The 55,314-nt window shown below is 73.2% G+C and carries 56 protein-coding genes (2 of these 56 cut by a window edge); 38 read left to right on the top strand and 18 right to left on the bottom strand.

The window, feature by feature from the left end; genetic code table 11:
- From ADK60_RS29065 to htpX, 3 genes are all read right to left on the bottom strand, one after another.
- A protein-coding gene (locus ADK60_RS29065; RefSeq protein WP_053649835.1) for a DUF2785 domain-containing protein crosses the window boundary here: on the bottom strand, nt 1-15 show its beginning. Its footprint begins 765 nt before the window's first position; 15 of the gene's 780 nt are visible here — the first part of the coding sequence; the start codon lies at nt 13-15; its stop codon lies beyond the left edge, outside the window.
- 63 nt (nt 16-78) lie between these two features.
- Complete coding sequence (gene pspAB / locus ADK60_RS29060) at nt 79-666, bottom strand: PspA-associated protein PspAB (RefSeq protein ID WP_053649832.1); 588 nt, start codon at nt 664-666, stop codon at nt 79-81.
- Between the two features lie 73 nt (nt 667-739).
- Nucleotides 740-1,660: a zinc metalloprotease HtpX gene (gene htpX / locus ADK60_RS29055; RefSeq protein ID WP_045938454.1), complete on the bottom strand. Its 921-nt coding sequence runs from the start codon at nt 1,658-1,660 to the stop codon at nt 740-742.
- Nucleotides 1,661-1,933: 273 nt separating this feature from the next.
- Here htpX and hrcA point away from each other — a divergent pair, with 273 nt between their 5' ends.
- The 9 genes from hrcA to ADK60_RS29010 all read left to right on the top strand — a co-directional run bounded on the left by hrcA (nt 1,934) and on the right by ADK60_RS29010 (nt 12,969).
- Nucleotides 1,934-2,968, top strand: a complete 1,035-nt coding sequence (hrcA, locus tag ADK60_RS29050) for a heat-inducible transcriptional repressor HrcA (protein ID WP_030395770.1) — start codon at nt 1,934-1,936, stop codon at nt 2,966-2,968.
- A 75-nt stretch (nt 2,969-3,043) separates the two neighbouring features.
- Nucleotides 3,044-4,183, top strand: a complete 1,140-nt coding sequence (dnaJ, locus tag ADK60_RS29045; protein ID WP_045938456.1) for a molecular chaperone DnaJ — start codon at nt 3,044-3,046, stop codon at nt 4,181-4,183.
- An 81-nt stretch (nt 4,184-4,264) separates the two neighbouring features.
- On the top strand, nt 4,265-5,014 hold the full coding sequence (locus ADK60_RS29040; RefSeq protein WP_053649831.1) for a 16S rRNA (uracil(1498)-N(3))-methyltransferase: 750 nt from the start codon (nt 4,265-4,267) through the stop codon (nt 5,012-5,014).
- A gap of 77 nt (nt 5,015-5,091) precedes the next feature.
- Nucleotides 5,092-8,334, top strand: a complete 3,243-nt coding sequence (locus ADK60_RS29035; protein WP_053649872.1) for a S41 family peptidase — start codon at nt 5,092-5,094, stop codon at nt 8,332-8,334.
- A 185-nt stretch (nt 8,335-8,519) separates the two neighbouring features.
- Complete coding sequence (locus tag ADK60_RS29030) at nt 8,520-8,873, top strand: histidine triad nucleotide-binding protein (protein WP_045938458.1); 354 nt, start codon at nt 8,520-8,522, stop codon at nt 8,871-8,873.
- 3 nt (nt 8,874-8,876) lie between these two features.
- The gene (locus ADK60_RS29025) at nt 8,877-9,797 is read left to right on the top strand and encodes a ribonuclease Z (RefSeq protein WP_045938459.1); all 921 of its coding nucleotides are present in this window, start codon (nt 8,877-8,879) and stop codon (nt 9,795-9,797) included.
- Between the two features lie 295 nt (nt 9,798-10,092).
- The gene (locus tag ADK60_RS29020; protein ID WP_045938486.1) at nt 10,093-11,115 is read left to right on the top strand and encodes a PhoH family protein; all 1,023 of its coding nucleotides are present in this window, start codon (nt 10,093-10,095) and stop codon (nt 11,113-11,115) included.
- Nucleotides 11,116-11,129: 14 nt separating this feature from the next.
- Nucleotides 11,130-11,624, top strand: a complete 495-nt coding sequence (ybeY, locus tag ADK60_RS29015; RefSeq protein WP_030395777.1) for an rRNA maturation RNase YbeY — start codon at nt 11,130-11,132, stop codon at nt 11,622-11,624.
- 19 nt (nt 11,625-11,643) lie between these two features.
- Nucleotides 11,644-12,969, top strand: a complete 1,326-nt coding sequence (locus ADK60_RS29010; protein ID WP_045938460.1) for a hemolysin family protein — start codon at nt 11,644-11,646, stop codon at nt 12,967-12,969.
- A gap of 13 nt (nt 12,970-12,982) precedes the next feature.
- Here ADK60_RS29010 and ADK60_RS29005 read toward each other — a convergent pair whose 3' ends face one another.
- The 3 genes from ADK60_RS29005 to ADK60_RS28995 all read right to left on the bottom strand — a co-directional run bounded on the left by ADK60_RS29005 (nt 12,983) and on the right by ADK60_RS28995 (nt 14,481).
- Nucleotides 12,983-13,246 (bottom strand): hypothetical protein, encoded by a 264-nt coding sequence (locus ADK60_RS29005; RefSeq protein WP_053649829.1) that lies wholly within the window; start codon nt 13,244-13,246, stop codon nt 12,983-12,985.
- A 74-nt stretch (nt 13,247-13,320) separates the two neighbouring features.
- Nucleotides 13,321-13,767, bottom strand: coding sequence for a hypothetical protein (locus tag ADK60_RS29000; RefSeq protein WP_053649827.1), 447 nt, complete (start codon nt 13,765-13,767; stop codon nt 13,321-13,323).
- Nucleotides 13,768-13,803: 36 nt separating this feature from the next.
- Complete coding sequence (locus ADK60_RS28995; RefSeq protein WP_199839784.1) at nt 13,804-14,481, bottom strand: Crp/Fnr family transcriptional regulator; 678 nt, start codon at nt 14,479-14,481, stop codon at nt 13,804-13,806.
- A 160-nt stretch (nt 14,482-14,641) separates the two neighbouring features.
- Here ADK60_RS28995 and ADK60_RS28990 point away from each other — a divergent pair, with 160 nt between their 5' ends.
- The 6 genes from ADK60_RS28990 to ADK60_RS28970 all read left to right on the top strand — a co-directional run bounded on the left by ADK60_RS28990 (nt 14,642) and on the right by ADK60_RS28970 (nt 17,929).
- Nucleotides 14,642-14,878 (top strand): hypothetical protein, encoded by a 237-nt coding sequence (locus ADK60_RS28990; protein WP_045938461.1) that lies wholly within the window; start codon nt 14,642-14,644, stop codon nt 14,876-14,878.
- Nucleotides 14,879-14,934: 56 nt separating this feature from the next.
- Nucleotides 14,935-15,474: a DUF4383 domain-containing protein gene (locus tag ADK60_RS28985; RefSeq protein WP_045938462.1), complete on the top strand. Its 540-nt coding sequence runs from the start codon at nt 14,935-14,937 to the stop codon at nt 15,472-15,474.
- A 33-nt stretch (nt 15,475-15,507) separates the two neighbouring features.
- Entirely contained in the window at nt 15,508-15,861 is a 354-nt protein-coding gene (locus tag ADK60_RS28980; RefSeq protein ID WP_030395781.1) for a cytidine deaminase-like protein, read from the top strand.
- Between the two features lie 126 nt (nt 15,862-15,987).
- The gene (locus tag ADK60_RS45135) at nt 15,988-16,146 is read left to right on the top strand and encodes a hypothetical protein (protein ID WP_157855342.1); all 159 of its coding nucleotides are present in this window, start codon (nt 15,988-15,990) and stop codon (nt 16,144-16,146) included.
- A gap of 55 nt (nt 16,147-16,201) precedes the next feature.
- Complete coding sequence (era, locus tag ADK60_RS28975) at nt 16,202-17,131, top strand: GTPase Era (RefSeq protein WP_045938463.1); 930 nt, start codon at nt 16,202-16,204, stop codon at nt 17,129-17,131.
- 84 nt (nt 17,132-17,215) lie between these two features.
- On the top strand, nt 17,216-17,929 hold the full coding sequence (locus ADK60_RS28970) for an alpha/beta fold hydrolase (protein ID WP_045938464.1): 714 nt from the start codon (nt 17,216-17,218) through the stop codon (nt 17,927-17,929).
- A gap of 56 nt (nt 17,930-17,985) precedes the next feature.
- Here ADK60_RS28970 and ADK60_RS28965 read toward each other — a convergent pair whose 3' ends face one another.
- Both ADK60_RS28965 and ADK60_RS28960 read right to left on the bottom strand, forming a co-directional pair.
- Nucleotides 17,986-18,252: a protealysin inhibitor emfourin gene (locus tag ADK60_RS28965; RefSeq protein WP_030395784.1), complete on the bottom strand. Its 267-nt coding sequence runs from the start codon at nt 18,250-18,252 to the stop codon at nt 17,986-17,988.
- Between the two features lie 67 nt (nt 18,253-18,319).
- Nucleotides 18,320-19,345, bottom strand: coding sequence for a M4 family metallopeptidase (locus tag ADK60_RS28960; protein ID WP_053649826.1), 1,026 nt, complete (start codon nt 19,343-19,345; stop codon nt 18,320-18,322).
- Between the two features lie 371 nt (nt 19,346-19,716).
- Between ADK60_RS28960 and leuA the strand changes: the two genes are divergently transcribed.
- The 4 genes from leuA (at nt 19,717) to ADK60_RS28940 (ending at nt 24,348) form a co-directional block, all read left to right on the top strand.
- On the top strand, nt 19,717-21,513 hold the full coding sequence (gene leuA, locus ADK60_RS28955; protein WP_045938466.1) for a 2-isopropylmalate synthase: 1,797 nt from the start codon (nt 19,717-19,719) through the stop codon (nt 21,511-21,513).
- Between the two features lie 424 nt (nt 21,514-21,937).
- On the top strand, nt 21,938-22,447 hold the full coding sequence (locus ADK60_RS28950) for a TerB family tellurite resistance protein (RefSeq protein WP_234371314.1): 510 nt from the start codon (nt 21,938-21,940) through the stop codon (nt 22,445-22,447).
- A 304-nt stretch (nt 22,448-22,751) separates the two neighbouring features.
- Entirely contained in the window at nt 22,752-23,498 is a 747-nt protein-coding gene (recO, locus tag ADK60_RS28945) for a DNA repair protein RecO (protein WP_045938468.1), read from the top strand.
- Between the two features lie 4 nt (nt 23,499-23,502).
- Nucleotides 23,503-24,348 carry an isoprenyl transferase gene (locus ADK60_RS28940; protein WP_045938469.1) on the top strand — a complete coding sequence of 282 codons (846 nt, stop codon included), beginning with the start codon at nt 23,503-23,505 and terminating at the stop codon, nt 24,346-24,348.
- Nucleotides 24,349-24,481: 133 nt separating this feature from the next.
- Here the strand turns inward: ADK60_RS28940 and ADK60_RS28935 are convergent, their stop codons facing one another.
- The 4 genes from ADK60_RS28935 to ADK60_RS28920 are packed head-to-tail and all read right to left on the bottom strand — an operon-like array spanning nt 24,482 to nt 27,684.
- Nucleotides 24,482-24,892: a Fur family transcriptional regulator gene (locus ADK60_RS28935; RefSeq protein ID WP_045938470.1), complete on the bottom strand. Its 411-nt coding sequence runs from the start codon at nt 24,890-24,892 to the stop codon at nt 24,482-24,484.
- Nucleotides 24,893-24,927: 35 nt separating this feature from the next.
- A complete protein-coding gene (locus ADK60_RS28930; protein WP_045938471.1) occupies nt 24,928-25,848 on the bottom strand; it encodes a metal ABC transporter permease in 921 nt (306 codons plus the stop codon).
- Nucleotides 25,845-26,642 carry a metal ABC transporter ATP-binding protein gene (locus tag ADK60_RS28925; RefSeq protein ID WP_053649822.1) on the bottom strand — a complete coding sequence of 266 codons (798 nt, stop codon included), beginning with the start codon at nt 26,640-26,642 and terminating at the stop codon, nt 25,845-25,847. Before ADK60_RS28925 ends, ADK60_RS28930 begins: the two co-directional genes overlap by 4 nt.
- Before the next feature lie 13 nt (nt 26,643-26,655).
- A complete protein-coding gene (locus ADK60_RS28920; protein ID WP_053649820.1) occupies nt 26,656-27,684 on the bottom strand; it encodes a metal ABC transporter substrate-binding protein in 1,029 nt (342 codons plus the stop codon).
- A 191-nt stretch (nt 27,685-27,875) separates the two neighbouring features.
- Here ADK60_RS28920 and ADK60_RS28915 point away from each other — a divergent pair, with 191 nt between their 5' ends.
- Together ADK60_RS28915 and ADK60_RS28910 are read left to right on the top strand one after the other, a co-directional pair.
- Nucleotides 27,876-29,258, top strand: a complete 1,383-nt coding sequence (locus ADK60_RS28915; RefSeq protein ID WP_030395794.1) for a glycine--tRNA ligase — start codon at nt 27,876-27,878, stop codon at nt 29,256-29,258.
- Nucleotides 29,259-29,482: 224 nt separating this feature from the next.
- Nucleotides 29,483-30,028: a hypothetical protein gene (locus ADK60_RS28910; RefSeq protein ID WP_053649818.1), complete on the top strand. Its 546-nt coding sequence runs from the start codon at nt 29,483-29,485 to the stop codon at nt 30,026-30,028.
- Between the two features lie 70 nt (nt 30,029-30,098).
- Here the strand turns inward: ADK60_RS28910 and ADK60_RS43910 are convergent, their stop codons facing one another.
- The gene (locus tag ADK60_RS43910) at nt 30,099-31,319 is read right to left on the bottom strand and encodes a hypothetical protein (protein WP_159400630.1); all 1,221 of its coding nucleotides are present in this window, start codon (nt 31,317-31,319) and stop codon (nt 30,099-30,101) included.
- 190 nt (nt 31,320-31,509) lie between these two features.
- Nucleotides 31,510-32,100 (bottom strand): riboflavin biosynthesis intermediates N-glycosidase, encoded by a 591-nt coding sequence (gene ybiA / locus ADK60_RS28900; protein ID WP_045938476.1) that lies wholly within the window; start codon nt 32,098-32,100, stop codon nt 31,510-31,512.
- A 180-nt stretch (nt 32,101-32,280) separates the two neighbouring features.
- On the opposite strand from ybiA, the gene ADK60_RS28895 reads away from it, so the two are divergent.
- From ADK60_RS28895 to ADK60_RS28885, 3 genes are all read left to right on the top strand, one after another.
- Nucleotides 32,281-32,790 carry a VOC family protein gene (locus tag ADK60_RS28895; protein WP_053649813.1) on the top strand — a complete coding sequence of 170 codons (510 nt, stop codon included), beginning with the start codon at nt 32,281-32,283 and terminating at the stop codon, nt 32,788-32,790.
- Between the two features lie 175 nt (nt 32,791-32,965).
- Nucleotides 32,966-33,505, top strand: a complete 540-nt coding sequence (locus ADK60_RS28890) for an RNA polymerase sigma factor (protein ID WP_045938478.1) — start codon at nt 32,966-32,968, stop codon at nt 33,503-33,505.
- The gene (locus ADK60_RS28885; RefSeq protein WP_234371312.1) at nt 33,502-33,771 is read left to right on the top strand and encodes a hypothetical protein; all 270 of its coding nucleotides are present in this window, start codon (nt 33,502-33,504) and stop codon (nt 33,769-33,771) included. Before ADK60_RS28890 ends, ADK60_RS28885 begins: the two co-directional genes overlap by 4 nt.
- Nucleotides 33,772-33,831: 60 nt before the next feature.
- On the opposite strand, the gene ADK60_RS28880 is transcribed toward ADK60_RS28885, so the two are convergent.
- A complete protein-coding gene (locus ADK60_RS28880) occupies nt 33,832-35,337 on the bottom strand; it encodes an MFS transporter (protein WP_079008757.1) in 1,506 nt (501 codons plus the stop codon).
- 94 nt (nt 35,338-35,431) lie between these two features.
- Here ADK60_RS28880 and ADK60_RS28875 point away from each other — a divergent pair, with 94 nt between their 5' ends.
- On the top strand, nt 35,432-36,337 hold the full coding sequence (locus tag ADK60_RS28875; RefSeq protein ID WP_053649810.1) for a helix-turn-helix transcriptional regulator: 906 nt from the start codon (nt 35,432-35,434) through the stop codon (nt 36,335-36,337).
- Nucleotides 36,338-36,741: 404 nt separating this feature from the next.
- On the opposite strand, the gene ADK60_RS28870 is transcribed toward ADK60_RS28875, so the two are convergent.
- A complete protein-coding gene (locus ADK60_RS28870) occupies nt 36,742-37,326 on the bottom strand; it encodes a hypothetical protein (protein WP_053649809.1) in 585 nt (194 codons plus the stop codon).
- Between the two features lie 134 nt (nt 37,327-37,460).
- Here ADK60_RS28870 and ADK60_RS28865 point away from each other — a divergent pair, with 134 nt between their 5' ends.
- The 8 genes from ADK60_RS28865 (at nt 37,461) to ADK60_RS28830 (ending at nt 46,637) form a co-directional block, all read left to right on the top strand.
- Complete coding sequence (locus ADK60_RS28865; protein ID WP_053649807.1) at nt 37,461-38,690, top strand: sensor histidine kinase; 1,230 nt, start codon at nt 37,461-37,463, stop codon at nt 38,688-38,690.
- A complete protein-coding gene (locus tag ADK60_RS28860; protein WP_045938490.1) occupies nt 38,678-39,322 on the top strand; it encodes a response regulator in 645 nt (214 codons plus the stop codon). Before ADK60_RS28865 ends, ADK60_RS28860 begins: the two co-directional genes overlap by 13 nt.
- The gene (locus ADK60_RS45130; RefSeq protein WP_053649805.1) at nt 39,319-40,209 is read left to right on the top strand and encodes a DUF4097 family beta strand repeat-containing protein; all 891 of its coding nucleotides are present in this window, start codon (nt 39,319-39,321) and stop codon (nt 40,207-40,209) included. Before ADK60_RS28860 ends, ADK60_RS45130 begins: the two co-directional genes overlap by 4 nt.
- Before the next feature lie 301 nt (nt 40,210-40,510).
- Nucleotides 40,511-41,617, top strand: coding sequence for a tRNA dihydrouridine synthase DusB (gene dusB, locus ADK60_RS28850; protein WP_053649867.1), 1,107 nt, complete (start codon nt 40,511-40,513; stop codon nt 41,615-41,617).
- Between the two features lie 563 nt (nt 41,618-42,180).
- Entirely contained in the window at nt 42,181-44,889 is a 2,709-nt protein-coding gene (gene ppdK / locus ADK60_RS28845; protein ID WP_045938491.1) for a pyruvate, phosphate dikinase, read from the top strand.
- A gap of 300 nt (nt 44,890-45,189) precedes the next feature.
- The gene (locus ADK60_RS28840; RefSeq protein WP_079008755.1) at nt 45,190-45,747 is read left to right on the top strand and encodes a ribonuclease; all 558 of its coding nucleotides are present in this window, start codon (nt 45,190-45,192) and stop codon (nt 45,745-45,747) included.
- Between the two features lie 99 nt (nt 45,748-45,846).
- Nucleotides 45,847-46,317 (top strand): hypothetical protein, encoded by a 471-nt coding sequence (locus ADK60_RS28835; RefSeq protein ID WP_159400629.1) that lies wholly within the window; start codon nt 45,847-45,849, stop codon nt 46,315-46,317.
- Nucleotides 46,317-46,637 (top strand): transcriptional regulator, encoded by a 321-nt coding sequence (locus ADK60_RS28830; RefSeq protein WP_053649801.1) that lies wholly within the window; start codon nt 46,317-46,319, stop codon nt 46,635-46,637. The genes ADK60_RS28835 and ADK60_RS28830 overlap by 1 nt, the downstream gene beginning before the upstream one ends.
- A 66-nt stretch (nt 46,638-46,703) precedes the next feature.
- Here ADK60_RS28830 and ADK60_RS28825 read toward each other — a convergent pair whose 3' ends face one another.
- Entirely contained in the window at nt 46,704-47,783 is a 1,080-nt protein-coding gene (locus ADK60_RS28825; RefSeq protein ID WP_053649799.1) for a putative endonuclease domain-containing protein, read from the bottom strand.
- Between the two features lie 114 nt (nt 47,784-47,897).
- Between ADK60_RS28825 and ADK60_RS28820 the strand changes: the two genes are divergently transcribed.
- Complete coding sequence (locus ADK60_RS28820) at nt 47,898-49,166, top strand: ADP-ribosylglycohydrolase family protein (RefSeq protein WP_063783285.1); 1,269 nt, start codon at nt 47,898-47,900, stop codon at nt 49,164-49,166.
- A 121-nt stretch (nt 49,167-49,287) separates the two neighbouring features.
- Here ADK60_RS28820 and ADK60_RS28815 read toward each other — a convergent pair whose 3' ends face one another.
- A complete protein-coding gene (locus ADK60_RS28815; protein ID WP_045938494.1) occupies nt 49,288-50,019 on the bottom strand; it encodes a GNAT family N-acetyltransferase in 732 nt (243 codons plus the stop codon).
- Between the two features lie 725 nt (nt 50,020-50,744).
- Here ADK60_RS28815 and ADK60_RS28810 point away from each other — a divergent pair.
- From ADK60_RS28810 to dnaG, 4 genes are all read left to right on the top strand, one after another.
- Nucleotides 50,745-51,689 carry a PAC2 family protein gene (locus ADK60_RS28810; RefSeq protein WP_053649796.1) on the top strand — a complete coding sequence of 315 codons (945 nt, stop codon included), beginning with the start codon at nt 50,745-50,747 and terminating at the stop codon, nt 51,687-51,689.
- A gap of 189 nt (nt 51,690-51,878) precedes the next feature.
- Nucleotides 51,879-52,898 (top strand): SGNH/GDSL hydrolase family protein, encoded by a 1,020-nt coding sequence (locus ADK60_RS28805; RefSeq protein ID WP_053649794.1) that lies wholly within the window; start codon nt 51,879-51,881, stop codon nt 52,896-52,898.
- A gap of 207 nt (nt 52,899-53,105) precedes the next feature.
- A complete protein-coding gene (locus ADK60_RS28800) occupies nt 53,106-54,422 on the top strand; it encodes a deoxyguanosinetriphosphate triphosphohydrolase (protein ID WP_053649791.1) in 1,317 nt (438 codons plus the stop codon).
- 56 nt (nt 54,423-54,478) lie between these two features.
- Nucleotides 54,479-55,314: the 5' end (the start) of a DNA primase gene (gene dnaG / locus ADK60_RS28795; RefSeq protein WP_045938497.1), read on the top strand. Its footprint extends 1,069 nt past the window's final position; only the first 836 of its 1,905 coding nucleotides appear in the window; the start codon lies at nt 54,479-54,481; the stop codon falls past the right edge of the window.

Here is a 55,314-nt window from a genome sequence, read left to right as displayed (position 1 = left end):
GGTCCAGTTGATCACGGGCGGACCCTAGGGGCCGGGGCGGCCGGGGGCCACCGAATTACCGGCCCGGCGGCCGCCGGTTCACAGCCCCGGCGCGCCCCAGACCGGGAACCAGCGGGTGAGGTCCTTCTCCAGCCGCAGGTCGTTGCCGAGCATCGCGTTGACCTCCAGCTCCAGTGGGTTGTCGCGCTTCTCCCCGCCGCCGGGCAGTGGCGCGAAGGGGTAGAAGGTGCCGCGCTTGTACAGGTAGACCAGGGCCAGCGGCCGCTGTCCCTCGGCGTCGCGGAAGCCGACCAGGGAGCACAGCAGTTGGGGGCCGAAGCCGTGCGCCTCGAGTTCGCTGTTGACCGCGTGCAGGTCGTTGACCAGTTCGGGCAGTTCGTCGGGCGCGTGCCGGGCGAGCAGCCAGGAGTAGCCGTAGGAGTCCTTGGACGCCTCGACGGGGACGCCGCCGCGTTCGGTGTCGGCGTCGAGCAGGGCCCGGACCTGCCGTTCGACCTCGTCGAAGGCGCCGCCCTCGACGGAGGCGAAGCAGACCGAGCCGAGTCCGGTGGGGCGGAAGCCGGCCGCGGCCTCCAGGGTGAGGGCGGCGGAGGGCACGCCGAACAGCTGGTCGAGGTCGGGTCTGACGGGCTTGGTGCGGCCGAACAGCGTGTCCAGGATGCCCACGGCGGTCCTTCCGGTCGGGGGGCGGGGGCGGTCGGGTGCGAACGGGCAGGGTGCGGGGGGCCGGACGGGCGGTTCAGCGGCCGAGCTCGGAGGAGATCTTCGCCAGCTGGGCCAGCCGCTGCTCCAGCGACGGGTGGGTGGAGAACAGCTGGGTGGCGGCCTCCCGGGCGCTGAGCGCCGGCGCGAAGTAGAACGCGTTGTAGGGCTGGGACTGGCGCAGGTCCCGGGTCGGAATGGCGGCGATCTGGCCGGTCACCTTGGTGAGTGCCGAGGCCAGCGCGCTGGGCCGCCCGGTGAGCTGGGCGGCGGCCCGGTCGGCGGCCAGCTCCCGGTAGCGGGAGAGCAGCCGGGTCAGCAGGAAGCTGATCGCGTAGACGGCGATCGACACCAGCGGGATCACCAGGGCGGCGATCGCGGCGTTGGAGTCGTTGTTGTTGCGCCCGCCGCCCATGAAGCCGCCGTACATGGCGATCCGGGTCATCGCGCCGGCCAGGACGCCGAGGAACCCGGCCACCGTCATCACGGCGACGTCCCGGTGGGCGACGTGCGACAGCTCGTGGGCGAGCACGCCCTCCAGTTCCTCGGGTTCCAGCCGGCGCAGCAGGCCGGTGGTGACGCAGACCACCGCGTTCTGCGGGTTGCGGCCGGTGGCGAAGGCGTTCGGCATGTCGTTCTCGGCGACCGCCACCCGGGGTTTGGGCATGTCGGCGAGCGCGCAGAGCCGGTCGACGGCGCCGTGCAGCTGCGGGTACTGCTCCGGGGTGACCCGGTGGGCGCCCATCGCCCGTTCGGTGATCCGGTCGCTGAACCAGAACTGGGCGACGAACAGGCCGCCCGAGATCAGCACGATGATCGGCCAGGCGCCGCGCAGCAGCACGATCAGCAGACCGGTGAATCCCACGTACAGCAGCCCGATCAGGAACATCGTCCCCACCATGCGGCCGGTCAGGCCGCGGTCGGGGGCGAAGCGGGTGTGCTGGCCCGAGCTCGACATCGCTGCTCCTCCGTTCGCCGTCCGCTTCCGATGCTGCCACCGGGCGGGCCCCGCGGCATCACCCGCGCGCCGCGGACTGCGGGCAGGATCACCCCGGCCGGGCCGTTCCTGCCGTCGGACCCGGGCCTTACACTGGCAGGTACGGTTCTGGCACTCGTGCGTTCAGAGTGCCAAGGCCGGGCCCCGCGGGGTCGGATCGGACAGCTCGAACACGGACACATGCCACGACGGTGTGTCACAACGGACAACGCGTGAAGACGGAGGTGCGTGCCCATGGCCGGTGAGGTCCGCCAGCTCGACGACCGCAAACTCGCGGTGCTTCGCGCGATCGTCCAGGACTACGTGGGGACGGAGGAGCCGGTCGGCTCCAAGGCCCTGGTCGAACGGCACAACCTCGGGGTCTCCCCGGCCACCGTCCGCAACGACATGGCGGCGCTGGAGGAGGAGGGGTACATCCACCAGCCGCACACCAGCGCCGGGCGGATCCCCACCGACAAGGGCTACCGGCTGTTCGTCGACAAGCTGGCCGAGGTCAAGCCGATGAGCGCGCCCGAGCGGCGGGCGATCCGGCACTTCCTCGACGGCGCGGTGGACCTCGACGACGTGGTCGCCCGCACGGTGCGGCTGCTCGCCCAGCTGACCCGCCAGGTCGCGGTGGTGCAGTACCCCTCGCTGAGCCGCTCCACGGTGCGGCACATCGAGCTGGTCGCGCTGGCCCCGGCCAAGGTGATGCTGGTGCTGATCATGAACACCGGCCGGGTCGAGCAGCGGCTGGTGGACTGCCCGGGCACGGTCGGCGAGACCGTGCTGGCGGACCTCCGGGGCCGGATCAACGCCCGGGCCGCCGGCCAGCGGCTCCCGGACGTCCCGGGGCTGCTGGAGGAGCTGCCCGCGCAGTTCGAGGCGGCCGACCGGCCGACCGTGTCCACGGTGCTGGCGACGCTCTTCGAGACCCTCGCCGAGCAGCGCGAGGAGCGGATCATGCTGGCCGGCACGGCCAACCTGACCCGCTTCGGCCACGACTTCCCGCTGACCATCCAGCCGGTGCTGGAGGCGCTGGAGGAGCAGGTCGTCCTGCTCCGCCTCCTGGGTGAGACCGCGGACGCCGGGATGACGGTCCGGATCGGGCGGGAGAACGCCTACGAAGGGCTGAATTCCACCTCGGTCGTCTCGGTCGGTTACGGTTCGGGCGACGAGAGCGTGGCCAAACTGGGGGTGATCGGTCCGACCCGGATGGACTACCCGGGCACAATGGGGGCGGTGCGAGCGGTGGCACGGTACGTGGGTCAGATTCTGGCCGAGTCGTAGGAACGGTCGTCGTCGGACAGCTGACGGCGCCCGAAGTCGCAAGCACTCACACAGGCGGAACAAGCGGAGCATTTGGTGGCCACGGACTACTACGCGGTACTCGGCGTCCGACGGGATGCGGGGCAGGACGAGATCAAGAAGGCGTTCCGGCGCCTGGCACGCGAACTGCACCCGGACGTCAACCCGGACCCGAAGACGCAGGAGCGGTTCAAGGAGATCAACGCCGCCTACGAGGTGCTCTCCGACCCGCAGAAGCGCCAGGTCTACGACCTCGGCGGCGACCCGCTCTCGCCGAACGGCGGAGCCGGTGCGGGCTTCGGCGCGGGCGCGGCGGGCTTCGGCTTCTCCGACATCATGGACGCCTTCTTCGGCGCCGCCTCCGGCCAGCGCGGACCGCGCTCCCGGACCAGGCGCGGCCAGGACGCCATGATCCGGCTGGAGATCACCCTGGAGGAGGCCGCGTTCGGCACCACCAAGGAACTCCAGGTCGACACCGCCGTCACCTGCACCACCTGCAGCGGCGAGGGCGCCGCGCCCGGCACCTCCGCGCAGACCTGCGACATGTGCCGCGGCAAGGGCGAGGTCTCCCAGGTCACCCGGTCCTTCCTGGGCCAGGTCATGACCTCCCGCCCCTGCCCGCAGTGCCAGGGCTTCGGCACCGTCGTGCCGACCCCGTGCCCGGAGTGCGCCGGCGACGGCCGGGTCCGCGCCCGCCGCACCCTGACCGTCAAGATCCCGGCCGGGGTCGACAACGGCACCCGGATCCAGCTGGCCGGCGAGGGCGAGGTCGGCCCCGGCGGCGGCCCGGCCGGCGACCTCTACGTCGAGATCGCCGAGACCAGCCACCCGACCTTCCAGCGGCGCGGCGACGACCTGCACTGCACGGTCACCATCCCGATGACGGCGGCCTCGCTCGGCACCCAGGTGCCGCTGCAGACCCTGGACGGGATCGAGGAGGTCGACATCCGGCCCGGCACCCAGTCCGGCCAGTCGATCCCGCTGCACGGCCGGGGCATCACCCACCTGCGCGGCGGCGGCCGGGGCGACCTGATAGTGCATGTCGAGGTGCAGACGCCCACCAAGCTCGACGCCGAGCAGGAGGAGCTGCTGCGCCGCCTGGCGGTGCTGCGCGGCGAGGAGCGGCCGTCCGGCCAGTTCGCGCCCGGGCAGCAGGGGCTGTTCTCCCGGCTGAAGGACGCCTTCAACGGCCGGTAGCCGTCCCGCGCGGGGGTGCCGAGGCTTCCTCGGCACCCCTTTCGCGTTCCCGTTCCCGTTCCCACCCCGGAGGTTCCCCGCATGACCGCGCCCGTGTTCGTCGTCGACACCGAGCGGATCGCCGCCGCCGCGCCGGGCGCGTCCGTCCGGCTGGACGGGCCGGAGGGCCGGCACGCCGCCGCGGTGAAGCGGCTGGAACCGGGCGAGGCGGTCACCCTGGCCGACGGCCGGGGCCTCGGCGTGGACGGCACCGTCGCGGCGGTGCACGGCAAGGACGCGATCGAGGTGACGGTGACGGCCGTGCGCCGCGAGCCGGAGCCGGCGCCGCGGATCGTCGTCGTCCAGGCGCTGCCCAAGGGCGACCGGGGCGAGCTGGCGGTGGAGACCATGACCGAGGTCGGCGTGGACGTGGTGATCCCCTGGGCGGCGTCGCGCTGCATCACCCAGTGGAAGGGCGAGCGCGGCGCCAAGGCGCTCGCCAAGTGGCGGGCCACCGCCCGGGAGGCCGGCAAGCAGTCCCGGCGGCTGCGCTTCCCCGAGGTCCGCGAGGCGATGACCACCCGGCAGCTGGCCCCGGTACTGGCCGGCGCCGCGTTCGCCGCCGTGCTGCACGAGGAGGGCGCCGAACCGCTGGCCTCCGCCGCGCTGCCCGCGGGCGGGGACCTGGTGCTGGTGGTCGGCCCGGAGGGCGGCGTCTCCCCGGAGGAGCTGGCCGCCTTCGCCGAGGCCGGCGCGAAGCCGTACCGGCTCGGCCCCTCGGTGCTGCGCACCTCCACGGCCGGGGTGGCGGCCGGCGCGCTGCTGCTGGGCCGCACCGGCCGCTGGGCCTGACACCGGCATCCCCCGTGGGGGTTCGCGGACCGCGAACTGCGGGCGCGCCGCACCCCCGCTTGCCTAGGGTGGCGACCGTGAGCGAACCCGAGAGCACCCCCGAGGGCGCCTACCTGCGCCACCCGCACCTGCACGGCGACCTGATCACCTTCGTGGCCGAGAACGACGTGTGGCTCGCCCCGCTGGAAGGCGGCCGGGCCTGGCGGCTGACCGCCGACCACCGTCCGGTCCGCAGACCGATGTTCTCCCCGGACGGCCGCCACGTCGCCTTCACCTCCACCCGCGACGGCGCCCCCGAGGTGCACGTGGTCCCGGTGGACGGCGGACCGTCCCGGCGGCTGACCCACTGGGGCGACGCGCAGACCCAGCTGCGCGGCTGGACGGCCGACGGCCGGCCGATCGCCACCACCGCCGCCGGGCAGGCCTCGCTGCGCCGCACCTGGGCGCGGGCGGTGCCGCTGGACGGCGGCGAGGCGGCCCGGCTGCCGTACGGCCCGGTCGGCGGGCTGGCCTTCGAGCCCGGCGGCGACCGGGTGCTGCTGGTCTCCGCCTACGCCACCGAGCCGGCCTGGTGGAAGCGCTACCGGGGCGGGCGGACCGGCCGGCTCTGGATCGGCGTCGACCGCTTCGAGCGCGTCCACGAGGAGCTGGCCGGGCACATCGAGTCGCCGCTGTGGGTGGGCGGGCGGATCGCCTTCCTCTCCGACCACGAGGGCGTCGGCGCGCTGTACTCCAGCCTCCCGGACGGCTCCGACCTGCGCCGGCACGGCATCTCGCCGGAGGGCTTCTACGCCCGCACCGCCACCACCGACGGGAGCCGGGTGGTCTGGCACAGCGCCGGCGACCTGTGGCTGCTGACGGACCTGGACGGCGCCGAGCCGCGCCGCCTGGACGTCCGCCCGGCCGGTCCGCGCACCGGCCGCCGCCCCCGCCCGGTGTCCGCCGCGCACTGGCTGGAGGGCGTCGCCCCGGACCGCACCGGGCGGGCCGGGGCCGTGGTGGTGCGCGGCTCCGTGTACTGGCTGACCCACCGGGAGGGCCCGGCCCGGGTGCTGGACGAGACACCGGGCGTGCGCGGCCGGCTGGCCCGGGTGGTGCCGGGCCCGGCCGGCGAGGACGCCGCCCAGGGCGTGGTCTGGGTGACCGACGCCGAGGGCGAGGACGCGATCGAGTACGCGCCCGCGGTGCTCGGCACCGAGCGCCGCCGACTGGCCGCCGGGCAGCTGGGCCGGGTCCGCTCGCTGCTGGTCTCCCCGGACGGCAAGCAGCTGGCGGTCGGCGCGCACGACGGCCGGGTGCTGCTGGTCGGCCTGGCCGACGGCGCCGTGCACGAGCTGGCGCACAGCACCGACGGTGAGGTCAGCGGGCTGGCGTTCAGCCCGGACTCGGCCTGGCTGGCCTGGTCGCAGCCGACCCTCGGGGCGTGGTCGCTGCGCCAGATCGTGCTGGCCAACCTGGCCACCCGGACGGTCTCCGAGGCGACCCCGCAGCGCTTCGTCGACACCTCCCCGGCGTTCACCGCCGACGGCCGGCACCTGGCGTTCCTCTCGGTGCGCAGCTTCGACCCGGTGTACGACTCGCACGTCTTCGACCTGTCGTTCCCCAACGGCTGCCGCCCGTACCTGATCACGCTGGCTGCCGACACGCCGTCGCCGTTCGGGCCGCGCCGGGCCGGAAGGCCGGCCGGCGGGGAGGACGAGGAGCCGAAGGGCCGCCGGGCGGACGGCGAGGAGGGCGCGGCCGACGCGCCGCCGGCGACCCGGGTCGACCTGGACGGCATCGCCGACCGGATCGTGCCGTTCCCGGTGGAGGGCGGCCGGTTCGGCGTCCTGCGGGCCGCCAAGGACGGCGTGCTGTGGACCAGGCTCCCGCTGGTCGGCGAGCTGGGCGACGAGGCCGCCTCGCTGGAGGACGAGCGCCCGCGGCCCACCCTGGAGCGCTTCGACTTCCGCAAGCGCCGGGCGGAGCAGCTGGTGGACGGCCTGGACGCGTTCGCGGTGAGCGGGGACGGTACCCGGCTCGCCGTGCTGGACGAGGGCGAGCTGCGGATCCTGCCCGCCGACCACAAGGCGTCCGGCGAGGACGACGAGATCGACGTCGACCTGGACCGGCTGCGGGTCACGGTCGACCCGGCGGCCGAGTGGCGGCAGATGTACGACGAGAACGGCCGGCTGATGCGGGACAACTTCTGGCGTCCCGACCTCGACGGGGTGGACTGGGCCGGGGTGCTGGCCCGCTACCGGCCGCTGGTGGAGCGGCTCGGTTCGCACGACGACCTGGTGGACCTGCTCTGGGAGGTGCACGGCGAGCTGGGCACCTCGCACGCGTACGTGGTGGCGCACGGGGTGCACACCGAGCCGGCCCGCCGGCAGGGCCTGCTGGGCGCGGACCTGGTCAGGGACGGCGAGGTGTGGCGGGTCGCGCGGATCCTGCCGGGGGAGTCCTCCGACCCCCGGGCGCACTCGCCGCTGGCCGCCCCGGGCGCGGCCGTCCGCCCCGGGGACGCGGTGCTGGCGGTCAACGGCCGCCCGGTGGACCCGGTGACCGGCCCGGCGCCGCTGCTGGCCGGCACCGCCGGGCAGCCGGTCGAGCTGACGGTGGCCGGCAAGGACGGCACCGACCAGCGGCACCCGGTGGTGGTCCCGCTCGCCGACGACGAGGCGCTGCGCTACCACGACTGGGTGGCCGGGCGGCGGGCCGCCGTCCGGGAGCTGTCCGACGGCCGGCTCGGCTATCTGCACATCCCCGACATGCAGACCACCGGCTGGGCGCAGATCCACCGCGACCTGCGGGCGGAGATGGCCAGGGAGGGCGTGGTCGTCGACATCCGGGGCAACCGGGGCGGGCACACCTCGCAGCTGGTGGTCGAGAAGCTGGCGCGGCGGATCATCGGCTGGGGCGTGGGCAGGGACGTCGCCAATCCCGCGCCGTACCCGGAGGACGCGCCGCGCGGTCCGGTCGTCGCGCTGGCGGACGAGTACTCGGGCTCGGACGGCGACATCGTCAACGCGGCGATCCAGGCGCTGGGGATCGGCCCGGTGGTCGGCACCCGCACCTGGGGCGGGGTGATCGGCATCGACAGCCGCTACTCGCTGGTGGACGGGACCCTGGTGACCCAGCCCAAGTACGCGTTCTGGTCGGAGCGGCTCGGCTGGGGCCTGGAGAACCACGGGGTGGACCCGGACGTGGAGGTGCCGTTCCCGCCGCACGCCTGGGCGGCGGGGGAGGACCCGCAGCTCGCCGAGGGGGTGCGGATCGCCCTGGCGGCGCTCGCGGAGCGGCCGGCCAAGACCCCGCCGGCGCTGCCCTGGGAGCGTTAGCGGCGGTCCGACGGCGGTGGGAGGCCGGGCCCCGGGTCCGGCCTCCCGCTCCGGGGATGCCGTCGCCGTGCGCGTGCTGCGGCGGCAGCACCTGCGCGAGTACCGGCGGGCGGCGGCGGGGCTCGGCTAGCATGCCGCCGTACGCTCCCACCAGACCAGCACCAGCATCCCGCGAGGAGATCCCGATGGCCGGCGAGCCGCAGCCCGACTGCCTGTTCTGCAAGATCGTGGCGGGCGAGATCCCGGCCACCGTGGTCCGCAAGACCGACCGGACCCTCGCCTTCCGCGACATCGCCCCGAAGGCCCCGGTGCACGTCCTGGTGGTCCCGCACGCCCACTACCCGAACGCGGCCGCGCTGGCCGAGGCGGAGCCCGAGGTCGCCGGCGAACTGCTCGCCGAGGCGGGCCGGGTCGCCGCGGACGAGGGCGTCGAGGACTACCGGCTGATCTTCAACACCGGCGCCGGCGCGGGCCAGACCGTCTTCCACGCGCACGTCCACGTGCTCGGCGGCACGTCGATGACCGAGCGCATGGTCTGAGGGGTGTCCCAGCGCGAACTCGTCGTCCTCGGGACCGCCAGCCAGGTCCCGACCCGGCACCGCAACCACAACGGCTACCTGCTGCGCTGGGACGGCGAGGGCCTGCTGTTCGACCCCGGCGAGGGGACCCAGCGGCAGATGCTGCGCGCCGGGGTCTCGGCCACCCAGCTCACCCGGATCGCCGTCACTCACTTCCACGGCGACCACAGCCTGGGCCTGGCCGGGGTGATCCAGCGGATCAACCTGGACCGGGTCCCGCACCCGGTGGACGTCTACTTCCCCGCCTCCGGCGAGGTGTACTTCGAGCGGCTGCGGCACGCCACCGCCTTCCACGAGACGGCCGTGCTGCGGCCCCGCCCGATCGAGGAGCCGGGCCCGCTGCCCGCGCCCGGCGCCCGCTTCGCGCTGGAGGCGGTCCGGCTCTCGCACCCGGTCGAGTCCTTCGGCTACCGGCTGAGCGAGCCGGACGGCCGCCGGCTGGTGCCCGAACGGTTGGCCGCCCTGGGCATCGCCGGCCCCGACACCGGCCGGCTCCAGCACCAGGGCGCGATCGAGGTGGACGGCCGGCGGGTCACCCTGGAGGAGGTCAGCGAGCCCCGGCCCGGGCAGCGGTTCGCCTTCGTCATGGACACCCGGCTCTGCGAGGGCGTGTACGAGCTCGCCGAGCGCGCCGACCTGCTGGTCGTCGAGGCCACCTTCTCCGACGCCGACGCCGGGCTCGCCGAGGACCACGGCCACCTCACCGCCGGCCAGGCCGCCAAGGTCGCCGCCGAGGCGGGTGTCCGCACCCTGGTGCTGACCCACTTCTCGCAGCGCTACCCCGACCTCGGCCAGCACCTCGCCGACGCCCGCAAGCATTTCGACGGCCCGATCGTGCTTGCCGAGGACCTCGCCCGGGTACCAGTACCGCCCCGGCACAAGTGAGGCGCCCACCCGTCAGGGCCGCGGTGAACAGCGTGGAAAACCGCTCGCGCCGCCCGGCGTTCTGCCGCAGCATCGTCGGGTGCGGCCCCGCCGCCCGCCGCAGCGATCACGTGCGCGGCGTACCCTGGTGCCCCGGAAGGACCGAGCGGCACACGAGACACGGATGGGATGAGGCAGGCCCCAGCGCCGACCTATGAGTGACACATCGCAGACCCGTTCCAACGGACAGCCGCGCCACGAACCGGCCGAGGACGGCCGCGTCAGCGCCCGGATCGTCATCCCCGAGAAGCATCCGATGGTCACCCTGCTCGGCGCCGCCGACTCGCTGCTGCGAGTGATCGAGCAGGGCTTCCCCGCCGCCGACATCCATGTCCGGGGCAACGAGGTGACCGCGACCGGCGAGCGCGCCGAGGTCGCCCTCGTCAAGCAGCTGTTCAGCGAGATGATGCTGGTGCTGCGCACCGGCCAACCCCTCACGGAGGACTCCGTGGAGCGTTCCATCGCCATGATCCGCAGTGCCGTCGACGACCCGGACAGCCCGGCGCCGTCGAAGGTGTTCACCGCGAACATCCTGTCCAACCGGGGCCGGACCATCCGTCCGAAGACCCTCAACCAGCAGCGCTACGTCGACGCCATCGACAAGCACACGATCGTCTTCGGCCTCGGCCCGGCCGGCACCGGCAAGACCTACCTCGCGATGGCCAAGGCCGTCCAGGCCCTCCAGGCCAAGGAGGTCAACCGGATCATCCTGACCCGCCCGGCCGTCGAGGCGGGCGAGCGGCTCGGCTTCCTGCCCGGCACCCTCTACGAGAAGATCGACCCGTACCTGCGGCCGCTGTACGACGCGCTGCACGACATGATGGACCCCGACTCCATCCCGCGGCTGATGGCCGCCGGGACCATCGAGGTCGCGCCGCTCGCCTACATGCGCGGCCGCACCCTCAACGACGCCTTCATCATCCTCGACGAGGCCCAGAACACCTCGCCCGAGCAGATGAAGATGTTCCTCACCCGCCTCGGGTTCAACTCCCGGGTGGTCGTCACCGGCGACACCAGCCAGATCGACCTCCCGGGCGGCACCCGCAGCGGCCTCAAGGTCGTCCAGGAGATCCTGGTCGACGTGCCCGACATCCACTTCTCCGTCCTCACCAGCACCGATGTGGTCCGCCACAAGCTGGTCGGCCGGATCGTGGACGCGTACGAGCGCTGGGACGCCCGCCAGGAGGCCCAGGAGACCGAGGAGCGCCGCCCCCCGGTCAAGCCCGCCCAGCGGCGCGGCTCACGCGCACCCCGACAGTCCCATCGCACCGAAAGCTGAGTAACCAGCCCGTCATGTCGATCGACATCGCCAATGAGTCCGGCTGGGACGTCGACGAGGAGTCCGTCCTCGCCGTCGCCCGCTACGCCCTGGACAAGATGCGGATCCACCCGCAGTCCGAACTGTCCGTGATCCTCGTGGACGGGGCGGCGATGGAGGAGCTGCACATCCAGTGGATGGACCTCCCGGGCCCCACGGACGTGATGTCCTTCCCCATGGACGAGCTGCGCCCCGGCAAGGAGGGCGAGGAGCTGCCGCAGGGGCTGCTCGGCGACATCGTGCTCTGCCCCGAGGTCGCCGAGCAGCAGGGCAAGGCGGCCCCGTCCAAGCACTCGATGGACGAGGAGCTGCAGCTGCTCACCGTGCACGGTGTGCTGCACGTGCTCGGCTACGACCACGAGGAGCCGGACGAGGAGGAGGAGATGTTCGGCCTCCAGAAGGCGATCCTCGACGGCTGGCGGGCCGAGCGGGGCCTCGGCGGCATCTCCCCGGCCCCCACCACCCACTGAGCGCGGAGCCCGAACCCCTGTGAGTGGTGAAAGTACGAGCTTCATCCTCGGCGCGGTCGCGCTGGTCGTGCTCGGCTGGCTGGCCGCGTGCGCCGAGGCGGGCATCTCCCGGGTGTCCCGGTTCCGGGCCGAGGAAGCGGTCCGGTCCGGGCGCAGGGGCTCGGCCCGGCTGCTGGCGCTGGCCTCCGACCCGATCCGCTACCTCAACCTGGCCACCCTGATCCGGGTGGCCAGCGAGATGGCGGCGGCGGTGCTGGTCACCGTGGTGTGCGTGCGCAACATCGACACGACCTGGCAGGCCGTGCTGCTGGCGTTCGGCGTGATGGTGCTGGTGTCCTTCGTGGCGGTGGGGGTCTCCCCGCGCACGATCGGCCGCCAGCACCCCCTCACCACCGCCACCGCGGCCTCCTTCGTGCTGCTGCCGCTGGCCCGGATCCTCGGCCCGATCCCGAGGCTGCTGATCCTGCTCGGCAACGCCCTCACGCCCGGCAAGGGCTACCGGGAGGGCCCGTTCGCCTCCGAGGCGGAGCTGCGGGCCCTGGTCGACCTGGCCGAGAAGAACGACGTCATCGAGGACGAGGAGCGCCGGATGGTGCACTCCGTCTTCGAGCTGGGCGACACCATCGTCCGCGAGGTGATGGTGCCGCGCACCGACCTGGTGATGATCGAGCGGCACAAGACCGTCCGCCAGGCGCTGACCCTGGCGCTGCGCTCGGGCTTCTCGCGGATCCCGGTGGTCGGCGACAACGAGGACGACGTGGTCGGCATCGTCTACCTCAAGGACCTGGTGCGCCGCACCCACATCAACCGGGACTCCGAGTCGGACGAGGTCGGCGCCGTGATGCGCCCGGCGGTGTTCGTCCCGGACTCCAAGCCCGCCACCGACCTGCTGCGCGAGATGCAGCAGATGCGCTCGCACGTGGCGATCGTGATCGACGAGTACGGCGGCACGGCCGGCCTGGTCACCATCGAGGACATCCTGGAGGAGATCGTCGGTGAGATCACCGACGAGTACGACCGGGAGATCGCCCCGGTGGAGGACCTCGGGGACGGCTCCTACCGGATCACCGCCCGGCTGCTGGTCGAGGACCTGGGCGAGCTGTTCGGGATCGAGCTGGAGGACGAGGACGTCGAGACGGTGGGCGGCCTGCTGGCCAAGCACCTGGGCCGGGTGCCGATCCCCGGCTCCTCCTGCGCGATCCCGCTCCCCGAGGAGGTCCCGGGCGGTCTGACCGCCATCCGCCTCACCGCCGAGAGCTCCGCCGGCCGCCGCAACCGTATCGGCTCCGTCGTCGCCGCCCCGGTACGGGCGGCGGAGGACCCGGCCCCCGGGGCCGACGAGTAGCGTTCGGTACGTGTCACGAGTCGTGCTTCTTCCGGACGGCGACGGCCATCGCGACGCCGACCGTCGCGATGGCCGCGCAGGCACTCGCGTGCACCGGGAGGCCCGACAGCAACAGCGACACGGCCACGCCGACGCAGACGACGGCCAGGGCGCTCGCGGCCCACTGGGCTGCGGTGGAGAGCCTCCGCAGACGGACGGCCCGCCGCCGTTCGCGTTCGGTGCACGTGGTGCACGGGGCGCGGCGGCCGGGGCGAGGCGTCGGTGTGGTGGTGGTCATCGGTTCCTCACTCGTCTCGTTCGTCAGTGCGACGGGTTTCGAGGTGGTGCGGTGCCCCGGGGGAGTGCGGGATGTCAGCGGGGCCCGCGTTGTTGGTCGAGGCTGCGCCTGATTGCCCGGATGTCCGGCAGGTCCTTCGGGCGGCGAAGGATGAGCTTGTAGGCGAGGACTTCGGTCAGGGGGGCGAATCGCAGCCCGCCGATGACCTCGGCATTGTCGATCAGGTCGTCGGGATCCCAGGCCGGGGAGATCCATCGCCGGAAGACGTTGATCCGGCCGTCGCAGCACCGGAACACTTCGTCGCCCGTGAAGCCTCCGCTGCCGCGAACCCCGAGCCGGCTCACGGCCCCCCAGGCCGCGCCCCGGGCCACCAGGTCGAGATCGCCGAGGTTCGTTCGGAGGCCGTGGGCGAGGAGCGGACCGCTGCCGAAGATCACGAAGTCGTCGGGCGGCAGTCGGAGTGTGAGGAGCTCCCGTACGAGTGGATGGGTCAGGACGACGTCGGCGCTCTGTTCGTGCACTGGTCGTCCCTTCGTGACGGGAGGCTCACGGATCCGTCAGGGGGAGGCCGTCAGCTCGCCCCTGGCGATACTGCGCAGGGCCTCGAGGTCTTCGATGATTGTCGCCTGACGGCCGGTGCTCACGACCTCGCGCCCCTTCAGGGCGCGGATCACCTGGACCACCGATTCTCGGGACGCTCCGACGACATCGGCCAGCTCACGTTGACTGAGCTGTACGGCGAATCGTCCGTCGATCACGGTCCCGGCGCCCTTGGCCTCGAACTCGACGAGCACCTTGGCGAGGCGCTGCTCGACACCGAGGAACGAATCGACGCTCTTCCGGGTGGCCTCCTCGAGTCTCTCCTCGGCGGCCACCAACTGCGCGTGCATGGCGCGCGGGTGGTCGTAGAGGAACTGTAGCCACAGGCCTGCCGGAAGGTGGAGGGCGTCGACCTCGGTCATGGCGAAGACGCTCGCGGACCGGGGGCGATGCCGGGCAGCGGCCATCTCGCCGACCATTTCGCCGGCGCCGCGGATGGCGACGATCCGCGCCGGACTCCCGGTCTGAACCCGCACCAGCCCCTTGCGGATGAGCAGAGCGAACTTGGTCTCCTCCCCTTCGCCGAAGAGGACGCTGTTGACGGTGTAGGAGATCGGATTGCCGATCTCCTCCAGCACCTGCAGCTCCTCCGAGGAGAGAAGAGGGGTGCCGATCATGGAGGTGTTGTTATCCACACTTGAAAGTGTAGAACTGCACTCAGGTGAGTGCAAGTATCTGCCCTTCGGTGAATCGGGTGAGTCGTCGCCCGGTCCGCAGGACGGGCGCGCGCCGTGCCCGCCCGGCCCCCGGGGCCGACGAGTAGCGTTCGGGTACGTCCGGGGCGACGATGGGGGCATGAGTCACCAACTTCGCGCGGAGTACGGCCCGCAGGGGGCGGCGGGCGGGGTGAAGGTCTGGCACGTCGTGCGGGAGGGGGATCCGGCCGTGGCGCTGTGCGGCCGGACCATGCCCGTCGAGGCGGAGACCCGGCCGGAGCAGGAGTGGGGGACCGGGCTCCGGTGCTGTCAGCAGTGCGGTTCGCTGTACATGCACGAGGTGCCGCACATGCAGGGGAGCCATCCCTACAGCTAGGCGGGCCCGGGCCCGACAACCAACAGCCAGGCGCTACGACCGAGTCGGAGGTCGCCATGAAGCTGCAGGACGAATTGCCCGTCGACCACAGACTGGTGCTGGTGTGGCGGATCGGGGCGGGGCTCGGCGGGGTGTTCCTGATCGTGTTCGGCTGCCTGGGGCTGGCCGACCACCCGGGATTCCTGTCCACCGAGGGCAACGAGATCGCCGGCATGTCCACCAACGGCGCGCTGAGCGTCCTGTCCATCGTGATGGGCGGGGTGCTGGTGGTCGCCGCGGTCATCGGCGGCAATGTCGCCGCCAATGTGAACATGGCGGTCGGCGTGCTGTTCGTGCTGTCCGGGTTCTACGGGCTGACCGTGCTCGGCCGCTCGGACGCCAACATCCTGAACTTCGGGATCCGCAACGTGGTCTTCGCCTTCGCCTTCGGCGTGGTGATCACCACCTTCGGGATGTACGGACGGGTCAGCAGCCACCTGCCGCACGACAACCCGTACTGGCGCAAGCGGGCGGCGGACGAGGTGCCGATGCCCAACGGTCCCAAGACCTTCGTGAAGGTGATCCGGCCCGGTCCGCCCAACCCGGTCGGCCACTGAGGGCCCCGGTCGGCGGGGCCTATGCTCCTGGGCATGAGTGACATCGTCGAGCTGGACCCCGAAGACAAGAAGATCATCACCCTGGCCCGCTCCGCCCGCGCCCGCAACGGCGTCCCGGAGGGGGCCGCGGTGCGTGACGAGACCGGCCGGACGTACGTGGCCGGGACGGTCGCGCTGGAGTCGCTGCGGCTGAGCGCGGTGCAGACGGCGGTGGCGATGGCGGTGGCCAGCGGTGCGAAGTCGCTGGAGGCGGCGGCCGTGGTGTCCGAGGCGGAGCAGCCCGCCGAGGCCGATCTGGCGGCGGTGCGGGACCTCGGCGGCGCGGGCACCCCGCTGCTGCTGGCCGGGCCGGACGGGGTGCTGCGGGTCTCGGTCGAGGCCCGCTGAGCGCTCGCGGCGCGGCCGGTGCCCGGGGTTCGCGCCCCGGGCACCCGTGCGTTCGGGCACCCCAGGACCGGGCGGATAATCTCACCGGGGACGGGTGGGGAATCCGCACGGTGAGGGGGCTGGGCGATGGGGCCGTACGCGTTCTTCGCGGGACTGCTGCTGGGCGTGATGGGCATGGGCAAGTGGCAGGAGACCGGCTCGCCGTTCTGGCTCTGGGGCTCCGTCTCCTTCCTGCTGATCGTCCTCGGCTGGGGGCTGGGCTCGCTGTTCGGCGGGAAGAAATGACCGGCCCGGACGCCGGTGGCGGTCCCCTCGCGGGTGATCAGGGAGAATGGGGTCCATGAGTGCCCCTTCCTCCTCGTACCGCTCCGGCTTCGCGTGTTTCGTCGGCCGGCCCAACGCGGGCAAGTCGACCCTGACCAACGCTCTGGTGGGGACGAAGGTCGCGATCACCTCCGACCGCCCGCAGACCACCCGGCACACCGTCCGCGGCATCGTGCACCGCCCGGACGCCCAGCTGGTGCTGGTCGACACCCCCGGCCTGCACAAGCCGCGCACCCTGCTCGGCGAGCGCCTCAACGACCTGGTCCGCAGCACCTGGGCCGAGGTCGACGTGATCGGCTTCTGCCTGCCCGCCGACCAGAAGCTCGGCCCCGGCGACAAGTTCATCGTCAAGGAACTCGCCGAGATCAAGAAGACCCCCAAGGTCGCCATCGTCACCAAGACCGACCTGGTCGACTCCAAGCGGCTCGCCGAGCAGCTGATCGCCGTCCACCAGCTCGGCGCCGAGCTGGGCATCGAGTGGGCCGAGATCATCCCGGTCTCGGCGGTCGGCGAGAAGCAGGTGGACCTGGTCGCCGAGCTGATCACCAAGCTGCTCCCGGAGGGCATGCCGCTCTACCCGGACGGCGACCTCACCGACGAGCCCGAGCAGATCATGGTGGCCGAGCTGATCCGCGAGGCCGCCCTGGAGGGCGTCCGCGACGAGCTTCCGCACTCGCTGGCCGTCGTGGTCGAGGAGATGCTGCCGCGCGAGGGCCGCCCGGCCGACCGGCCGCTGCTCGACATCCACGCCAATGTGTACATCGAGCGGCAGAGCCAGAAGGCGATCGTCATCGGCGCCAAGGGTGCCCGGCTCAAGCACGTCGGCACCACCGCCCGCAAGCACATCGAGGCGCTGCTCGGCACCCCGGTCTACCTGGACCTGCACGTCAAGGTGGCCAAGGACTGGCAGCGGGACCCGAAGCAGCTGCGCAAGCTCGGGTTCTGATCGACGGCGGGCTCCGACCGACGGAAGGTTCCGATCGACGGAGGGCTCCGGCCGACGGCGGGGCGGGGCGGCGAGGGGGCGGGGATGAAGCTGAACACGCGCGAGTGGGGCACCGGCGACCGGGTGGCCCTGCTGGTCCACGGGATCATGTCCGACCACCGCAGCTGGCGGTCGGTCGGCCCGGCGCTGGCCGGGCGCGGCTACCGGGTGATCGCGGTCGACCTGCGCGGCCACGGCGCCAGCCCGCGCGGGGAGGGCGCCGCCCCGGTGGACCGCTACGGGCCCGAGCACTACGCCCAGGACCTGGTGGACACCCTGCCGGCGGGCGCGGACCTCGCGATCGGCCACTCCCTCGGCGCCCTGACCCTGCTGCACGCGGTGGACCGGCTCCGGCCGGCCCGGGCCGTCTACTCCGACCCGGCCTGGCGGTTCGCCCGGCCCGGCCTCTTCGACCCGGCCGTGTTCACCCAGTTCAAGGCGGCCACCCGGGAGCAGATCGGCGTGCTCAGCCCGCGCTGGGCCGCGGCGGACGTCGAGGTCGAGCTGGCCACCCTCGCCGCCTGGGACCCGGACACCGCGCTCGCCCTCTCCGCCCTCGCGGACCGGGCCGCGCTGCCCGGCGCCCCGGTGGTGCCGTCCCTGGTGCAGCTGGCCGACAACAGCTGGCTGATCGGGCCCGAGGACGCCGCGACGCTGCGCGGCCTGGGCTACGAGGTCCGTACGGTGCCCGGCGCCGGGCACACCATCCACCGGGACGACCTCCCGGGCTTCCTGGCCTCGCTCGACGGCTGGTTGTGACGCCTGGCTGTGACGCCTGGCTGTGACGCCCGGCCGTGGCAGCTGGGAGGGGCCGGTCAGGCGCCCTCGCGCAGGACCAGCGAGACCAGCTCCCGCTGGGACTCGGTGAGCTTGGGGTCCGCGCAGTGCACCGTGCGCCCGTCGACGGTGATCGCGTAGTGGTAGCCGTCCGGCACCCCGTAGGAGGGCGCGCGCAACCCGCCCGCGACGGCCTCGCGGGCGAGCGCGTGCACATGCGGGGCGTCCACCCGCTCGGTGGTGTCGAGCTCAGCGCGGCGGACGTGTCCCGCGAGGCCGCCGGTCCGGGTCACCTGGATACGCATGGTGTCCATGGTGCTACCCAGGGATGGCGTTTGCCGGTGTTTTTCCGGACCTTGACCCAATCGCCACTCAGGTCGGGCTGATGCCGACCTTCGCCCAGGACGCGGTCACCGTGTCCGCGACCTCCGGCTCCGGGTAGCGGGCCTTCGCGGCCGCCACGGTGGCCCGGGCGAAGGCCGTGAAGTCGGCGTCGGCGGGCAGCCGCCGACCGGTCAGCGCGTCGTACCAGATCTGGCCCGCGCGCTCCCAGGACCGGCCGCCGAGCGCGGTGGCGAGCAGGTAGAACGCGTGGTTGGGGATGCCCGAGTTGATGTGCACGCCGCCGTTGTCCTGGCCGGTGCGCACATAGTCGCGCATGTGCGCGGGCTGGGGGTCCTTGCCGAGCCGGGGGTCGTCGTACGCGGTGCCGGGCTCCTTCATCGAGCGCAGCGCCACGCCCTGCACCCCGGGGGCGAGCAGTCCGGCGCCGATCAGCCAGTCCGCGTCGGCGGCGTCCTGGAGCAGCGCGTACTGCTTGACCAGGGAGCCGAAGACGTCGGAGACCGACTCGTTGAGCGCGCCCGGCTGGTCCCGGTACTCCAGGCCCGCGGTGAACTGGGTGACGCCATGGGCGAGCTCGTGGCCGATGACGTCGATGCAGGCGGTGAAGTCGCCGAACACCTCGCCGTCGCCGTCGCCGAAGACCATCCGCCGGCCGTCCCAGAAGGCGTTGTCGTAGTCCTGGCCGTAGTGGACGGTGGCGTCCAGGCGCAGCCCCTGGTCGTCGATGGAGTGCCGGCCGTAGACGGTGGAGAACAGGGTCCAGGTCGCGCCGAGGCCGTCGTAGGCGTGGTTGACGGACTGGTCCGGGACGGCGCCCTCGCCCTCCCGGCGGACGGTGCGGCCGGGCAGGCGCTCGCGGTGCGCGGCGTCGGAGATCACCCGCTCCAGCCGGTCGGCGGTGGCGGCCCGGTCCGGCAGGGCGGCGGTGAGCCGCGCGGCCCGGTGCGCGGCGTCGAGGGCGAGGGAGCGGGCGGCGGGCTCGTGACCGTCCTCGGCGAGGCGGCCCAGGACGTACGGCGGAACGATCGCGCAGAGCGTCGGTTCGGCTGTCATGTGGCCCAGGGTGAGGCATTGATGACGTGTTGTCACTGGCGCGGACAGGATTGCGCGCCGCCCGGGCCGGGCCGCGCGCCGCCGGGGGAGCCGTCTCAAGGGGTGGGAAGACCGCCCGGGCCGCTTCGGGGTCGTGCGGCGCTGGGTTAGGCTGGTTCGCATCATGCGCATCGGGCTGCTTCTTCTTAGCTGCCGCGTCGAGGGCCTGTAGTCCATCAGGGGCCGGCTTCCCTCGCCGCGGGGACTGTGCTGCGCGCTGATTTCGGGCGATCCGAGAGCGGGTCGTGAGCGGCAGCAGGCCGGCCGAGTCGGGTGACACCTCACCCCGACCCGCCCGCACCACGCATCACAGGAAGCCGAGACTCACCTCCATGACCGAGCAGAGTTCCGCCGCGCCCATCCCTGCCGCTCGCGCCTTCGTCGACCGTCCGACCCCGATCACCGCCGCCTCGGTACGCCAGCAGCCGTCCGGGATGCGGCACGGCCGCTACCTGCCGTTCGGCGCCGTCGACCTGCCGGACCGCACCTGGCCGAACCAGGTGATCACCAAGGCGCCGCGCTGGCTGTCCACCGACCTGCGGGACGGCAACCAGGCGCTGATCGACCCGATGTCCCCGGCCCGCAAGCGCAAGATGTTCGACCTGCTGGTGGCGATGGGCTACAAGGAGATCGAGGTCGGCTTCCCGTCGTCCGGGGCCACCGACCACGCCTTCGTGCGCTCGCTGATCGAGGAGGGGGCGATCCCGGAGGACGTCACCATCTCGGTGCTGACCCAGGCGCGCGAGGAGCTGATCGAGAAGACCGTCGAGTCGCTGGTCGGGGCGCCGCGGGCGACCGTGCACCTGTACAACGCGACCGCGCCGCTGTTCCGCCGGGTGGTGTTCCGCAACGACCGGGCGGCCACGAAGGCGATCGCCGTCGACGGCACCCGGCTGGTGATGGAGTACGCGGAGAAGCTGCTGGGCGACGACACCGCCTTCGGCTACCAGTACTCGCCGGAGATCTTCGTCGACACCGAGCTGGACTTCGCGCTGGAGGTCTGCGAGGCGGTGATGGACGTCTGGCAGCCGGGCGAGGGCCGCGAGATCATCCTGAACCTGCCGGCCACCATCGAGCGGGCCACCCCGAACGTCCAGGCCGACCAGTTCGAGTGGATGTCGCGCCACCTGTCGCGCCGCGAGTTCGTCTGCCTGTCGGTGCACCCGCACAACGACCGGGGCACCGCGGTGGCCTCCGCCGAACTGGCCTACATGGCCGGCGCCGACCGGATCGAGGGCTGTCTGTTCGGGCAGGGCGAGCGGACCGGCAACGTCGACCTGGTGACCCTGGGCATGAACCTGTTCTCGCAGGGCATCGACCCGCAGATCGACTTCTCCGACATCGACGAGGTCCGCCGCACCGCCGAGTACTGCAACCAGATGGAGGTGCACCCGCGCCACCCGTACGCCGGCGACCTGGTGTACACCTCCTTCTCCGGCTCCCACCAGGACGCCATCAAGAAGGGCTTCGACGCCCTGGAGGCGGACGCCGCCGCCGCGGGCGTGCCGGTCGAGCAGCACACCTGGGGCGTGCCGTACCTGCCGATCGACCCGAAGGACGTCGGCCGCACCTACGAGGCGGTCATCCGGGTCAACAGCCAGTCCGGCAAGGGCGGTGTGGCGTACGTCCTGAAGAACGACCACAAGCTGGACCTGCCGCGCCGGATGCAGATCGAGTTCTCCCGGATCATCCAGGCCAAGACCGACGCCGAGGGCGGCGAGGTCACCCCGGCCGAGATCTGGCGGGTCTTCGAGGACGAGTACCTGCCGACCACGGGCAACCCGTGGGGCCGGATCTCGCTGACCGGTTCGCGCACCCTGACCACCGAGGACGGCCGGGACGCGCTGACCGCCCACGCGGTGGTGGACGGGGCGACGGTCAGCCTGGCCGGTACCGGCAACGGCCCGGTCTCGGCCTTCGCGGACGCGCTGGCGCAGATCGGCGTGGACGTCCGGGTGCTGGACTACGCGGAGCACGCGCTGAGCGAGGGCGGCGACGCCCAGGCCGCCGCCTACGTGGAGTGCGCGGTGGACGGCCGGGTGCTGTGGGGCGTCGGGATCGACAGCAACACCGTGCTGGCCTCGCTGAAGGCGATGATCAGCGCTGTCAACCGGGCGCAGCGCGGTTAGTTCGTACGGGTAAAAGTTGTCGGGCCGTCCCCTGTGGGGCGGCCCGGCGGCGTTCCCGGACGTCGCGGGGCGGTCGTCCGGCCGGGGGCGCTCCGCCTGTGTCCTGCGCCACATTTTTTGTCGGATCGGGCCGTTCGAGGTACTGACACGTGTCGGCAACCGTGGCAACATCGTCCCACCGGTAAGCCGGGTCGGTGGGACGGCCCGGTGGCCGGTCGCGTGACCTGCCCATTGTTGTGCAGGCCGCCTGCCATGTCTGGGGAGTGGCGCCGTGACAGGGATGTGGGGTGTTCGCCCGCGGTGGCGGACTGATGTTCTCGGTGACTTCTTCTGCCCGGGCTGCGGCGGGGACCGCAACTACCGCCGGCAACACGGCCGGCGGTGGCTGCGGCTGCTGGGGACCCCGGTGCTTCCGCTCGGACCGGTGATCGGCAGCGTGCAGTGCACCAGCTGCCACGGCCGGTTCGGGGTGGAGAGCCTGGAGCAGCCCACCTGCGTGCGCCTGGGCGGGATGCTGCGCGACGCGCAGTACACCGTCGCGCTGGCGATGCTGGCGGCCGGCGGCACCGCCCACCGCGCGGCCCGCGAGGCGGCCTGCGGGACGGTCCGGGACGCCGGGTTCGAGGACTGCGGCGAGGCGCAGGTGCTGGCCGCACTGGCCGCGCTGTCCGGACTCGGCGGCGAACTGTACGACGCGCACGGCATGTCGGGCGGGCTGGCCGTGGAACTGCACGCGGTTCTGGAGCCGCTGGCCCCGCACCTGGCCCGGCCGGGCCGGGAGCGGCTGCTGCTGCAGGGGGCGGCGATCGCCCTGGCCGACGGCCGGTACCGGCCGCAGGAGCGGGAGGCGCTGGCCGCGATCGGGCGCTGTCTTGACCTGCCGCACGCGCGGGTCGGGGCGCTGCTGGAGGCGGCGACCCGGGCGCCGTACTAGGGCTCCGGTCCGGCCCTCGGTCCTGGTCCTTTCTCCGTCCCCGGTGACCCCTCGGTCCCCTCTCCTGCGGCACCTCCTCTCTCCTGCAGCACCTCCTCCCCCCGACCCCCACCGACCCCCACAACCGGGCCCCTTCCGCCCCCGGCCCCCGGCCGGTGGCATCCCCACGGCCGGGGCCCGCCGTGACCCGCACCGCTCGGCGAGCCCCCACGGCCCCGGTGCGGGCACACGGCTGTCCGCCGCTGGGGGACAATGGTGGGATGTCCACACTGTTCCAGGGCCGCCGCGGCGGTGAGGCGGGCGCATGAGTCTCTTCCGCGACGACGGCGTGGTGCTCCGGGCGCAGAAGCTCGGTGAGGCGGACCGGATCATCACCCTCCTCACCCGCCACCACGGCAAGGTGCGCGCGGTGGCGCGCGGGGTGCGCAAGACCAAGTCGAAGTTCGGCGCGCGCCTGGAGCCGTTCTCGCACGTGGACGTGCAGTTCTTCAGCCGGAACAGCGAGCTGATCGGCCGCGGCCTGCCGCTCTGCACCCAGGTGGAGACGATCGCCCCGTACGGCGGCTCGATCGTCACCGACTACGGCCGGTACACCGCGGGGACGGCCATGCTGGAGACGGCGGAACGGTTCGCCGAGAACGAGGGCCAGCCGGCCGTCCAGCAGTACCTGCTGCTGGTCGGCGGCCTGCGCACGCTGGCGGCCGGGGTGCACGAGTCGCACCTGGTGCTGGACGCCTTCCTGCTGCGCTCGCTCGCGGTCAACGGGTACGGCGCGACCTTCGACGACTGCGCCAAATGCGGCATGGAGGGACCCAACCGGTTCTTCTCGCTCCAGGCCGGTGGCGTGCTCTGCCCGGACTGCCGCGTGCCCGGATGTGCCGTACCCTCCCCTGAGACACTGGTACTGCTCGGCGCGTTGTTGTCAGGGGACTGGCAGACGGCGGACGCCTGCGAGCCGAGGTACTGGCGGGAAGGCAGCGGACTGGTCGCGGCCTATCTGCAGTGGCACCTGGAGCGGGGTATCCGCTCGATGAGATACGTGGAGAAGTGAGCACATGGCAGCGCGACGGCTCTTCGGCGGCGGCAAGCAGAGGGAGTACCTCCCCCCGACCCCGCATCCCAGCGGCGCCCGGCCCCCGAAGATCCCCGGCGAGCTGGTCCCGGGCCATGTCGCGATCGTCATGGACGGCAACGGCCGCTGGGCCAAGGAGCGCGGGCTGCCCCGCACCGAGGGCCACAAGATCGGCGAGTCCGTCGTGCTGGACGTGCTCAAGGGCGCGATCGAGCTCGGCGTGAAGAACATCTCGCTGTACGCGTTCTCCACCGAGAACTGGAAGCGCTCACCCGACGAGGTGAAGTTCCTGATGAACTTCAACCGCGACGTCATCCACCGCCGCCGCGACGAGATGGACGCGATGGGCGTGCGGGTGCGCTGGGCCGGCCGGATGCCGAAGCTGTGGAAGAGCGTCGTCCAGGAGCTCCAGGTCGCCGAGGAGCAGACCAAGGACAACGACGCCGTCACGCTGTACATGTGCGTCAACTACGGCGGCCGGGCCGAGATCGCGGACGCCGCGGCGGCGATCGCGGCCGATGTCGCGGCGGGCCGGCTGGACCCGAAGAAGGTCAACGAGAAGACCCTCACCAAGTACCTGTACCACCCGGACATGCCGGACGTGGACCTGTTCCTGCGCCCCAGCGGCGAGCAGCGGACGTCGAACTTCCTGCTCTGGCAGTCGGCCTACGCCGAGTTCGTGTTCCAGGACGTGCTCTGGCCGGACTTCGACCGCCGGGACCTGTGGCGGGCCTGCGAGCAGTATGCGATGCGCGACCGCCGGTTCGGCGGGGCGATCCCGAACGAGGCGCCGGCCGAGCTGGTCACCGAGGTGCCGGCGCAGCGCTGAGGCGGTGCGGCCTGAGGCGTGCCCGGGTCGAGCCGGAGCGGCGCGCTGTGCGGCGTTCGGTGCGGCGCTGGGTCCGAGCGTGGAGAAGGGCCCGCGGGAGGAGACTCCCGCGGGCCCTTCGGCGTACCGGTGCTCAGACCTTGGCGGCGCACTCCGCGCAGGTGCCGAAGATCTCCAGGGTGTGCGCGATGTCGCTGAACCCGTGCTCGGCGGCGACCGAGTTGGCCCAGCGCTCGACGGCCGGACCCTCGACCTCGACGGTGGCGCCGCACTGGCGGCAGACCAGGTGGTGGTGGTGCCCGCTGCTGCACCGGCGGTAGACGGCCTCACCGTCGGCGGTGCGCAGGACGTCCACCTCGCCGGCGTCGGCGAGCGACTGGAGCGTCCGGTAGACGGTGGTCAGACCGACCGAGTCCCCCCGGTGCTTCAGCATGTCGTGGAGCTCCTGGGCACTGCGGAAGTCCTCGATCTCGTCCAGGACCGCCGAGACGGCGGCGCGCTGCCGGGTCGATCGGGCTCGCGGCGACGGGCCTGCGGTGGTCACCGTGGGTCCTCCTGCTGGTGTGGGCGACTGGCACCTCATTGTGCCAGCCCCGCACTGGGCGCCGGAGTGGTCGTGTCGACCCGCTCCGGGCCGGGCAGTCGGACGTCGCAGACCTGCGGTCCGTTCTCCTGGGTGTCGCGGTGGCGGCGGCGGGCGAGGGGGGCGGCGATCGCGCCGAACACCGCGAACACGACGATGGCCAGCAGCACGATGGCCGGGCCGGAGGGCACGTCCAGCTGGTAGGAGCCGGTGACACCGGCCAGGGCGACGAGCACGCCGACCGCGATCGAGCCGGCCTGGGTGGCGGCGAAGGAGCGGGTGAGCTGCTGGGCGGCCGCGACCGGAACCACCATCAGGGCGCTGACCAGCAGCAGGCCGACCACCCGCATGGCGACGGTGACGGTGACCGCGGCCATCACCGCGAGCAGCAGGTTGAGCAGGCGCACCGGGACGCCGGTGACCCGGGCGAAGTCCTCGTCCTGGCAGATCGCGAACAGCTGGCGGCGCAGGCCCAGGGTGACGGCGACGACGACGGCGCCGAGCGCGCCGATGGTGGCCAGGTCGGCGGGGGAGACGGTCAGGATGGAGCCCCAGAGGTAGCTCTCCAGCGAACCGGCGCCGGCCTGGGCGGACTTGGAGACCAGCAGCTTGCCGCAGGCCATGCCGCCGTAGAAGAGCATCGCGAGAGCGATGTCACCGCGCTGGTTGCCGCGCGCGCGGACCAGTTCCATGGTGACGGCGCCGAGCACGCAGACCGCCACGGCCATCCAGACCGGGCTGGTCTGGAAGATGAAGCCGAGGCCGACGCCGGTCATCGCGACGTGGCCCATGCCGTCGCCCATCAGTGCCTGGCGCCGCTGCACCAGGTAGATGCCGACGGCGGGGGCGGTGATGCCGACCAGTACGGCGGCGATCAGCGCCCGCTGCATGAAGTCGTAGCTGAGCATCTCGGTCATGACAGCAGTCCCCGGGGTCGGTCGTGTTCGTGGCCGTGGTCGGCGTGCGGATGGACGTGGTCGTGCCCCGGCAGGGCGTGCAGACCGGTGTTGGGAACGGGCGGGCCGTCGTGCGCGACGCAGCCGTCGCGCAGCACCACGGCCCGGTCGATCAACGGCTCCAGCGGCCCGAGTTCGTGCAGCACCAGCAGCACGGCGGCGCCGCGCGCGACCTCGGCGCGCAGGGTGTCGGCGAGCACCTGCTGGCTGGCGGCGTCCACTCCGGCCATCGGCTCGTCCATGATCAGCAGATCGGGGGCGCCGGCCAGGGCACGGGCGATCAGCACCCGCTGCTGCTGGCCGCCGGAGAGGTCGGCGACCCCGTCCCGGGCCCGGTCGAGCATGCCGACGGCGGCCAGCGCGCGGTCCACGGCGGCGCGGTCCGCGCGGCGGAACGGCAGCAGCCGGTGCAGGGGCAGCCGGCCGGTGGAGACGACCTCCCGGACGGTGGCCGGGACACCGGAGGCGGCGGTGGTGCGCTGCGGCACGTAGCCGATCCGGTGCCAGGCACGGAACCGGGCGAGCGGGGTGCCGAACAATTCGAGCGTGCCGCGCTCCAGCGGGACGGCCCCGGTGACGGCCTTGACGGTGGTGGACTTGCCGGAGCCGTTGGCGCCGAGCAGGGCGACCACCTCGCCGGGGCGGACGGTGAGGTCGACGCCGCGCAGCACCGGCCGTCCGCCGCGCGAGGCGACGGCGTCGTGGAGGCGGACGGCCGGGGGTGCCGGTGGTGCCAGGGGTGCCGGGGAGGTCATATCGGTGGTCCCGTCAGCTGGTGGGTGCGGCGGTTGCGGGCGCGGCCGGCGCGTCGGTGCCGAGGGCGGTCCGCAGGTTGGCCAGGTTCTGCCGCATGACCGAGAGGTAGTCGTCCTTGGCCGGGTCCTTGACACCCTCCAGCGGGTCGAGGACGGCGGTCCTGAGTCCGAGGTCCTTGGCAACGGTGTCGGCGAGCTTGGGGCTGACCAGGGTCTCGAAGAAGATCGTGGTGACGCCGTTCTCCTTGGCGGCCTTCTGGACGTCGGCGAGGCGGGCCGGGGTGGGCTCGGACTCGGGGTCGACGCCGTTGATGGCGACCTGGGTGAGGCCGTAGGCCCCGGCGAGGTAGCCGAAGGCGGCGTGGCTGGTGACGAAGGTGCGGTTCCGGACGTCCTTCAGTCCGTCCTTGAACTCCTGGTCCAGGGCGGTGAGCCGGCCGACCAGCTCGTCGGTGTTCTTCCGGTAGTCCTCGGCGTGGGCCGGGTCGGCCTTGGCGAACTCGTCGCCGACGCTCCTGGCCACCGCCGCGTAGCGGGTCGGGTCGAGCCAGATGTGCGGATCGCCGGCGGCCCCGTCGTGGTCGTGGCCGTCGTGGCCGTCACCGCTCTGCCCGTCGCCGCCGTGGTCGTGCCCGTCGCCCTCGGCGTGGCCCTCGGCGAGGTGGTGGTCCTCCAGCGGGGCGGCCGCGGTGGCGTCGATCCTGTGCTTGGAGCCGGAGCCGGCGACCGCCTTGTCGACGGTGGGCTGCAGGCCCTTGAGGTAGACGATCGCGTCGGCCTTCTTGACCGCCCCGACCTGCTTGGCGGTGAGTTCGAGGTCGTGCGGCTCGACGCCGGCGGCGGTGAGGTCGGTGACCTTCACGTGCTCGCCGCCGATCCGGTCGGCGAGGAACTCCATCGGGTAGAAGGACGCGACGACGTTCAGCTTGCCTTCCGCGCCCTGGGCGCCGCCACTGCTGCCGCAGGCCGTCAGGGTCAGGCCGGCGGTGAGGGCGGTGGCGGTCAGGGCTATGGCGCCGCGAGTACGTCGTCGGATCATCATGACAACCATTCTCAGATTAGATGGAAATGATTGTCAAATCACTCGGACGGGTGAACGGGTGGTGACGGTGAGTGGGCCGGTGCCGGAGATACCGATTTGAACCCCGTACCCATATGGCCGGTAACCTGAGGTATTCGGGTACGCGCAACCAGCCGTGCCCTGACCGTGCCGTACGTACTGAAGAGAGCACTGTGGCAGCCGACAAGATCGAGACGATCGTCAGCCTGAGCAAGCGCCGTGGCTTCGTCTACCCCTGCAGCGAGATCTACGGCGGCACGCGTGCCGCCTGGGACTACGGTCCGCTGGGCGTCGAACTCAAGGAGAACATCAAGCGTCAGTGGTGGCGCGCGATGGTGCAGGCCCGTGAGGACGTCGTCGGACTCGACTCGTCGGTGATCCTGGCCCGTGAGGTCTGGGAGGCGTCCGGCCACGTCAAGACCTTCAACGACCCGCTGACCGAGTGCCTCTCCTGCCACAAGCGCCACCGGGCCGACCACCTGGAGGAGAAGTACGAGGCCAAGCACGGCTTCCCGCCGCCGAACGGCCTCCAGGACGTCAACTGCCCGGACTGCGGTGTCAAGGGCCAGTTCACCGAGCCCAAGGACTTCTCGGGCATGCTGAAGACCCACCTCGGCGTCACCGAGGAGGCGAGCGGCCTGGCCTACCTGCGCCCGGAGACCGCCCAGGGCATCTTCACCAATTTCAAGGCCGTCCAGACCACCTCGCGCAAGAAGCCGCCGTTCGGCATCGCCCAGGTCGGCAAGAGCTTCCGCAACGAGATCACCCCCGGCAACTTCATCTTCCGGACCCGTGAGTTCGAGCAGATGGAGATGGAGTTCTTCGTCAAGCCGGGCGAGGACGAGCAGTGGCACGAGTACTGGCTCCAGCAGCGCTGGGACTGGTACGTCGGCCTCGGCCTGCGCACCGACAACATGCGCCTGTTCGAGCACCCGAAGGAGAAGCTCTCCCACTACGCCAAGCGCACGGTGGACATCGAGTACCGCTTCAACTTCGGCGGCACCGAGTTCTCCGAGCTGGAGGGCATCGCCAACCGCACCGACTACGACCTGACGGTGCACAGCGAGGCCTCCGGCCAGGACCTCAAGTACTTCGACCAGGAGTCCGGCGAGCGGTACTTCCCGTTCGTCATCGAGCCGGCGGCCGGTCTCAACCGCGCCATGCTGGCGTTCCTGATCGACGCCTACTTCGAGGACGAGGCGCCGAACGCCAAGGGCGTCATGGAGAAGCGCGTCGGCATGCGGCTCGACCCGCGACTGGCCCCGGTCAAGGTCGCGGTGCTGCCGCTGTCGCGCAATGCCGACCTCTCGCCGAAGGCCCGCGGCCTGGCCGCCGACCTGCGCACCGCCTGGAACGTCGAGTTCGACGACGCCGGTGCCATCGGCAAGCGCTACCGCCGCCAGGACGAGATCGGCACGCCGTTCTGCGTGACGGTCGACTTCGACACCCTGGAGGACAACGCGGTGACCGTGCGCGAGCGCGACACCATGACGCAGGAGCGCGTCTCGCTCGACCAGGTGAAGTCCTACCTGGCGGCGCGGCTCATCGGCTGCTGACGTCGGCGGGCCCCGGCGCCCGCGGTCTTCCGTGCGAACCCCCGTTCGCCCCGGTTCCCCCGGGGCGGGCGGGGGTTCCGCGTTGAAGGGGGTGCGCTGTTGCGGGGGAAGCCGCGTCGGCGGGTGCTGTTTCCGGAGTTGCCGCTTCGGGGTTCGGTCGCTGTGATGATCGGCTAATCTCCGCTCCGGGCCGCCGGACCGGCCCCAGCTACGGGGAGGTTGGGATGGCAGATCCATGGGCGATCGCGTCGGGTGTCGGCGCCCTGGCTTCGGTCGCGGGGGCCTGGGCGGTCTACCGGGGACAGACCCGGCAGGTGGACTTCGAACTCGCCCGGACGCTCCACCTCGACCTGACGAGCGGTGAAGTGGCGCTGGCCCGCTACGTCCTGGTTGCCTTCCGCCGGGGGCAGCAGCCCTACGGACCCGAGGTGCTCGCGGCCTACTTCACGATGCTGTGGTGCTTCGAGCGCGTCCTCCAGGGCCGACGGTCCATGATCCGGTCGCCGCTCGACCGGGTCCGCCGCAGCTCTCCCGTGCGCTTCCTCGACGAGGCCATCGCCATGCATGTGGCGAGCTGGGAGCGGAACCTGCCGGAGATCCGGCGCCGGTTGATCGAGGCCCTGGCCGAGGTGCACGGCGACGAGCTGCGCGACCGGGGCCTCTCCGCCAAGTTCGAGGCGCTCGCCGGGGCGCTGCGTTCGGCCGGGGTGATGCCGACGCCGGCTCCCGTCGCCCTTCCTCCGCAGGGGGAGTCCGCCCCGGCCTCGTGAGAGGTGGGTGGGGCGGGCGCCGGCCGAGAGGGGCAGACGCCGGTCGGGCGCCGGCCGGGTGGGCCCGGGCTCAGCGGCGGCCCCAGCGGGAGCGGGGGCGGTTGGCCGGGGTGGTGGGGAGACCGGCGGTACGGAGTGCGGCGAGGGTGGTGCGGTGCTGAGCGGGGTCCGCGAGCAGAGGTGTGAGCAGCGCCTCGTAGAGGTCGGTCCGACCGGCCAGCGCGCCGGCCAGCCGGACCAGTTCGGCCGGTGGGCGCAGCGTCGCCAGCTCGCCCAGCAGCAGGGCGGGCAGCGGCGCGGGGAGTGTGGTGGCCAGGGCGGTGAGGTCGCCGGTGGGACGGCCGGCGGCCTGACGCAGCAGGGTCCGGGCGTCGGCGGCGCGGTCCGCCCGGTGGAGGACGGTGGCGAGCGCGGCCAGCTCGGCGGTCGGGGCGGAGCCCCATTCCCAGAGCAGGGTGGCGCCGTCGGCGTGCTGCCCGGCCCGTTCCAACCCGTCGAGCAGGGCCGGCAGGTCGGCGGCGGGGCAGGAGCGCAGCGCGTTGAACAGGTCCCCGGCCTCCTCGGCCAGTCCGGCCCGGCGCAGCTCGGCGAGGGTGGCGGCGGCGTGGTGGGGACTGCCGTGGACGGCGCTGCGGGCGAGGTGGAGGGAGGCGCCGGTCGGTCCCCGGTGGGCGAGTCGGGCGGCCAGCGCGGCGGTGTCCTCCGGGGTGAGGTGCTCGGCGGCCTGGCCGAGGATGTCGGCGGCCTCGGTCGGGGAGGCCTTCCGGTACAGGCCGGTGATGCGCTCGGCGAGGGCGGCGAGCTCACCGGGGGAGCGGTGGCGTGGTGGTGCGGGTGGTGGTGGTGCGGGTGCGGGTGCGGGCCCGGGTGAGGGTTCGGGGCTGGTGGGCGTGGGGTGAATGTCCTGGTGAGCGTCGGTGCGGCCGCCGTCCGGTATGCCGTCCGGGGTGCCCGCGCCGGTTCCGGACCGTTCTCCGCCCCCGACCCGTGGTGACGGCTGCCGCAACTGCTCCTCCAGGGTCTTCAACCGGTCGCTCAGCTCCAGGCAGCGGGCACCCAGCCCTTCGCGCAGCGTCCGCGCCTGGGTCAGCTGCCGCAGCAACTCGCCGTCCACCCGCTGCCGGTCGGGCAGCGACCGGACGGCTTCGGCGAGCCGCCGCTCGCGTTGCACCGCGTACTGTCTGGCACGCAGTAATTCGTCCAACTGGGCTCTGAGTTCGAGAGCGTCCTGCTCGCTCGCACCGATGCCCGCGTCCGGGACGAGGGGCTGTTCCGTGTGCCGTGTACGCATGATCACCGCAACCTGTCCAACTTGACCCTGACGGCCAGTCATCCTGGCGTTGAAATACGGCGCTGAAGTTACGGCAGTGCGTCCACAGTCTTGCGAGTGGTGTCCGGGGGCGCATGGGGCGCACGGATCGCGAGCGACCCGGCGCGCGCTTGCTGTCCGTGCGCCTCCCGGCCGGAGGCGCCGGTCCGGCTCACTGCTCGGTCGCGGCGAGCCGGGCGCGGGCCTCCATGAGGGCGAAGCCGAGCAGGTTCTCGCCGCGCCACTCGGCGGGCCGCTCGGCGCGCTCGTTCTCCGCGCCGAGGCCGATGCCCCAGATCCGGTCGAGCGGGCTGGCCTCCACCAGGACCCGCCGGGCGGTCGACAGCAGGTAGGCGCGGAGCCCGGCGTGGCCGCCGAACTTGGCGACGTTGCCCGTGACGACCAGCTCGAAGCGCCCCGCGCGCCAGACGGCGTCGTCGAAGCCGCGGACCTGGCGGCCCAGTTTCTTCGCCTCGGCCGCGCTCGGTGCGGCCAGGATCAGGGCGAGCGTCCTGCTGTCGTCGAACATCCGGGCCTTGCCCGCCATCATCCAGTGCTCGGCGGTCCGGTACTCGACACCGTCGACGGCGAACGGGTGGTCGGGCCACCACTGGCTCAGCACGCCGGGACCGAACGACCCGTCCCGCTGCGGCTGATGACCCCAGAACAGCAGCCACTTGGCCCGGGCGCCGGCCGCCACGGCCGCGGTCAGGGCGGCCCGGTCGCGGGTGTCGGCAGGATCGATCGTGCGTTCGTCGTTCATATCGTCATGCTGACATAAAGGGATTCGGTGCGGCGAGCGGGTTTTCCGTCGGGTCCTAGGGTTCCGCGGATGTCGGGCCGTGCGGCGCGCCACCGGTGCCGATGTCGCGGGCCTGAAATGAAGGCGGTCCCAGCGCGGTTGTCGGTGGGGCGCCTTCCGCTTTCCTCCAGAGGAGCCGAGATGTCCCAGCCGTCCGAAGCCTCCCCCGCCGTGCGTGAACTCCGCCTGGTGGTCACGGCCGCCGACTACGAGCAGGCGCTGCACTTCTACCGCGACGTCCTCGGGCTTCCCGAACGCGCCGCCTTCGCCTCGCCCGACGGGCGGGTCACCATCCTGGAGGCCGGTCGCGCGACCCTGGAGATCGCCGATCCGGGCCACGCCGACTTCATCGACGAGGTCGAGGTCGGCCGACGCGTCGCCGGCCATCTCCGGGTCGCCTTCCAGGTCGACGACTCCGCCGTCACCACCGCCGAACTCGCCGCCGCCGGTGCCGAGGTGATCGCCGAACCCGTCCGCACCCCCTGGAACTCCCTCAACTCCCGCCTCGAAGCCCCCGGGGGCCTCCAGCTCACCCTCTTCACCGAACTCGGCGAAGGGGGCGAGGTCGGTGAAGGCGGTGAGGTCGGCGCGGGTGGTGAGGTCGGCCAGGCCGGTGGAGGTGGCGCGGTCGGCGACCCGGCGACGGAGTGACCCTCGGTCGTGGTGGGGTGAATCCTTTCCCGGGGTCGGCGCCTCTTATGGACGGCTTCGGTGAGGACCGGGGCGGACGAGGAGGTTGTGACGATGGTCTGGGCGGCTGTGGCGGTCGGTGTGCTGCTGGTCGGGGCGTGCAGCGTGACGGTGCTGCGGAAGTGGGGGCGGCGGCGTGGCTGAGGTGCGGGAGTGGCCGGGGAGTTCGGTGGTGGCCGCGGCGCAGGACGGTGATGTGGAGGCGATCGCCGCGCTGGTCTCGGGGGCGCATCCGCATGTGCGGCGGTTCGCCCGGTCGCTCTGCGCCACGCCGGAGGACGCCGAGGACGCGGCACAGGAGGCGCTGATCATCCTCTACCGCAAGATCGGGATGCTGCGGGCGACCGGGGCGCTCGCCTCGTGGATGTTCCGGATCGTGCGGAACGAGTGCCTGCGGCGGGCGCGTTCGGCGCTGTGGGAGCGTCCGGTGGTCGGGGCGGCGCCGTACCGGTCGGCCGAGGACGAGGTGCTGGGGCGGCTGGAGGCCGGGCGGGTGGCGGAGGCGATCGCGGCGTTGCCGGAGGATCAGCGACGGGTGCTGGTCATGCGGGACGTCCAGGGGCTCAGCGGGCGGATGGTCGCCGATGCGCTGGGGCTGAGCACCGCGGCCATGAAGTCGAGGTTGCACCGGGCGCGGGCGGCGGTCCGGGCGGTCACCGTCGGAGGGGAGTGGTGAAGGGCGGCGCTTCGGGGTACGCCAGCCGGACGGTGGCGGGGCATCTGGTGCGGGGCGGGGTCGGGTTCGGCGCGCTGGTGGGGGCGTTCGTGCTGCTGCCGTTCGCCGGGCCGGTGGCGCTGCTCCTGTTGCCGCTCGGGATGGTCGCCCTGCGCGGGTGTCCGACCTGCTGGGTGATCGGGCTGCTGGAGACGGTGTCGCGGGGGCGGCTGCGGCGTGAGTGTGTCGACGGGCGGTGCGAGCTGCGTCCCGCCGGGGCGGATTAGGCCTGGTCGTGGCCACCCGGAGCGGGTGGCCACGACGGAAGGAGGACCCAGAGCCGGCCGTCAGCCGATGGAGCGGGGGAGGCGGGTCGTCAGGTAGAGGACGGTGAAGGACCCCAGGAGCTGGATGCCGAGGCAGAGGGCGAGCGCGCGGTCCATGCCCAGGGTGGGGGAGAGGCTCAGGTAGAGGGTGCCGAGGGTGGCGACGCCCAGGGCGAGGCTGGACTGCTGACTGGTGGCGAGGACACCGCTGCCCACACCCGCCCGTGCGGCGGGGACCTTGGAGAGGACGACGCGGAACAGCGGGGTGCCGATCAGGCCCTGGCCGATGCCGGCGAGCGCGACGCCGGGGGCCATCCGCAGCGGGGAGAACCCGTTCCAGTCGGCGAGCACGGTGACGGCGAGGGTGACGAGGCCGAGGGCCTGGACGGCGGCGCCGGCGGTCAGGACCCGGCTGCCGAAGCGGCCCATGAGGCGCGGGCCGGAGAGCGAGGCGGTGAAGTAGCCGACGGCCATCGGGACCAGTGCCCAGCCCGCCGCGACCGGGCCGAGGTGCAGGCCCTGCTGGAGCGCGACCGCGATGACGAACATGAAGCCGCCGAAGCCGCCGAAGTAGGGGAGGGCGATGCCGAGGCCGCGCCGCATCTCGGGGATGCGCAGCAGGGTGGGCGGCACCAGCGGGGCGCCGCCGAGGCGCTCGGCCCGGCGCTCGACCAGGGCGAAGGCGGTGGCGAACACGGGGAACAGGGCGAGCAGCAGCCAGGACCACAGCGGCCAGCCGGCGGCGCGGCCCTCCATCAGCGGCACCAGCAGGGCGAGCAGGGCGGCGGTGAGCAGCACCGTCCCGGCGACGTCGACCTTGGCGCCCTGCGGGGCGCGGCTCTCCGGGACGAAGCGCAGGGCGAGGACGAGGGCGAGCAGGGCGAAGGGGACGTTCAGCAGGAAGACCGAGCGCCAGCCGGTGTCGAAGAGGTCGGCGGCGACCAGCATCCCGCCGAGGACCTGCCCGATGACCACCGAGATGCCGCCGACCGCGCCGTAGACCGAGAGGGCGCGCCCGCGCCGGGCACCGTGGGTGGCGGCGGTGATGGTGCCGAGGACCTGGGGGATCAGCAGGGCGGCCGACGCGCCCTGCGCGGCCCGGGCGGCGACCAGGCTCCATGCTCCGGGGGCGAGTCCGCAGGCGAGCGAGGTCACGGCGAAGGCGGCCGCTCCGACCACGAAGAGGCGGCGCCGGCCGAAGAGGTCGCCGAGTCGTCCGCCGAGGACGAGGAGGACGGCGAAGGCGATGCCGTACCCGGCGGCGACCAGCTCCAGGACGGCGGGTCCGGCGGCGAGGTCGCGGTCGATGGTCGGCAGGGCGACATTCACTATGAAGAAGTCAAGCATCGGGAGGAACGCCCCGAGCAGGACGGTGACCAGTCCGGCTGTACCGAGGGAAGGAGAGGAGGGGGAGGAAGGAGCAGGGGCGAGGGGGGAGGCCGGGGCGGTGGTGCTGCCGGGTGAAGCGGCTGAGGTGGCGGTGGGGACGTGGGGCCTGGTGGCGGTCAGTTGCTGGGTCACGGTCATACGATCCGCTGCGCCGCACCCTGGTACCAGAGTGTGCTTATCCAGGTATAAGAAGTACCTGGCAACAGGATGAGCTGTGCCGCATGCTGGTGGAATGAGTCTGACCGCCGTGACGGCAACCACCGGAAAAGTGCCCGCCGATCCTCGGCGGCAACAGCTGGCGGCGTTCCTGCGCAGTCGCCGGGAGCGGATCACCCCCGAGCAGGTGGGGTTGCCGCCGACCGGTCGGCGGCGGACGCCGGGGCTGCGCCGTGAGGAGGTGGCGCAGATCGCCGCCGTCGGGGTCACCTGGTACACGTGGTTGGAGCAGGGGCGCGAGATCCAGGTGTCCGTGCAGGTGCTGGACGCGGTGGCGCGCGCCCTGCTGCTCGACCCCAGTGAGCGGGCCCATCTGTTCACCCTGGCCGGCGCGGAGGATCCGGCGCCGGTGCGGGAGTGCCCGACCGTCACGCCCGCGGTCCGGATGACGCTGGACCGGATGGCCCCCTACCCGGCCGCGGTGATCAACTCCCGCTACGACGTGCTGGCCCACAACGCCCAGTACACCGGGATCGTCGGCGATCTGGCCGCGCTGCCGCCCGAGGACCGCAATCTGATGTGGCTGGCCTTCACCCCCTCGCGCTTCCGTGAGGTGCTGGTGGACCACGAGGAGGAGCGGGACGTCATGGTCGCCCGGTTCCGGTCCGGGATGGGCGACCACGGGGCCGAGCCCGCCTGGCGGGCGTTGCTCTGCCGGTTGCGCAAGGCCTCTCCGGCGTTCGACGTGGCCTGGCAGCGGCACGACGTCCTGCGGCCGGGCAACGGCCTGAAGCGCTTCCTGGTGCCGGAGGTGGGGCTGCTGCGGCTCGACTACACCAGCCTCTGGCTCGGTCCGGTCCAGGGGCCGCGGATGATCGTCTACACCCCGAAGGACGAGGAGACCGCCGCGCTGCTGACGAGGCTTCCCACCCGGCTGCCGTCGGCCGTGGCGGGGGCGGGGACGGGGGTGCCGCTCGGCTGACGGTCGCCCGGTGCGGGCCAGGCCGAGGGCCAGGCAGAGCGCGGCCAGCGGGAGCTCGACACAGCCCGCCATGATCAGCGCGGCGAGCGTCTCCTGGCCCGGCAGCGCGGTGGCGATGTCGACCAGGGCGTCGCCCGCGAGCAGCAGGGCCACCACCGCGGCCGGTCCGGCGGCGGCCGCGCCGCGGCGGCGCAGCCCGGCGTCGAGCCGGAGCAGGGCGGCCAGTTCGCACAGGTCGAAGGCGGCCCACGCGGTGTCGCCCGCGGCCAGGAGCAGGGCCGTCCAGGGCAGCAGCAGGAAAGCGGCGAGCGCGGGCACCCGCTCGGCGAGCGGACCGAGCACGGGACGGCCGGCCCGTGCGGTGCGCGGCGCGAAGGTGGGGGCGAAGCCGAGGACGGCGGTGCTCATCGGGCACCCCCGGCGGCGCCGCCGACGCGGGCCCGGCCCAGCGCCGACCGCTCGGGGGCGGCACCGCCCGCCTCGACCAGCACACCGTCGAACACGCCCTCGCCCCAGGCGAGCCAGAACTCCCCGCCGACGGTGACCACCTCGGCCGCGCGGACGACCGGGGCGGGCCGGCCGGGCAGCCGGAGTAGCCGTCCGCCGGTGAACCCGACGACCGGGACCGCACCGCCCCGCGGCAGCCGCCCCCAGGCGAGACCGTGCCGGGAACGGCGGCGCCCGCCCGCTCCGGCCCCGGCCCAGGAGCGGGCCCCGCGCAGCAGACCGCCGGTGAGGCGGGTCGCGACCAGAACGTCCACCAACTCGTCGTGCTCGTAGACCTCCAGGGCCGCCCGGCCGCGGGACCGGCCGGCCCGGACGCTGCGCACCGACCACGGACCGGCGGCCGGGTGGGCCGGGCCCCGCAGGCCGGCGGGTCCGACCGGAAGCCGCCCCTCTGCCGGGTCGGCCGTGGCGGCCGCGGCGGTGGCGCCGAGGGTCGGACGCCCGTGCGGCAGATCGGCGGAGTGCGATGCGTAGCTCGTCATGCCCTCAAGACTGGCCGTCCCGAGCAGCGTTGTCGGTAGTGCACCGATCCGAATCGGGGGTGTACCCAGCTTCACCATTTCTCGGCACCGACCTTCATGGTGACGGCCGATCACGGCACTCTAGGCTGTCCGCCATGCTCTCCACGAAGCCGCGCCGTGCGCTCATCGGGGGCGCCGTCCGGCCCCCGTGGCCTGCGGCGTCCTGGCGGGACGCCCGGTTCCTCGCCGCCGGAATCCCGCTCTCCCTTCCCGTCTGGCTGACCGTCACCGTCCCCAAGGTGTCGCTGTTCCTCGTGGGCGTGATCCTGCTCGGGATCCGCCTGCTCTCCGCCGCGCAGCGCGCCCGGCTGCGGGCGCTGCGCGGGGTGGACGTCCCGCCGCTGCTGCGGCCCGCCGGCACCTCGGCCGGCGCGGTGACCACGCTGCGCACCGCCGTGAGCTGGCGTCAGGTCGGCTACCACCTGGTGGTCGGTCCACTGGTCGCGCTCGGCGCGCTGGCCGTGCTGTGGGGGTGGGGCGCGGCCGTGGTGGCCTCGACGGTCTTCGGCTGGGCCTGGATGATGCCGTCCTCCTCGCCGGTCGCGGACCACTGGGCCAAGCTGGACGTCCCGCTCACCGTCGGCGGCGTGGCGCTGTTGGCGGTCCTGCCGTGGGCGGTCCGGCTGCTGGCCCGCCTGGACGAGGCGCTCGCCGTGCGCATGCTCGGCCCGGGCCGGACGGCGGTGCTGGAGCACCGGATCGAGGAGGTGGTGGAGAGCCGGGCCGGCCTGGTGGACGCGGTCGACGCCGAGCGCCGCCGGATCGAGCGCGACCTCCACGACGGGGCCCAGCAGCGGCTCACCTCCCTGGCGATGAATCTCGGCCTGGCCCGCCGCACCCTCAAGGACGTCCCGCCCGAGGCCATGCAGGTGATAGTCGAGGCGCACGAGGAGGCCCAGGCGGCCATCGACGAGCTGCGCGACCTCGTCCGCGGCCTGCACCCGGCCGTTCTGGAGGACCGCGGGCTGGACGCGGCGCTCTCCGGCATCGCGGCCAGGGTCCCGCTGCCGGTCCGGCTGGACGTCGACCTGACCGAGCGGATAGCGCCGACGGTCGAGGCCGTCGCCTACTTCACCGTCTCCGAGGCGCTGACCAATGTCGCCAAGCACGCCCGGGCCTCCCGGGTGGACGTCTCGGTGCGGACCGCCGGCGGCCGGCTGCTCCTGGTCGTCAGCGACGACGGCGTGGGCGGCGCGGACGCCGCCCGGGGCACCGGCCTGACCGGCCTGCGGCAACGCACCGCCTCGGTCGACGGATCCCTCTCCCTGCTCAGCCCCGTCGGGGGCCCCACCACCATCACCGTGGAGTTGCCGTGCGCGCTGTGATCGCCGAGGACTCGGTCCTGCTCAGGGTCGGCCTGGTCAAGGTCCTGGAGGCCGTGGGCTACGAGGTGGCCGCCGCCGTCGGGGACGCCGAGGAGCTGCTCGTCGCGGTGGAGCAGCACCGCCCGCAGGTGGTGGTGGCGGACGTCCGGATGCCGCCCGGCTTCTCCGACGAGGGGGTGCGGGCCGCACTGGTGATCCGCCGGCAGTGGCCGGAGGTGGCGGTGCTGCTGCTCTCCCAGTTCGTCGAGGAGCGCTACGCCGCGGACCTGCTGACCACCAACACCAGCGGGGTCGGCTACCTGCTCAAGCAGCGGGTGGCCAATGTCGACGAGTTCGTGGACGCCCTGCAGCGGGTCGCCGAGGGCGGGACGGCGCTGGACCCGGAGGTGGTGGCCCAGCTGTTGGTGCGGCGTCACCGCGATCCGTTGGAGCGGCTGACACCGCGCGAGCGGGACGTGCTCGCCCTGATGGCGGAGGGCCGGTCGAACGCGGCCATCGCCGGTGCCCTGGTGGTCAGCGACAGCGCGGTGGCCAAGCACATCAACTCGATCTTCGCCAAGCTCGACCTGCCGCAGGCCGACGACAGTCACCGCCGGGTGATGGCGGTGCTGCGCTTCCTGGAGGTGGCATGAGGACGCCGGACGCCGGTCCGACGGCGGGCACCGGCCCGGCCCGGGGCGGGGGGACGACGACGGCCCGTCCGACGGCACCGGTACCCGGGCCCGCTCGCGGCGGCCACTGGGCCTGGCGGGTGCTCGGGACTCTGGCGCTCCTCGTGGTGATGCTGGTCGGTGCCGTGCAGACCTGGGCGATGGCGGTGCAGCAGCAGACCCGTTCGGAGCGGACCTACGGGATCGCGGTGACCAAGGTGCGGCTGGACACCGGCCGGGCCACCGTCCGGATCAGGCCCGGGCAGGAGGGCCAGGTGGTGGTCCGGCAGTTCCTGAACTGGACGGTGCGGATGCCGGTGGTCTCGGCGCTGTTCGACCAGGGCGAGCTCGACGTCCGGATGTTCTGCAACCAGGTGCTGCCGGTCAGCGACCTCGGCTGCGGAGCGGTGATCGAGCTGGAGGTTCCGCCCGGGGTCGCGGTGACCGGCCGGCAGTCCAGCGGCTCCGTCGACATCGCCGGGGTGACGGGTGCGATCGATCTGGTCTCCACCTCGGGGGCGGTCCGGTTGGCCGATGTGTCCGGTCCGCTGACCCTGCGCACCACCTCCGGCGCCGTGCAAGGCCGGCGCCTCACCTCCCCGAGGGCCGACGTCGCCGCGACCTCGGGCTCGGTGGAGCTGGGCTTCGTCACGGAGCCCTCGGCCGTGGACATCGGTGTCACCTCGGGATCGGTGAGCCTGGGCCTGCCGCGCGGATCCCGCTACGACTTCGAGGGCGGCTCGGCTCCCCGGGGCGGGATCGATCCGTTGCTGGCCGACCGTTCCAGCCCGCACAAGGTGAGGATCTCGGTCAGCTCCGGTTCGGTGGCGGTCTTCGCGAGGGACGGTGATGCCGACGGCAGCGAGTGAGAGCCGGCCGGACCGGTCGGGAGGGGCCCGGGCAGGGCCGGGGCAGGGGCGGTAGGGAGCCCCGGCCGGTGGCCCCCCGGGGCGGGCGCGGCGGGTGGGGGACAATGGAGAGTCCCCGAATCGCCGTCCCCGAGGTCAGCCGCGCATGACAGTCCCGCCCGCACCCACCGAGCCGAGCACCGTGACCGGCACGACCGGCGCCACCGGTACGACCGGCACCAGCACCGCGACCGGCACCGCAGCCACCGCCGCGACCAGCACCGCGGCCGGCGCCGAGTTCGCGCCGCTGACCGTCGGCCCGATGCAGGTCTGGCCGCCCGTGGTCCTGGCGCCGATGGCCGGCATCACCAACGCGCCGTTCCGCACCCTCTGCCGCGAGCAGAGCGGAGGCAAGGGCCTCTACGTGTCGGAGATGATCACTACCCGGGCCCTGGTCGAGCGCAATGCCAAGACCATGCAGCTGATCAAGTTCGACCCGAGCGAGAAGCCCCGCTCGATCCAGCTGTACGGCGTGGACCCGGTGACCGTCGGCAAGGCGGCCCGGATGATCGCGGACGAGAACCTCGCCGACCACATCGACCTCAACTTCGGCTGCCCCGTCCCCAAGGTGACCCGCAAGGGCGGCGGCTCGGCGCTCCCGTACAAGCGCAACCTGCTGCGCGAGATCCTCCGCGAGGCCGTGTCCAACGCCGGCGACCTGCCGGTCACCATGAAGATGCGCAAGGGCATCGACGACGACCACCTCACCTATCTGGACGCAGGCCGGATCGGTGCCGAGGAGGGTGTCTCCGCGATCGCCCTGCACGGACGCACCGCCGCCCAGCACTACGGCGGTACCGCCGACTGGTCGGCGATCGCCCGGCTGCGCGAGGCCGTCCCGGCGGGGATCCCGGTGCTCGGCAACGGAGACATCTGGTCGGCGGACGACGCGGTGCGGATGATGCGCGAGACCGGCTGCGACGGTGTGGTGGTGGGCCGTGGCTGCCTGGGCCGGCCGTGGCTGTTCAGGGACCTGGTGGCGATCTTCGAGGGCGAGGTGGACTACGCCCGTCCGACCTTCGCCGATGTGGCGCGGGCGATGGTCCGCCACGCGCAGCTGCTCGGTGAGTGGCTGGGCGACGAGGCCCGCGGCGTGATCGACTTCCGCAAGCACGTCGCCTGGTACACCAAGGGCTTCTCGGTGGGCTCGGAACTGCGGGTGAAGCTGGCGAACTCGTCCTCGTTGGCCGAATTGGCCGAAACCCTGGCCCTGGTGGAGCAGTCGCAGAGCTGGCCGGCCGGTGCCGACGGCCCGCGGGGGCGGACCAGCGGCAACAACCGCGTGGTTCTGCCGGAGGGCTGGTTGGACGATCCGTACGACTGCGCCCGACCGGGCGAAGACGCCGAATCGGATACCTCTGGCGGATGACCTGTACGGGGTGGCAAAGACAGCCCTCTCGGGCCGATGGCCACCCCGTCCCAGCCCTCTTTGCCACTCTGGACAAGAGGGCTCCTTTTCGGCATTGGAATGTCACGGAGCGAGCACGTTTCTGGACGTAGTGCGACGATGGGTGGGGTCGGCCTACGCTCGATCGGTGAGATGTGTCCGTGACGCTTGCCACATACCCTGCGCGCCCGAGGGGTCCGGCAGGACGAAATGAACAAGTCGAAGGCGGATCGCTTCCCGAAGGGGGGCGGCGGCGGATCGGCACTGAGGGTGCAGGAAATCAAGCCGGGCCGTCAGGCCGGGCGGCCGGTGGCTACCGTGTGTTCCGAACATGTGATCTTTCGGTTTCCATGCCTTCAAGACTTGAACGCTTGCTAGCGTCATCCGGACGATTTCCCCTCCAGAGGTGAACGCCGTTCCATGCATTCGATCTAGCGGGTTACCTGCTGGTCCTGGCCACGTACGGCCTATTGGCAGCGCAGAAGTGCCTTCGAAATGGGTATGTTCTCCGGCGTCAGGGCAACCGTGCGCGAGGAGACAGACCCGTGGCGTCCCAGCAGAAGTTTGTTTACTCCTTCACTGAAGGAAACAAGGACCTCAAGGATCTTCTTGGCGGCAAGGGCGCGAACCTGGCCGAGATGACCAACCTGGGTCTTCCGGTCCCTCCGGGGTTCACGATCACCACCGAGGCCTGCAAGGTCTTCCTGGAGACCGGCACCGAGCCCACCTCGCTGCACGAGGAGATCAGCGCCCACCTGGACGCGCTCGAGCAGGAGATGGGCAAGCAGCTCGGCCAGGCCGACAACCCGCTGCTCGTCTCGGTGCGTTCGGGCGCCAAGTTCTCCATGCCCGGCATGATGGACACCGTCCTGAACATCGGCCTCTCGGACGCCTCGGTGGTCGGCCTGGTCGCGCAGTCCGGCAACGAGCGCTTCGCCTGGGACTCCTACCGCCGCCTGGTCCAGATGTTCGGCAAGACCGTGCTGGGCGTCGACGGCGAGCTGTTCGAGGAGGCGCTGGACGAGGCCAAGCACGCCAAGGGCACCACCAGCGACCTCGACCTCGACGCCGCGGACCTGAAGCAGCTGGTCGAGGTGTTCAAGGGCATCGTCGAGCGCGAGACCGGCCGGGCCTTCCCGCAGGACCCGCGCGAGCAGATGGACCTCGCCATCCACGCCGTCTTCCACTCCTGGAACGGCGACCGGGCCCGGCTCTACCGCCGCCAGGAGCGCATCCCGAACGACCTGGGCACCGCGGTCAACGTCTGCAGCATGGTGTTCGGCAACCTCGGCGAGGACTCCGGCACCGGCGTCGCCTTCACCCGCGACCCCTCCACCGGCGCCCAGGGCGTCTACGGCGACTACCTGTCCAACGCCCAGGGCGAGGACGTCGTCGCGGGCATCCGCAACACCCTGCCGCTGTCCGAGCTGGAGAAGCTCGACAAGAAGTCGTACGACGAGCTGATGGCGATCATGCAGACGCTCGAGACCCACTACCGGGACCTCTGCGACATCGAGTTCACCATCGAGCGCGGCAAGCTCTGGATGCTCCAGACCCGGGTCGGCAAGCGCACCGCCGCGGCCGCCTTCCGGATCGCCGTCCAGCTGGTCGACCAGGGCCTGATCGACCTGGACGAGGCCCTGATGCGGGTCACCGGCGGCCAGCTCTCCCAGCTGATGTTCCCGCGCTTCGCCCCCAACGCCGAGTCCAAGCAGATCGCCCGGGGCCTCGCCGCCTCGCCCGGCGCCGCGATCGGCAAGATCGTCTTCGACTCCTACACCGCGGTGAAGTGGTCGCGCTCCGGCGAGAAGGTCATCCTGGTCCGCCGCGAGACCAACCCGGACGACCTGGACGGCATGATCGCCGCCGAGGGCATCCTGACCTCGCGCGGCGGCAAGACCTCGCACGCCGCCGTCGTCGCCCGCGGCATGGGCAAGACCTGTGTCTGCGGTGCCGAGGAGCTGGAGGTCGACACCAAGCGCCGCCGGATGACCACCGCCGACGGCCTGGAGCTGGAGGAGGGCGACGTCGTCTCGATCGACGGCGCGACCGGCAAGGTCTACCTCGGCGAGGTACCCGTGCTCCCCTCCGCGGTGGTGGAGTACTTCGAGGGCACCCTGCACGCCGGCGCCGACGTCCAGGGCGGCCTGGTCCAGGCCGTGCACCGGCTGATGTCCCACGCCGACGGCCGCCGCCGCCTCGCGGTGCGCGCCAACGCCGACAACGCCGAGGACGGCTCGCGCGCCCGCCGCTACGGCGCGCAGGGCATCGGCCTGTGCCGCACCGAGCACATGTTCCTCGGTGAGGAGCGCCGCAAGGAGGTCGAGCACCTGATCCTCGCGGACAACGACAAGGACCGCGAGGCCGCGCTCTCCACCCTGCTGCCGCTGCAGAAGGGCGACTTCCTGGAGCTCTTCCAGGCGATGGACGGACTGCCCGTCACCGTCCGCCTGCTCGACCCGCCGCTGCACGAGTTCCTGCCGGACATCACCGAGCTGTCGGTGCGCGTCGCCCTCGCCGAGGCCCGCAAGGACCCGAACGAGAACGACCTGCGCCTGCTCCAGGCGGTGCACAAGCTGCACGAGCAGAACCCGATGCTCGGCCTGCGCGGTGTGCGTCTCGGCCTGGTCATCCCCGGTCTGTTCGGCATGCAGGTCCGCGCCATCGCCGAGGCGGCCGCCGAGCGCAAGCTGGCCGGGGCGGACCCGCGCCCCGAGGTCATGATCCCGCTGGTCGGCACCGTCCAGGAGCTGGAGCTGGTCCGCGACGAGTGCGAGCGCGTGCTCGCCGAGGTCGCCCAGTCCACCGGCGTCCAGCTGGACATCAAGCTCGGCACCATGATCGAGCTGCCGCGCGCCGCCGTGACGGCCGGCCAGATCGCCGAGGCCGCCGAGTTCTTCTCCTTCGGCACCAACGACCTCACCCAGACGGTCTGGGGCTTCTCCCGCGACGACGTCGAGGCCTCCTTCTTCACCGCCTACCTGGAGAAGGGCATCTTCGGGGTCTCGCCGTTCGAGACCATCGACCGCGACGGTGTCGGCGCGCTCGTGAAGCACGCCGTCCAGGCCGGCCGGGCCACCCGCCCCGACCTCAAGCTCGGCGTCTGCGGCGAGCACGGCGGCGACCCGGAGTCGGTGCACTTCTTCCACGAGGTGGGGCTGGACTACGTCTCCTGCTCCCCCTTCCGGATCCCGGTGGCGCGGCTGGAGGCCGGCCGCGCCGCCATCGAGACTGCGGGCAGCGACTCGCGCTGAGTGCCGGGGGCTCGTCATGAGCCCCCCGGCACGGCCGAATCGCTGACCGTGTCCCCTCCATCGGGGAGGGGCGTACACCGGAGCTCGGCGCAGGAGAACCGGCGTACGTGAAGCGGCCGGGGCAGGAACGGACAATGGCGTCCGTACCCGCCCCGGCCGCATGCTTTTCCCGCCCGGTCGGGTCTGTCCGGCCTGACCCTGCCCCGCCGGACCCCGACCCGGTGGCCGCTGCCCCCGTTGTGGTGCCGACCACGCGTGTGGCTGGCCGGGCCCCGGCCCGCCGACTGCCAAGCTGGGCCCATGACCAGCAGAAACCGCCTGTGGACCGCCCTCGCCGTGCTGATCTGCGTGCTCGCCGCCGCGGTCGGCTACCTGCTCTCGGACGACACCGGCGGCAGCGCGTCCAGGACCGCCGCGACCGCCACCGCCACCGGCCGGACCGCCACCGCCGCCACCGGCCCGGCCGCGGCCTCGACCGCTCCGGTGGCGCCGAAGCCCAGCGCACCCCGGCCCTCGCCCCCCGCCACCCCGCCGGCGACCGCCGCCGGCACCGGCTGGGTGCCGACCGACCCGGCGCTGGCCGACGTCTGCCGCACCAGGCTCCCGGACCAGGCCCGCGACACCCTCGGGCTGATCGCCAAGGGCGGCCCCTACCCCTACCGCTCGGACGGCATCGTCTTCGAGAACCGTGAGAGCCGCCTCCCGCGCAAGACCTCCGGCTACTACCACGAGTTCACCGTCGTCACCCCCGGCTCCGGCGACCGGGGCGCCCGCCGGGTGGTCACCGGTGGCTCCGGCGAGCAGTACTGGACCGCCGACCACTACGCCACCTTCCAGGAGATCGACTCCCGCTGCTGAGGAGCGGGTGCCGCCCGGTGCCCTGTTGAAAGTACTTTCCATCGTGGAAAGTACGTGCCATAGTGGCATCAAGATCAACGATCACCACCGGGGGACTTCATGAGCGATTCCGTGCCCGTCGAGCTGTCCGCGGCCGAGGCGCTGGGCCTCGCCGCCCGGGCGCGCGCCGCCGCCCAGGCGCCGCAGCTGGTGCCCACCTGGTACGGCGCCACCTTCGCGGTCGGCTTCTCGGTCTACGGCCTCGGCCTCGGCTACGCGCTCTGGGCCGATGCGAGCTGGCTGGCCGGCGTGCTGGGCGGGGTCTTCGCGGCGGTCAGCGGTGCCCTGGGGGCCGTCGTGACCCGTCGCGGCGGTGTGGCGAGGGGCTGGACGCCCGGCTTCGGCGGCCCGATGACGCGCTGGGTGGTGCTGGTCTTCGCCGGGGCCCTCACGGTGGCCGCCGCCGTCCATCTGCTGGGCGCCGACGCCCGGGGGACGTTCGGCAGCGCCGGTGTCACGGCCGGGGTGCTGTTCTGGCTGGCGATGGTGCGCGTGAACGCCCGGATCCGCCGTGAGGCGGAGGACGCCTGATGGCCGGGCTCGACCCGCTGCTCCAGCACCCCACCCGGCTCACCGTGGTGGCGTTCCTCGGCGGCTGCATCGAGGCCGAGTTCTCCGCCGTCAGGGACTACTGCCAAGTCTCCGACTCGGTGCTCAGCAAGGCGGCGAGCGCACTGGAGGAGGCCGGCTACCTGTCGGTGAAGAAGGGCTACGTCGGCAAGCGCCCGCGCACCTGGCTGGCCGCCACCCGGGCCGGCCGCCGGGCGCTCGCCGACCACCTGGGCGTCCTGCAGCAGTTGGCGGCGGCGGCCGATGCGGCGGGGCGGGAGACGGAGAGCCGGGAGTCGTGACCCCCTGGGGCAGGGCGCGACGAAGCCCCCGAGCCGCCCCACCGCCGAGCCGCCACGGCGGCGCCCTCACCGGGCCCGCCGCCAGCTGACCCGGCCGTGCGGCCCGTGCGGCCCGGCCGAGAGCAGCACGGCCAGCTCGTGCAGCACCGGGCCGGGGTCGCGGCGCAGCTGGACCGGGGTGGTGCGGACGACCGGGAGGCCGGCGGTGGTCAGCCGGTTGGCCCGGGCCAGGCTCCGCTCGTGGTCGGCCGGGCGCAGGTGCCAGGCCCGGGAGTCGATCTCCAGCGCGACGCAGGCCTGCGGCCAGTACGCGTCCGGTACCGCCAGGAACCGCCCGTCCAGGAAGAGCACCGGGTTCCAGAGCGGCTCGGGGAGCCCGGCGCCGCGCACCGCGTCCCGGGCCTCGGCCTCGACCACCGACCGCACTCCGGCCGTCAGCTCCTCCACCACCCGGGTCAGCCCGGTCAGTCGGCGGGCGTCCGGCCGGGCGAGCAACTGGTCCAGCAGCTCGCCGAGTTCGCAGTGCCGCCGCTGGACGGCCTCGGCGCAGAGCGCGCGGAACCGGCGCCGTCCGCTCTCCCGGGGCGCGAGGTCGGCCAGCGCCCGGGCGACCGAGGTGCTCCAGAGTCCGTCGTCGCGCTCGAAGCCGCCCGGCATCGCCCCGCACGCCCGGTGGATCCGGACGAACCCACGGTCGGCGACCCGCCGCTGACCCGGAATCAGGACATCCACCTCGGTGAGGTCGGCCGGGTGCCCGGCGGAGGGGAGGCCGGCGTCGGCGAGCACCGCCGTCCCGGTGAGCAGCACCTCCCCGGCCTGCGGCGCGGGTCGCCCCTTGGGGCCCGCGTAGGCGAGTGCGGCCCGCAGCCGCTGATGCGCGGTCAGTCGGCCGGTCTGCAGGCAGATCACCCGGGGCAGCACCCGCTGCCACGGCCCGCCGGGCCGCAGCCGGTGGGCGATGCTCCCGGACGGCACTCCGAGTGCGCGCAGTTGGGCGCGGGTGACGATGTGCTGCTGGTCGCCGCCGAGCAGCAGCAGCGGGTCGACGATCGGCCGGGGCGCGGCCCGCGCGCGAGCGGCGACGGGCGGACCCGGAACGGCGACGAGCGGGTGCGGAACGGTGGCGGCCGGGGCGGCGAGGGTCATGCCGAGGTGTTTCCCGCCCGGTTCGGAGGTATGCGAAACATCGCCCGCCCGGGGAGTGTCCGGTCAAACCGGATTGACGCCGGACCGGTGCGGGCGGTGGGCTTGGTGCCCACGATGACGATTCCTCACCCCGGCCCCGCGCTCGACGCGCTCCAGGGCCTCTCCGTCGGCGACGCCTTCGGCGCGCAGTTCTTCGTCCCCGCCACCGCGCGGGCCCACCTCGCCGCCCGCACCACCCCGCCCGGCCCGTGGCCGTGGACGGACGACACCGAGATGGCGTGCTCGGTGTACGCCGCGCACACCGAGCGCGGCGCGATCGATGTCTTCGACCTCACCCACGCCTTCGCCCGCCGGCACGACTTCGACCGGGGCTACGGCCCGGCCGCCAACCGGCTGCTGCGGCTGGTCCGGGAGGGCGGTGACGCCCGCGAGCTGGCCTCGGCCCTGTTCGACGGCCAGGGGTCGTACGGCAACGGCGCCGCGATGCGGGTCGCCCCGCTCGGGGCGGCGTACGCGGCCGACCCGGCGGAGGCGGTGCGCCCCGCCGTCGGGACGGCGCTGATCACCCACACCCACCCGCAGGCGGTGGACGGCGCGGTCGCCGTCGCGGTGGCCGCCGCCTGCGCGGCGCGGGCCCGCGGTGCCCGGCCGTCGCCGGAGGGCTTCCTGGAGCAGGTCCTCGGGCTGACCCCGCGCGGCGCCGTCCACGACGGCCTGGCCGAGGCGGTCGCCCTGCTCGCGGAACCGGACCCCACCGCGGTGGCGCGGGTGCTCGGCAACGGCAGCCGGACCAGCGCCGCCGACACCGTCCCGTACGCACTGTGGTGCGCGGCCCGGCACCTCACCGACTACCCGGCGGCGGTCCGGGCGGCGGTGGCCGCCGGCGGGGACGCGGACACCGTCGCCGCGATCACCGGTGGCGTGGTCGCCGCGCACACCGGGACGGCCGGCATCCCCGCCGAATGGCTGGCCGCCCGGGAGCCGTTGCCGGCCTGGGCCTTCGCCGAGCCGGGCAGCGTGTCCGCCGGCCGGGGCCGCGCGGAGATGCTGGTGCCGCGGCCGTGCCCGGTGCCGGACGTGCTGTGGACGGACGAGCAGTGGCAGCGGCTGCGCACCGGGGCCGGCCCGCTGGTCGGGGGCCGCCGCCTGACGGTGCACACCCGGGAGGGCACGCTCCGGCTCTGCGGTCCGGACGGCCACCCCCAGTGGGAACTGACGGTGGCGCCGGACCGGGCCGGCCGGCGCCCGGTCTCCGCCGTGGTCGAGGCCTGCCCCGCCCGGGCGCCCGAACCGGACGGGGGCCGGGACGCCGGCCGGCTGGCCCGTCTGCTGCGGGCCGCCGTCACGGGCGAGCCGGTCACAAGCGAGCCGGCCACGGACTGACCCCGGCCCGATCGTCCGGACCCGGCGCGGGTCCGGACGTTCGGGCAACGAACCGTTTGGCCCCGAACCACCGGAGCGCGCGAAGCCCCCGAACCACCGGAGAAGCCCCCGGAAGGAAGCCTCAGGCCGTGATCAGATGCCCCGCGCCGCCACCGCCGTGTCTAAGGCACTCCTGGTTGATCGCCGGATCCGGGGCGCTCGGCGAGGTCGCGGCGGCGATCCGCAGCTCGATGATGTCCCGCACGGCGGGCCACTCGTTGTCCAGGATCGAGTAGAACGCGGTGGACCTGACCACCCCGTCCAGCCCGCGCGAGTGCGCCCGGCGGACGCCCTCGGCGGTCGCCCCCAGCCGCTCGATGGCGGCCCGCGACCGCATGTTGCGGGCATCGGCGCGCAGCGAGATCCGCTGCACGCCCCACACCTCGAAGGCGTGCCGCAGCATCAGCAGCTTCGCCTCGGTGTTGATGCCGGTGCCCTGCGCCCGCGGGGACAGCCAGGTGTTGCCGATCTCGGCGGCGTCCGGGACGGCCGTGGCCGGGTCGCCGAACGGCACGCCGGGAACCGGCGGCCAGACGAGCGGCCCCTGCCAGTAGTCGAGTTCCAGGAACCGGGTGGAACCCACCACGCGGCCGTCGGCCTGGTTCACCGTCGCGAACGGCAGCGACCGGCCGGAGGCCTGGTCCGCCAGAGCACGCGCGATGTACTCCCGGGCAGCTTCCAGGCCGTGCGGGACGGGGGTGAAGGCGTAAGTCGTACGGTCCTCGGCGCCGGCCTGGGCGATGGCCTCGGCATGGTGCGCGGCGAGGGGCTCCAGCCGCACGGTGCGGCCGGTGAGGATGACAGGTACGGGCACGGAACCTTCGGTCCTTCGGCGGTCGGAGGGCGCTGGCCCGTGCCGGGGTGCGGCGAGGGTCAGCAGTGGACGGTTCGCCCCGCTCCGGAGTACGCCCACCGGTGCCCGCGCACGCCGGAGGCCGGTCGAGCGGGGCGGGGAGCGACGGCCCGGAGTCGGGCAGCGCGGTGCCGGAACGGACACGGGTCCACGGACCGGTCCGGCGGGATGAGCGAGGGGACAGTGTGCGTCCGCGAGATGGCCGAAGAGGAAACGAGAGCGCGAAGGGAAGCAGGCGGCCAGGTGAAGGCAAGATGCGTCGTGGGTGACTGTCCGAGCACCGGTCCGGGTCGTGATCGACGGCGTTACGGACGACGTGACGACGACGCGACGATGCGAGGCAGCGAGAGGACGATACCCGCCAGAAGGCAATGCGTCACTTCGCGGCACACGAATGGCCGTCGGGGCTGGTCCGGGGCCTGTGGCGGCGACCGTTCGCACCCCCCTGACCAGGGCCTTTCGGGCCGGGTGCGATCATGGTCCGGTCGGCCTCGCGGGGGCGCGCGACGGGCGGGACGAGGGGTGCGCGACGGGCGGGGCCGGGAAACGGGCCCGGCCCGGCGGGAATTCCGGCGGCACTCCGCACGCTGGACGAGGAGAGCCGGGCAGGAGTCCCAGCGCGGGCAGCCGCGCGGGGGCGTGCGCGGCGAACCGCGACGAGGAAAGAAACGGGGTGTGGGTGAGCGGTGCGTGATCCCCAGGCGCTGTACGAGCTGGACCAGCAGGGTGTGGCCGCGGTGGCCGCGGCGAGGGCCGCGCTGGCGGACACCGGTGCCGGCCTGGTGCTGCTCCACCACTTCGAGGGCTTCATGGACGCCGGCGAGGCGGGCGCCCAGGTGGTCGACCACCTGCTGGAGACGGGCGAGCCCCAGGTCGTCGCCCGCTTCGACCACGACCGCCTGGTGGACTACCGGGCCCGCCGCCCCGCGATGGTCTTCGACCGCGAGCACTGGTCGTCCTACGAGCCGCCGGAGATCCTCCTCCAGCTGCTCCACGACGCGGCCGGCTCCCCGTTCCTGCTGCTCACCGGGCCGGAGCCGGACGTCGAGTGGGAGCATTTCGCTGCCGCCGTCCGGCAGCTGGTCGAGCGCTTCGACGTCCGGCTGGCCCTCGACTTCCACGGCATCCCGATGGGCGTGCCGCACACCCGCCCGGTCGGTCTGACCCCGCACGGCAACCGGCTGGACCTCGCGGCCGGCTACCCGCAGTGGTTCGAGCAGGCGCAGGTCCCGGGCAGCGCCCAGGCGCTGCTGGAGTACCGGCTGGCCGAGGCCGGGCACGACGTGCTGGGCTTCGCCGCGCACGTGCCGCACTACGTGGCGCGCTCGGCGTACCCGGCGGCCGCGGTGCTGATCCTGGAGGCCGTCCAGTCGGCGACCGGGCTGGTGCTGCCCGGCACGCTGCTGCGCGAGCGGGTGGACGAGGTGTACGCCGACATCGAGGAGCAGCTGGCGCAGGGCGACAGTGACCTCCGCTCGGCGATCCGCGGCATGGAGGGCCAGTACGACGCGGTGGCCGGTTCGCAGGGCCGGGAGAGCCTGCTGGCCGAGCCGGTGGACCTGCCGTCCGCGGACGAGCTGGGCCGCCGCTTCGAGCAGTTCCTGGCCGAGCACGAGCGCGGGCCGGAGTAGCCGGCCGGGCGGCCCCGGGTGACGGTCCCCGTCGCCCGGGGCCGCCCGCTGCCGGGGCGTCCCGCGCCGCCGTCGAAATTCCCCGCTCCGGTCGGGATCGATCGCGCCCGCCCGTCCGTTGGGGACTGCGGTGCCCGGGGGACGGGCCGTCGTAGGGAGAATGCCAGCGGCTCCTACCGGGGGGTTCCCGTGTCACTGTCCGTACGCCCGATCGGCACGCTCGGCGGCGTGTTGAGCGCGGGCCTCGTCGCCGTGCTGGTCGCCGGATGCTCCGGTTCGTCCGGTTCGGAGACCGTCGCCGCGGCTGCCGCGGGCGGCTCGGCACCGCCGCGCGCCGCCGCCACCGGGCCGGCACCGACCCCGACGCCCACGCCCACGCCCACCGGGCCGTACGTGGCGCTCGGCGACTCCTACACGGCGGGTCTGAAGATCAGCCCCCAGCAGGTGGCCGAGCCGAAGGGCTGCTCCCGTTCGGCGGTCAACTACCCCTCGCTGGTGGCCCAGGCACTCGGCCTGGCGGGCGAGCGGTTCCACGACGTCAGCTGCAGCGGTGCCCGGACCGGCGACCTCACCGGTGCCCAGAGCACCGACGGGGGTGTCAATCCGCCGCAGCTGGACGCGCTCACCCCGGCCACCCGGCTGGTGACCCTCGGGATCGGCGGGAACGACGCCGGGTTCATGGAGGTCGTCGGCCAGTGCGCCAAGGAGAACCTGGTGGACGCGCTCAAGGGGCTGGTCGGCTCGGGCCGCGCGGCGGCGCCCTGCCGGGACTCCTATGCGGCCGCGGACGGCGGGGACCAGGTGCAGCGCAAGGTGGACAGCGCCGGCGAGCGGCTCGGCGAGACCCTCAAGGAGGTCAAGCGGCGGTCCCCGCAGGCCAGGGTCTACGTGGTCGGCTACCCGGCGCTGCTGCCCGCCGACCCGGCGAGCTGCGTCCCGGTGCTGGGGTCGACCGTCGCGGGCGGGGACCTCGGCTTCCTGGTGGAGAAGGAGCAGCAGCTCAACGCCATGCTCAAGCGCCGGGCGGAGGCGGCCGGAGCGGTCTTCGTGGACCTCACCGGGCCCTCGGCCGGCCACGACATGTGCGCGGGCGAGACCGCCCGGTGGGTGGAGCCGCCGTTCCCCACCCAGGGCCTGGCGGCGATCCACCCCAACGCCAAGGGCCAGGAGGGCGCGGCCGCGGCCGTCCTCAAGGCGCTGCGGGGCTGACCGGGGCCCGACCCCCTTCGGTCGAGGCCGTCCCCGTTCCCCGGGCCGTCCGCCCTGCCCGGGCCGCCTCCCCGGCCGCCTCCGCAGGCCCGTAGCCGGGCCGGGGCAGGCCCGACGGCGGGCGTCCAAGGGTTCACGCCCCGGCCCGCGCGCGGTCGCGCGCGGCACACTTCCGGTGTCACAGCCGCGGCGTACGGTGAGGGGCATATGGACGACACCGCGCACCGCCTCACCGCCGCCACGACCCCGACCCCGTACGACCGCGCCGCCGAGGCCCGCTGGGTGCCCGAACCGGACAAACGTCCCGGCCGGACGGCGTTCCAGCGCGACCGCGCCCGGGTGCTCCACTCCGCCGCCCTGCGCCGGCTGGCCGGCACCACCCAGGTGGTCGCCCCGATGCGCAGCGACTTCCCCCGCACCCGGCTGACCCACTCGCTGGAATGCGCCCAGGTCGGCCGGGAGTTGGGCGCGGCGCTCGGCTGCGACCCGGACCTCGTCGAGACGGCGTGCCTGGCCCACGACATCGGCCACCCGCCGTTCGGCCACACCGGCGAGGAGGCGCTCGACCAGGCCGCCGAGGCCTGCGGCGGCTTCGAGGGCAACGCCCAGTCGCTGCGGATCCTGACCCGGCTGGAGCCCAAGCGCTTCGCCCCCCAGGACGGGACGCCGGCCCGGCTGGCCCCCTGGCCGGGCCGCAGCGTCGGCCTCAACCTGAGCCGCGCCGCCCTGGACGCCGCCACCAAGTACCCGTGGCCGCACGGCGCCCACCCCACCGACCCGGCCTCGCCCAAGTACGGCGTCTACGCCGACGACCTGCCGGTCTTCCGCTGGTTGCGGGCCGGCGCCCCGGCCGGGGCCAAGTGCTTCGAGGCCACCGTCATGGACTGGTCCGACGACGTCGCCTACTCGACCCACGACGTCGAGGACGGCCTCCAGGCCGGCCACATCGACCCGCTCGCGCTGCGTGCCCCGAGCGAGCGGTCCGAGCTGTTCAAGGTCGCCGAGCGCTACGCCCGGGACGCCGAGCCCGAGGAGCTGGCGGAGGCCCTGGACCGGCTGCTCGACAAGGACTGGTGGCCCGAGTCGTACGACGGCACCGCCCGGGCCCGGGCCGGGCTGAAGGACCTCACCAGCCAGCTGATCGGCCGGTTCTGCCTGGCCGCCGAGCAGGCCACCCGGGCCCGCTACGGCCCCGGCCCGCTGACCCGGTACGGGGCCGAGCTGGTGGTGCCGCGCGAGGTCCGGCTGGAGTGCGCGGTGCTCAAGGCGGTCGCGGTCCGGTACGTCATGCAGCGCGACGAGCAGGCCCAGCTGCGGGCCAGGCAGCGGATCGTCATCGCCGAGCTGGCCGAGGTCCTCACCCGGCGCGCCCCCGAGGTGCTGGACCCGGTGTTCGCCGCGATGTACGAGGAGGCGGAGGACGACCGCGCGGCCCTGCGCACCGTGATCGACCAGATCGCGACCCTCACCGACGCCTCGGCGCTGGCCCTGCACGCCCGGCTGACCGGCCCGGCCGGGTTCTGACGGGCGGCGCCGGGCGGACCCGCCGGACAACCCGGCCGCCCCAGTAGACTTCCGGGGTGGCCGGGCGGATCAGGGACGAAGATGTACAGGCGGTGCGGAGCGCGCTGCCGATCGACGCCGTGGTCGGCGACTACGTACAGCTGACCAACGGTGGCGGCGGCGAGTACAAGGGCGTCTGCCCCTTCCACGACGAGAAGTCCGCCTCCTTCTACGTCAATCCGGCCAAGGGCGTCTTCCACTGCTTCGGCTGCCAGGAGAACGGCGACACCATCGCCTTCCTGATGAAGATCGAGCACTTCACCTTCGCCGAGGCCGTCGAGCGGATGGCCGCCCAGGCCGGCATCACCCTGCGTTACGAGGAGGGCGGCTACAGCCCCCGGCACCAGCAGGGCGAGCGCACCCGGCTGGTCGAGGCGCACAAGGTGGCCTCCGCCTGGTACCAGGAGCAGTTGGCCTCGCCCGAGGCCGAGATCGGCCGCCGCTTCCTGGCCGAGCGCGGCTTCGACGAGGAGTCCGCGCGGACCTTCGGCGTCGGCTACGCCCCGGTCGGCTGGGAGCACCTGGTGCGCTACCTGCGCGGCAAGGGCTTCACGGACAAGGAGATCCTGCTCGGCGGCCTGGCCTCGCAGGGCCAGCGCGGCGGTCTGATCGACCGCTTCCGGGGGCGGCTGGTCTGGCCGATCCGGGACATCGCGGGCGAGGTGATCGGCTTCGGCGCCCGGCGGCTGCGCGAGGACGACAACGGTCCGAAGTACCTCAACACCCCCGAGACGCCGATCTACAAGAAGTCGAACGTGCTCTACGGCATCGACCTGGCGAAGAAGGAGATCGCCAAGTCCGGCCGCGCGGTGGTGGTCGAGGGCTACACCGATGTGATGGCCTGCCATCTGGC

The organism is Streptomyces sp. XY431 (assembly GCF_001279805.1).
Classification (GTDB): Bacteria; Actinomycetota; Actinomycetes; order Streptomycetales; family Streptomycetaceae; genus Kitasatospora; species Kitasatospora purpeofusca.
This window is presented reverse-complemented; position numbering and strand designations above follow the sequence as displayed.

What these genes read in the sequence shown, in the direction of transcription:
- htpX (WP_045938454.1), bottom strand. Translation starts at nt 1,660, where the DNA reads ATGTCGAGCTCGGGCCAGCACACCCGCTTCGCCCCCGACCGCGGCCTG.
- hrcA (WP_030395770.1), top strand. Translation starts at nt 1,934, where the DNA reads ATGGCCGGTGAGGTCCGCCAGCTCGACGACCGCAAACTCGCGGTGCTT.
- ADK60_RS29040 (WP_053649831.1), top strand. Translation starts at nt 4,265, where the DNA reads ATGACCGCGCCCGTGTTCGTCGTCGACACCGAGCGGATCGCCGCCGCC.
- ADK60_RS29030 (WP_045938458.1), top strand. Translation starts at nt 8,520, where the DNA reads ATGGCCGGCGAGCCGCAGCCCGACTGCCTGTTCTGCAAGATCGTGGCG.
- ADK60_RS29020 (WP_045938486.1), top strand. Translation starts at nt 10,093, where the DNA reads ATGGTCACCCTGCTCGGCGCCGCCGACTCGCTGCTGCGAGTGATCGAG.
- ybeY (WP_030395777.1), top strand. Translation starts at nt 11,130, where the DNA reads ATGTCGATCGACATCGCCAATGAGTCCGGCTGGGACGTCGACGAGGAG.
- ADK60_RS29005 (WP_053649829.1), bottom strand. Translation starts at nt 13,246, where the DNA reads ATGACCACCACCACACCGACGCCTCGCCCCGGCCGCCGCGCCCCGTGC.
- ADK60_RS28990 (WP_045938461.1), top strand. Translation starts at nt 14,642, where the DNA reads ATGAGTCACCAACTTCGCGCGGAGTACGGCCCGCAGGGGGCGGCGGGC.
- ADK60_RS28985 (WP_045938462.1), top strand. Translation starts at nt 14,935, where the DNA reads ATGAAGCTGCAGGACGAATTGCCCGTCGACCACAGACTGGTGCTGGTG.
- ADK60_RS28980 (WP_030395781.1), top strand. Translation starts at nt 15,508, where the DNA reads ATGAGTGACATCGTCGAGCTGGACCCCGAAGACAAGAAGATCATCACC.
- ADK60_RS45135 (WP_157855342.1), top strand. Translation starts at nt 15,988, where the DNA reads ATGGGGCCGTACGCGTTCTTCGCGGGACTGCTGCTGGGCGTGATGGGC.
- era (WP_045938463.1), top strand. Translation starts at nt 16,202, where the DNA reads ATGAGTGCCCCTTCCTCCTCGTACCGCTCCGGCTTCGCGTGTTTCGTC.
- ADK60_RS28970 (WP_045938464.1), top strand. Translation starts at nt 17,216, where the DNA reads ATGAAGCTGAACACGCGCGAGTGGGGCACCGGCGACCGGGTGGCCCTG.
- ADK60_RS28965 (WP_030395784.1), bottom strand. Translation starts at nt 18,252, where the DNA reads ATGCGTATCCAGGTGACCCGGACCGGCGGCCTCGCGGGACACGTCCGC.
- ADK60_RS28960 (WP_053649826.1), bottom strand. Translation starts at nt 19,345, where the DNA reads ATGACAGCCGAACCGACGCTCTGCGCGATCGTTCCGCCGTACGTCCTG.
- leuA (WP_045938466.1), top strand. Translation starts at nt 19,717, where the DNA reads ATGACCGAGCAGAGTTCCGCCGCGCCCATCCCTGCCGCTCGCGCCTTC.
- recO (WP_045938468.1), top strand. Translation starts at nt 22,752, where the DNA reads ATGAGTCTCTTCCGCGACGACGGCGTGGTGCTCCGGGCGCAGAAGCTC.
- ADK60_RS28940 (WP_045938469.1), top strand. Translation starts at nt 23,503, where the DNA reads ATGGCAGCGCGACGGCTCTTCGGCGGCGGCAAGCAGAGGGAGTACCTC.
- ADK60_RS28930 (WP_045938471.1), bottom strand. Translation starts at nt 25,848, where the DNA reads ATGACCGAGATGCTCAGCTACGACTTCATGCAGCGGGCGCTGATCGCC.
- ADK60_RS28925 (WP_053649822.1), bottom strand. Translation starts at nt 26,642, where the DNA reads ATGACCTCCCCGGCACCCCTGGCACCACCGGCACCCCCGGCCGTCCGC.
- ADK60_RS28920 (WP_053649820.1), bottom strand. Translation starts at nt 27,684, where the DNA reads ATGATGATCCGACGACGTACTCGCGGCGCCATAGCCCTGACCGCCACC.
- ADK60_RS28910 (WP_053649818.1), top strand. Translation starts at nt 29,483, where the DNA reads ATGGCAGATCCATGGGCGATCGCGTCGGGTGTCGGCGCCCTGGCTTCG.
- ADK60_RS43910 (WP_159400630.1), bottom strand. Translation starts at nt 31,319, where the DNA reads ATGCGTACACGGCACACGGAACAGCCCCTCGTCCCGGACGCGGGCATC.
- ybiA (WP_045938476.1), bottom strand. Translation starts at nt 32,100, where the DNA reads ATGAACGACGAACGCACGATCGATCCTGCCGACACCCGCGACCGGGCC.
- ADK60_RS28895 (WP_053649813.1), top strand. Translation starts at nt 32,281, where the DNA reads ATGTCCCAGCCGTCCGAAGCCTCCCCCGCCGTGCGTGAACTCCGCCTG.
- ADK60_RS28880 (WP_079008757.1), bottom strand. Translation starts at nt 35,337, where the DNA reads ATGACCGTGACCCAGCAACTGACCGCCACCAGGCCCCACGTCCCCACC.
- ADK60_RS28875 (WP_053649810.1), top strand. Translation starts at nt 35,432, where the DNA reads ATGAGTCTGACCGCCGTGACGGCAACCACCGGAAAAGTGCCCGCCGAT.
- ADK60_RS28870 (WP_053649809.1), bottom strand. Translation starts at nt 37,326, where the DNA reads ATGACGAGCTACGCATCGCACTCCGCCGATCTGCCGCACGGGCGTCCG.
- ADK60_RS28865 (WP_053649807.1), top strand. Translation starts at nt 37,461, where the DNA reads ATGCTCTCCACGAAGCCGCGCCGTGCGCTCATCGGGGGCGCCGTCCGG.
- ADK60_RS45130 (WP_053649805.1), top strand. Translation starts at nt 39,319, where the DNA reads ATGAGGACGCCGGACGCCGGTCCGACGGCGGGCACCGGCCCGGCCCGG.
- dusB (WP_053649867.1), top strand. Translation starts at nt 40,511, where the DNA reads ATGCAGGTCTGGCCGCCCGTGGTCCTGGCGCCGATGGCCGGCATCACC.
- ADK60_RS28840 (WP_079008755.1), top strand. Translation starts at nt 45,190, where the DNA reads ATGACCAGCAGAAACCGCCTGTGGACCGCCCTCGCCGTGCTGATCTGC.
- ADK60_RS28835 (WP_159400629.1), top strand. Translation starts at nt 45,847, where the DNA reads ATGAGCGATTCCGTGCCCGTCGAGCTGTCCGCGGCCGAGGCGCTGGGC.
- ADK60_RS28830 (WP_053649801.1), top strand. Translation starts at nt 46,317, where the DNA reads ATGGCCGGGCTCGACCCGCTGCTCCAGCACCCCACCCGGCTCACCGTG.
- ADK60_RS28825 (WP_053649799.1), bottom strand. Translation starts at nt 47,783, where the DNA reads ATGACCCTCGCCGCCCCGGCCGCCACCGTTCCGCACCCGCTCGTCGCC.
- ADK60_RS28820 (WP_063783285.1), top strand. Translation starts at nt 47,898, where the DNA reads ATGACGATTCCTCACCCCGGCCCCGCGCTCGACGCGCTCCAGGGCCTC.
- ADK60_RS28800 (WP_053649791.1), top strand. Translation starts at nt 53,106, where the DNA reads ATGGACGACACCGCGCACCGCCTCACCGCCGCCACGACCCCGACCCCG.